The 57,671-nt window shown below is 69.3% G+C and carries 45 protein-coding genes and 1 pseudogene (2 of these 46 only partly in view); 38 read left to right on the top strand and 8 right to left on the bottom strand.

From position 1 onward, the window contains the following. The 4 genes in view from ACW62_RS04690 to ACW62_RS04675 are tightly spaced (at most 50 nt apart) and all read right to left on the bottom strand, a layout consistent with a single transcriptional unit that may run on beyond the window. Positions 1 to 954: the 5' portion of an amidohydrolase/deacetylase family metallohydrolase gene (locus ACW62_RS04690; RefSeq protein ID WP_205629137.1), read on the bottom strand. It extends 297 nt beyond the left edge of the window; 954 of the gene's 1,251 nt are visible here — the first part of the coding sequence; its start codon is at positions 952 to 954; its stop codon lies off the left edge, out of view. Between the two features lie 42 nt (positions 955 to 996). Beyond that, positions 997 to 2,244: an alanine racemase gene (locus ACW62_RS04685; RefSeq protein WP_053202912.1), complete on the bottom strand. Its 1,248-nt coding sequence runs from the start codon at positions 2,242 to 2,244 to the stop codon at positions 997 to 999. Between the two features lie 50 nt (positions 2,245 to 2,294). Continuing rightward, entirely contained in the window at positions 2,295 to 3,095 is an 801-nt protein-coding gene (locus tag ACW62_RS04680) for a glucose 1-dehydrogenase (protein WP_083459209.1), read from the bottom strand. A 30-nt stretch (positions 3,096 to 3,125) separates the two neighbouring features. Beyond that, positions 3,126 to 4,250 (bottom strand): LacI family DNA-binding transcriptional regulator, encoded by a 1,125-nt coding sequence (locus ACW62_RS04675; protein ID WP_083459207.1) that lies wholly within the window; start codon positions 4,248 to 4,250, stop codon positions 3,126 to 3,128. Positions 4,251 to 4,520: 270 nt separating this feature from the next. Between ACW62_RS04675 and ACW62_RS04670 the strand changes: the two genes are divergently transcribed. The 28 genes and pseudogenes from ACW62_RS04670 to ACW62_RS04540 all read left to right on the top strand — a co-directional run bounded on the left by ACW62_RS04670 (position 4,521) and on the right by ACW62_RS04540 (position 41,023). Beyond that, a complete protein-coding gene (locus ACW62_RS04670; RefSeq protein ID WP_169791991.1) occupies positions 4,521 to 5,912 on the top strand; it encodes an extracellular solute-binding protein in 1,392 nt (463 codons plus the stop codon). Positions 5,913 to 6,083: 171 nt separating this feature from the next. Further along, the gene (locus ACW62_RS04665; RefSeq protein WP_053202909.1) at positions 6,084 to 6,905 is read left to right on the top strand and encodes a carbohydrate ABC transporter permease; all 822 of its coding nucleotides are present in this window, start codon (positions 6,084 to 6,086) and stop codon (positions 6,903 to 6,905) included. Further along, on the top strand, positions 6,902 to 7,789 hold the full coding sequence (locus ACW62_RS04660) for a carbohydrate ABC transporter permease (RefSeq protein WP_053202908.1): 888 nt from the start codon (positions 6,902 to 6,904) through the stop codon (positions 7,787 to 7,789). Before ACW62_RS04665 ends, ACW62_RS04660 begins: the two co-directional genes overlap by 4 nt. A gap of 9 nt (positions 7,790 to 7,798) precedes the next feature. Further along, positions 7,799 to 10,093, top strand: a complete 2,295-nt coding sequence (locus ACW62_RS04655) for a hypothetical protein (protein WP_157574381.1) — start codon at positions 7,799 to 7,801, stop codon at positions 10,091 to 10,093. A 110-nt stretch (positions 10,094 to 10,203) separates the two neighbouring features. Continuing rightward, on the top strand, positions 10,204 to 11,352 hold the full coding sequence (locus ACW62_RS04650; RefSeq protein WP_053202906.1) for an enolase C-terminal domain-like protein: 1,149 nt from the start codon (positions 10,204 to 10,206) through the stop codon (positions 11,350 to 11,352). Then, positions 11,349 to 12,599: a Gfo/Idh/MocA family protein gene (locus ACW62_RS04645; RefSeq protein WP_053202905.1), complete on the top strand. Its 1,251-nt coding sequence runs from the start codon at positions 11,349 to 11,351 to the stop codon at positions 12,597 to 12,599. Before ACW62_RS04650 ends, ACW62_RS04645 begins: the two co-directional genes overlap by 4 nt. After that, positions 12,589 to 13,365 carry an SDR family NAD(P)-dependent oxidoreductase gene (locus ACW62_RS04640; protein WP_053202904.1) on the top strand — a complete coding sequence of 259 codons (777 nt, stop codon included), beginning with the start codon at positions 12,589 to 12,591 and terminating at the stop codon, positions 13,363 to 13,365. Before ACW62_RS04645 ends, ACW62_RS04640 begins: the two co-directional genes overlap by 11 nt. Next, positions 13,362 to 14,051 (top strand): annotated as a pseudogene (locus ACW62_RS36455) (Gfo/Idh/MocA family protein); the annotation flags it as partial. The gene ACW62_RS04640 and the pseudogene ACW62_RS36455, both read left to right, overlap by 4 nt. A gap of 202 nt (positions 14,052 to 14,253) precedes the next feature. Further along, the gene (locus tag ACW62_RS35675) at positions 14,254 to 14,823 is read left to right on the top strand and encodes a Gfo/Idh/MocA family oxidoreductase (protein ID WP_053202903.1); all 570 of its coding nucleotides are present in this window, start codon (positions 14,254 to 14,256) and stop codon (positions 14,821 to 14,823) included. Beyond that, positions 14,757 to 16,418, top strand: coding sequence for a glycoside hydrolase family protein (locus ACW62_RS35670; protein ID WP_240477232.1), 1,662 nt, complete (start codon positions 14,757 to 14,759; stop codon positions 16,416 to 16,418). The genes ACW62_RS35675 and ACW62_RS35670 overlap by 67 nt, the downstream gene beginning before the upstream one ends. 9 nt (positions 16,419 to 16,427) lie before the next feature. Beyond that, the gene (locus ACW62_RS04625; protein WP_053202901.1) at positions 16,428 to 17,267 is read left to right on the top strand and encodes an SMP-30/gluconolactonase/LRE family protein; all 840 of its coding nucleotides are present in this window, start codon (positions 16,428 to 16,430) and stop codon (positions 17,265 to 17,267) included. 14 nt (positions 17,268 to 17,281) lie between these two features. Then, positions 17,282 to 18,298, top strand: a complete 1,017-nt coding sequence (locus ACW62_RS04620) for an NAD-dependent epimerase/dehydratase family protein (protein ID WP_053202900.1) — start codon at positions 17,282 to 17,284, stop codon at positions 18,296 to 18,298. Then, a complete protein-coding gene (locus ACW62_RS04615) occupies positions 18,298 to 19,335 on the top strand; it encodes a dihydrodipicolinate synthase family protein (RefSeq protein ID WP_053202899.1) in 1,038 nt (345 codons plus the stop codon). Before ACW62_RS04620 ends, ACW62_RS04615 begins: the two co-directional genes overlap by 1 nt. Before the next feature lie 434 nt (positions 19,336 to 19,769). Further along, positions 19,770 to 19,955, top strand: a complete 186-nt coding sequence (locus ACW62_RS33770) for a hypothetical protein (RefSeq protein ID WP_053202898.1) — start codon at positions 19,770 to 19,772, stop codon at positions 19,953 to 19,955. Between the two features lie 584 nt (positions 19,956 to 20,539). Further along, entirely contained in the window at positions 20,540 to 23,953 is a 3,414-nt protein-coding gene (locus tag ACW62_RS04605; RefSeq protein WP_053202897.1) for a glycoside hydrolase family 38 N-terminal domain-containing protein, read from the top strand. Between the two features lie 329 nt (positions 23,954 to 24,282). Beyond that, positions 24,283 to 25,119: a class I fructose-bisphosphate aldolase gene (locus ACW62_RS04600; protein WP_053202896.1), complete on the top strand. Its 837-nt coding sequence runs from the start codon at positions 24,283 to 24,285 to the stop codon at positions 25,117 to 25,119. Beyond that, a complete protein-coding gene (locus ACW62_RS04595) occupies positions 25,119 to 26,255 on the top strand; it encodes a Gfo/Idh/MocA family protein (protein ID WP_053202895.1) in 1,137 nt (378 codons plus the stop codon). The genes ACW62_RS04600 and ACW62_RS04595 overlap by 1 nt, the downstream gene beginning before the upstream one ends. Positions 26,256 to 26,277: 22 nt before the next feature. After that, positions 26,278 to 27,399, top strand: coding sequence for a carbohydrate kinase family protein (locus tag ACW62_RS04590; RefSeq protein WP_083459199.1), 1,122 nt, complete (start codon positions 26,278 to 26,280; stop codon positions 27,397 to 27,399). Beyond that, complete coding sequence (locus ACW62_RS04585; protein WP_053202893.1) at positions 27,396 to 27,932, top strand: cupin domain-containing protein; 537 nt, start codon at positions 27,396 to 27,398, stop codon at positions 27,930 to 27,932. The genes ACW62_RS04590 and ACW62_RS04585 overlap by 4 nt, the downstream gene beginning before the upstream one ends. Before the next feature lie 175 nt (positions 27,933 to 28,107). Further along, the gene (locus ACW62_RS04580) at positions 28,108 to 29,130 is read left to right on the top strand and encodes a LacI family DNA-binding transcriptional regulator (RefSeq protein WP_205629135.1); all 1,023 of its coding nucleotides are present in this window, start codon (positions 28,108 to 28,110) and stop codon (positions 29,128 to 29,130) included. 240 nt (positions 29,131 to 29,370) lie between these two features. Continuing rightward, positions 29,371 to 29,706: an SMP-30/gluconolactonase/LRE family protein gene (locus tag ACW62_RS04575; protein WP_157574377.1), complete on the top strand. Its 336-nt coding sequence runs from the start codon at positions 29,371 to 29,373 to the stop codon at positions 29,704 to 29,706. Continuing rightward, entirely contained in the window at positions 29,703 to 31,028 is a 1,326-nt protein-coding gene (locus ACW62_RS04570) for an ABC transporter substrate-binding protein (RefSeq protein ID WP_053202890.1), read from the top strand. Before ACW62_RS04575 ends, ACW62_RS04570 begins: the two co-directional genes overlap by 4 nt. Positions 31,029 to 31,096: 68 nt before the next feature. Then, positions 31,097 to 32,026 (top strand): carbohydrate ABC transporter permease, encoded by a 930-nt coding sequence (locus ACW62_RS04565; RefSeq protein ID WP_169791989.1) that lies wholly within the window; start codon positions 31,097 to 31,099, stop codon positions 32,024 to 32,026. Then, a complete protein-coding gene (locus ACW62_RS04560; protein ID WP_053202888.1) occupies positions 32,023 to 32,883 on the top strand; it encodes a carbohydrate ABC transporter permease in 861 nt (286 codons plus the stop codon). Before ACW62_RS04565 ends, ACW62_RS04560 begins: the two co-directional genes overlap by 4 nt. 79 nt (positions 32,884 to 32,962) lie before the next feature. After that, positions 32,963 to 34,012, top strand: coding sequence for a mannonate dehydratase (locus ACW62_RS04555; protein ID WP_053202887.1), 1,050 nt, complete (start codon positions 32,963 to 32,965; stop codon positions 34,010 to 34,012). A gap of 2 nt (positions 34,013 to 34,014) precedes the next feature. Further along, the gene (locus ACW62_RS04550) at positions 34,015 to 37,509 is read left to right on the top strand and encodes a glycoside hydrolase family 38 N-terminal domain-containing protein (RefSeq protein WP_053202886.1); all 3,495 of its coding nucleotides are present in this window, start codon (positions 34,015 to 34,017) and stop codon (positions 37,507 to 37,509) included. Between the two features lie 113 nt (positions 37,510 to 37,622). Then, entirely contained in the window at positions 37,623 to 40,169 is a 2,547-nt protein-coding gene (locus ACW62_RS04545; RefSeq protein ID WP_157574376.1) for an alpha-amylase family protein, read from the top strand. Between the two features lie 20 nt (positions 40,170 to 40,189). Next, on the top strand, positions 40,190 to 41,023 hold the full coding sequence (locus ACW62_RS04540; protein WP_157574374.1) for a hypothetical protein: 834 nt from the start codon (positions 40,190 to 40,192) through the stop codon (positions 41,021 to 41,023). Positions 41,024 to 41,092: 69 nt separating this feature from the next. Here ACW62_RS04540 and ACW62_RS04535 read toward each other — a convergent pair whose 3' ends face one another. After that, entirely contained in the window at positions 41,093 to 42,163 is a 1,071-nt protein-coding gene (locus ACW62_RS04535) for a sugar-binding transcriptional regulator (protein ID WP_083459198.1), read from the bottom strand. Between the two features lie 50 nt (positions 42,164 to 42,213). Here ACW62_RS04535 and ACW62_RS04530 point away from each other — a divergent pair, with 50 nt between their 5' ends. The 6 genes from ACW62_RS04530 to ACW62_RS04505 are packed head-to-tail and all read left to right on the top strand — an operon-like array spanning position 42,214 to position 49,332. Continuing rightward, complete coding sequence (locus ACW62_RS04530; RefSeq protein WP_053202882.1) at positions 42,214 to 43,224, top strand: carbohydrate kinase family protein; 1,011 nt, start codon at positions 42,214 to 42,216, stop codon at positions 43,222 to 43,224. Between the two features lie 9 nt (positions 43,225 to 43,233). Further along, the gene (locus ACW62_RS04525; protein ID WP_053202881.1) at positions 43,234 to 44,154 is read left to right on the top strand and encodes a class II fructose-bisphosphate aldolase; all 921 of its coding nucleotides are present in this window, start codon (positions 43,234 to 43,236) and stop codon (positions 44,152 to 44,154) included. Then, on the top strand, positions 44,151 to 45,158 hold the full coding sequence (locus tag ACW62_RS33765) for a thiamine pyrophosphate-dependent dehydrogenase E1 component subunit alpha (RefSeq protein WP_053202880.1): 1,008 nt from the start codon (positions 44,151 to 44,153) through the stop codon (positions 45,156 to 45,158). Before ACW62_RS04525 ends, ACW62_RS33765 begins: the two co-directional genes overlap by 4 nt. Then, entirely contained in the window at positions 45,155 to 46,231 is a 1,077-nt protein-coding gene (locus ACW62_RS33760; RefSeq protein ID WP_157574372.1) for an alpha-ketoacid dehydrogenase subunit beta, read from the top strand. Before ACW62_RS33765 ends, ACW62_RS33760 begins: the two co-directional genes overlap by 4 nt. A gap of 12 nt (positions 46,232 to 46,243) precedes the next feature. Then, positions 46,244 to 47,359: a dihydrolipoamide acetyltransferase family protein gene (locus tag ACW62_RS04510; RefSeq protein ID WP_053202879.1), complete on the top strand. Its 1,116-nt coding sequence runs from the start codon at positions 46,244 to 46,246 to the stop codon at positions 47,357 to 47,359. Next, positions 47,359 to 49,332, top strand: coding sequence for a bifunctional aldolase/short-chain dehydrogenase (locus ACW62_RS04505; protein WP_053203126.1), 1,974 nt, complete (start codon positions 47,359 to 47,361; stop codon positions 49,330 to 49,332). Before ACW62_RS04510 ends, ACW62_RS04505 begins: the two co-directional genes overlap by 1 nt. On the opposite strand, the gene ACW62_RS04500 is transcribed toward ACW62_RS04505, so the two are convergent. Beyond that, entirely contained in the window at positions 49,325 to 50,566 is a 1,242-nt protein-coding gene (locus tag ACW62_RS04500; protein ID WP_205629133.1) for a DUF4185 domain-containing protein, read from the bottom strand. The genes ACW62_RS04505 and ACW62_RS04500 overlap by 8 nt on opposite strands. Before the next feature lie 221 nt (positions 50,567 to 50,787). Here ACW62_RS04500 and ACW62_RS04495 point away from each other — a divergent pair, with 221 nt between their 5' ends. Then, on the top strand, positions 50,788 to 51,954 hold the full coding sequence (locus tag ACW62_RS04495) for a hypothetical protein (RefSeq protein ID WP_053202878.1): 1,167 nt from the start codon (positions 50,788 to 50,790) through the stop codon (positions 51,952 to 51,954). Between the two features lie 60 nt (positions 51,955 to 52,014). After that, positions 52,015 to 52,806, top strand: a complete 792-nt coding sequence (locus ACW62_RS04490; RefSeq protein ID WP_053202877.1) for a phytanoyl-CoA dioxygenase family protein — start codon at positions 52,015 to 52,017, stop codon at positions 52,804 to 52,806. On the opposite strand, the gene ACW62_RS04485 is transcribed toward ACW62_RS04490, so the two are convergent. Then, positions 52,790 to 53,683: a helix-turn-helix transcriptional regulator gene (locus tag ACW62_RS04485; protein WP_053202876.1), complete on the bottom strand. Its 894-nt coding sequence runs from the start codon at positions 53,681 to 53,683 to the stop codon at positions 52,790 to 52,792. The two genes, ACW62_RS04490 and ACW62_RS04485, sit on opposite strands and share 17 nt — an antisense overlap. Positions 53,684 to 53,747: 64 nt before the next feature. Here ACW62_RS04485 and ACW62_RS04480 point away from each other — a divergent pair, with 64 nt between their 5' ends. Then, positions 53,748 to 54,572 carry a phytanoyl-CoA dioxygenase family protein gene (locus ACW62_RS04480; protein ID WP_338033101.1) on the top strand — a complete coding sequence of 275 codons (825 nt, stop codon included), beginning with the start codon at positions 53,748 to 53,750 and terminating at the stop codon, positions 54,570 to 54,572. A 147-nt stretch (positions 54,573 to 54,719) separates the two neighbouring features. Here ACW62_RS04480 and ACW62_RS35070 read toward each other — a convergent pair whose 3' ends face one another. After that, complete coding sequence (locus ACW62_RS35070) at positions 54,720 to 55,037, bottom strand: hypothetical protein (protein WP_157574370.1); 318 nt, start codon at positions 55,035 to 55,037, stop codon at positions 54,720 to 54,722. Between ACW62_RS35070 and ACW62_RS04475 the strand changes: the two genes are divergently transcribed. Further along, positions 55,036 to 57,671, top strand: the 5' portion of a protein-coding gene (locus tag ACW62_RS04475) for a sialidase family protein (protein WP_157574368.1). Its footprint extends 277 nt past the window's final position; only the first 2,636 of its 2,913 coding nucleotides appear in the window; the start codon lies at positions 55,036 to 55,038; its stop codon lies off the right edge, out of view. The genes ACW62_RS35070 and ACW62_RS04475 overlap by 2 nt on opposite strands.

The following is a 57,671-nucleotide window of genomic DNA, read 5'->3' as shown; positions in this document are numbered from 1 at the left end:
TCCTCCCGGGATTCCCAACGCTCGTGCGGGCGCGACGGTGGCGGCGGTCACGACGTCGACGAGGTCCATCCCGATCGCCAGTAGCTTGCTCATCACCGTCGGGAGGTCGAAGACCGGCCCGTGGATCGAGAGCTGGTGCAGGTCACTCGAGATGACCTGGGGGACGAGCCCTTGGGAGAGGTACCCCTCGGCCGCCGAGAACAGGAAACCGCCGGCGCCGTGGCCGATGTCGAACACGACGCCGTTCTCGTAGGCGCGGCGGATGGCCGTCGTGAGCACGGGATCGGAACCGAAGCCCTGGACTGCGGGGCCGGCGCAGTGCGTCACAATGTCTCCGGGACGGAGCTTGTCGAGTGTCTCCGCGACCGGTATCGACCCGGCCCCGATGTGCACCATGACCGGCAGCCCAGTGGCCCGTCCTGCGGTCAGTGCCCGGTCCAGGGGGAGAAGATGGTTCGTGCCGACGGTTGACGGGTCGATCCGTACCTTGACGCCGCGAACGAGAGACGGGTGCCTGCTGACGGCCTCGGCGAACGCGTCGACGTCGAGGTTGGCCAGGTCCGCGGATTCGCCGGTCCTTCCGACGAGGCCCTGGGCGGCGATGTGAAGCAACGCATGGATCGTGAGATCGTGGCCCGCTGTCTGAGCCGCGAGGTTGTCGATGGTGTGCGCCCCGGCACTTCCGGCGTCGACCCAGGTCGTGACGCCGGAACGCCAGGCGATCCTCGTCGGGTCGATCCCCCAGAACGAGCCGCCTCGATAGATGTGAGTGTGCAGGTCGATCAGCCCTGGCGTGACGTAGAGCCCTTGAGCTGACCGGGTGGCTCGTGCCTCGTGGCCGGCGAGATCACCGATGGCACAGATGAGCCCGCCGGATACGGCGACGTCGCTGCGGCGGAGAGCCCGCTGGACGGGGTCGACGACGACGCCGTCGCGGATGATGAGGTCGTACACGGTTGTCCTCGCAGAGAAGTCGGGTCCAAGTCTCGGGGACGTTCAGAACATGGTTCGGGCGAGTCCCACGAGCATGGGGTCGAGGGCTTGGGAGTCGGCGACCACGGGCAGGGCCGGCCACTTGTCGAACGCCGTGCAGGGGTGCGAGATGCCGAATCCGATGGTGTCGCCGATGCGGAGCGACGAGGCCGGGGGAACCCGCAGGTAGCCGTGCTGGTCGTTGACCTCGATGAGTGCGGCGCCGGCCAGTGCGTCGAGCGATTGCTCTCTCGAGCTTCCCAGCAGCCGGATGGGCCTGGGCAGACCGGCGTCGAACGGAACGTCGCGGCGTCCCGCATCGATCAGTACGAGATCGTCCTGCGGTCGTGAGATGACTCGCGCCCAGACGTGCAGCGCCGGGCGGAACGACTGCGGGCCGTTCTTGAGCGGAGAGATCTCGGCGTAGACACCGTCGTCGTGGGTGAGGTAGCAGCCGGACCGCAACAGGATGCGCGCGCGATCCGAGATCGGGGTGAGACCGTCCAGCACCAGGTCGAAGTAGGCGCTGCCGCCCGCTGTCACGATGGGATCGGACAGCAGCTCGCGTCGCTCCAACTCGTCGAAGGTGTCGACGACGTCCGAGCACAACGTCTCCACCAGGTGGCGGCGCTGAGGCTCCGTGCCGGCGTGCATGGAGCCTTCCCAGAACGCGATGCCCCCAAGGGTCAGGTTGTCGCTCGCGGCGACGGCCTCGGCCACGGCAATCGCCTCGTCGAGCGTGCGCGCGCCGGTTCGCCCGGCCGGAACCCCGCGCTCGACCAGGACCGGAAGCGGTCGACCCGATGAAGGGAAGCGGGCGGCCATCAAGGCAACGGCATCCACGTGATCGGCCCACGCGACGACGTCGACCTCTGGGTCCGTCGTCAGCGCTGCCGCCACCTCGGCGAGCACGCCGTCGTCGAGGATCGGTCCCACCTGCATGATCTTGCGCACGCGGGCGTCGAGAGCGACCCGGAGCTGCCAGCCGGTGGCGACGGTGATGCCCCAGGCTCCGGCGTCGATCTGCCGGCGCCAGAGGTCGGGAGACATCGTGGTCTTGCCGTGTGGGGCCAAGCCGACTCGGTGTTGCCGGACGTAGCTGCTCATGACGCCGAGGTTGTGCTCGAGTGCGCCTGCGTCCAGGGTCGCAACGGGCGTCGGCAGCTCGGAGAGCGCTGTGCCGGCCCGGACCAGTGCGGAGACGCTTCGACCACGCTGTGCCGTACCGAAGCACTTGTCCTTGACGGTGATCGGGACATCGTCGGCCGGCAACCAGTCCCGGGATGGGACGCGCCGACTCGCGGGCGGCGGTGCAGGTGTGCTCATCGCGACGCGCCAGACGGGGCGTGGTGGGACTCGGCGGTGATCTCCCGCATCATCCGGGCGTTGCCCGCCATCAGACCGCCGTCGACGAGCAACGAGGTGCCGGTGATCCAGCCGGCGTCATCGGAGGCGAGGAACAGCACGGCGGCCGCGATGTCGTCGGGCGTTCCGACCCGGCCCAGCGGATACCAGGGCGCGGCGCGCTCGAAGACCTGCGGATCGCGCTCCAGGCGCGACTGCCAGATCGGCGTCTGGACCGTGCCGGGCACCACCGCGTTGCATCGGATGCCGTGCTGCCCGTACTGGACGGCGATGGAACGGGTCAGGCTGAGCATGCCGGCCTTGGCCGCGCTGTAGGCGTCGTTGCCGAGTGCCGCGAGTGCGTTGACCGAGGAGACGTTGACGATGGCGCCGCGCCCGGCCGCGACCATGCGCGGCAGCACCGTCCTGGTCAGGACGGCCGGGGCGGTGAGATTGACGGCCACATCGCGGTCCCAGCTCTCCGACGACAACTCGTCGAAGGTCCCGTCGGTGGCGGCCCCGGCGTTGTTCACCAGGATCTCGACCGGCCCGACCGCGTCGTCCAGGCGCGCCACGGTCGCCTCGACGGCGCTGCGGTCGGTCACGTCCAGGACTGCCGGCACCGCACGGGGCAGCGACGATGCCAACGCCGTCGTGCGCTCTTCGTCGAGGTCGGCGATGACCACGACGGCGCCTTCGCCGGCCATCCGCCGCGCGATGGCGGCGCCGATCCCGGAGGCTCCGCCGGTGACGATGGCGATCCTGTCCAGGAACCTCATGGGTTGCTCCTGATGTGTTCGGGCGAGCGGTCAGAGGGGGACGTAGCCGTAGCTGGTGACGCTGGGCCGGCACTTGAGCAGCAGCTGGCGGGGACCGGACTGCCGTCCTTCGACGATGTCGATGAGCAACTTGCCGGCCCGCCAGCCGATCTCCTCGCGTTGCTCGACGAGGAAGCCGCAATACCAGCTGTCGAACTCACCGGCGAGCGGCGATGCCAGCACGGCGACGGCGAGGTCGGTGCGCAGCCGTCGTCCGACCGTGGTCGCGGAGGTGACGGCGCGGTGCGCGAGGTCGTGTTCCTCGGCGACGATGGTCCAGCCGCTGGTGGGGATGGTGCTCGTCAGCCAGTCGGCGGTCACCTCCTCGCGTCCGACGAAACACATGTCGGTCGAGGTCAGGCCGGCCTTCTCGACGCCGATGCGGAAGCCCTCGCGCCGGTCGCGGCGGCCTTCGTCCACGCTGTCGGCGCCGAGATAGAGGAGCTTGCGGTGGCCCGTCTCCGCGAGCTCGACGATCAGGCGGGCTGTCCCGTCGACGTAGTCGGACCCGACCGAGGGGATGTCGATCCCTTCCATCTGCCGCCGCCCGATGTGCACGAACGGATAGCCCTCGCCCACGAGACGAGCGAGATCGTTCTCGCTGGAGTGGCCGCCGACGATGATCGACCCGTCGGCGACGCCCAGCCGGTTCTCGTCGTTGCCCAGGTAAGGGCTCGGCACCGGGCCGCGCCTGGTCGAGGTGAAGAGGACGAGGTCGAATCCGGACTGCTCGGCCGCCGAGTGGATGCCGACCAGGTACTCGTAGCTGTAGTGCTGGAAGCCGATGGGAAAGATGTCCCCGTAGCTGTGCACGCCGAGGAGCCCGCTGCTTTGTCCCTGCAGGCGGCGGGCGGCGGTGTTCGCCCGGTACCCGACCGCGGCGGCGATCTCCAGGACCCGTTGCCGCGTCTCGTCCGGAATGCGGTCCTGGCCTCTGCCCGTGAGGATGAGCGACACCGCAGGCTGCGACACGCCGGCCATCCGGGCGATGTCGCGCTGACGGGGCCGCTTGTAGCTGCCGGATGTTGCTGCCTCCTGGCCGGTGCTGCTCATGCGGATCACTCTAGCCGAACCGGGCACGCCCGGCGGTAGTGCCGGCAGGAGAGTCCAGCTCATCAGCCGTCTGGGCTGCGGTCTCGGGTTGGCTCAGCATCGGGTGACACAGAGTCGCGGCGGATGAATGCTTGACAACTGCTTATACGGATGAGCTAATAGGCGAACCCGCTCGGCCGCACGGTGAACCCGGTGCGTTGCCGGGGGCGGCGCACTCAAGTGATGTGTCCTCTTTCATGCCCCGTGGTCGCCGGTTTCGCGACTCTCGAAGGGAAGGTCAACGTGACACAGCCTGGTTCTCTCGCTGCCCGGTCGTTCAGCCGGCGATCGATCTTGCGTGGTGTCGCCGGGGTCGCGGTGGGTGGCGGCCTCGCGACGTATCTCGCGTCCTGCAGCCGTGGATTGGATTCGCCGGGCTCGGCGCCGTCGGGTGGGACCGGCAGGGCCTCGGCGACGTCGTGGAGCGGGACGAGCTCGACGCAGCCCGGCGACCTGGCCGCCCAGGCGGCGGCGCTCGAGCTGTTCCGGTCGCGGTTCCCCGACATCGACATCGAGCTGTCCACCTCGCCCGGCGGCACCGAGACGCTCAAGCTGCTGCCTGCCAAGCTGGCCGGCGGACAGCTAGAGACGCACTTTGCCGTGCCGCTGGCCAGCGCGTACATCCCGATCGGCCAGCGACAGACGGCCGACATCACGTCGGTCCTGAAGGAGTGGCCGCATGCCGAGGAGCTGAACCCGTCGGGCATCGAGTCGACCAGCGTCGACGGCCGGAACTTCGCGTTCGTGGACTTCACGAACACCCACGGTCTGCTCTACAACCGGCGGCTCTTCCGCGAGGCGGGCCTCGACCCGGACGCGCCGCCCACGACCTGGGACGCGTTCCGGGAGGCGGCCGCGGCCATCACGAGCCTCGGCGACGGCGTGTTCGGTTTCGCCATCGAAGGCGGCCTGGTTGCCGGCTGGCGGCACGTCGAGTGGCTCTACACCACCGGCGCCCGAGTGGAGACACAGGCGGACGACGGCACCTGGACGTGTGACCTCACGACGCCGGAAGGGCGGGCGACGGCTCAGCTGTGGCACGACATGCGTCACCGGGACCAGACCATGTCCGCCAAGCTGTACCAGTACGGCGACCTGTTCCAGGACCTTGTCATCGGCCGGATCGGCATGATGATCGGCGGGTTGGGCGATCTCGTGCCGCTGGTCGGCCCCAACTCGCAGCTCGGCGTGCCGGTGGAGGACATCGGGTTCGGGATCTTGCCGCAGAACGGCGGGAACGCGACCTACACCAATTCGACCGCTGAGCTGTTCAACCCGACAGCGGAGGCCGACAGCGTCGCGGCGGCGTTCGCGTACATCTCCTTCGTCAACATGGATCCCGATGCGATCGAGGTCAAGCTCAAGGCGCAGGCCGACAACGCAGCGACGATCAACCCCTTGGACACCTCGGCACTGGCGCTCCGACCGGACTCCGCGCTGCGCAGGGAGATCGAGGCCGTGGTCCGGAAGCACTCCACGGCGCCGGCGGAGATCTATCAGCCGTTCGTGGACGGCATGAACGGCATCGAGCTGGTCGACGAGCCTCCGGTGCAGTCGCAGCAGGTGTACACGCTGCTGGGAACTGCCACGGAGGCCATCCTCACCAACGCCGGCGCGGACATCGACGCCGAGATGGAGAAGGTCGCCGACCAGATCACCACTCAGCTGCTGGCCGGCGTGAGCTGAGACGTCCGGCCGATGAGAGAGGACGCTGCGGTCATCATGCCACCCGCCGACAGCCCTGCCACGCTGTCAGGGAGAGAGCGAGAGGCGACTGCGCCGGCGGCGCCGGGGCGGCGGGGGAGGCGCCGGGCCTCGGCTCGGCGCCGCCTGGTCGCGCTGGCCTATCTGGCGCCGATGCTGGTGACGATGGCCGTGTTCGTCTATTACCCGCTGGTGCAGGGGTTCAGCTACGCGTTCCAGAAGGTCAACCTGCTCGATCCGCCGGTCGCGGTCGGCCTGGAGAACTTCCGCAGGGTGCTGGCCGACCCCGCCTTCTGGCCCGCATGGCAGAACGTCGGGCTGTACACGGTGCTGATCCTGTTCTTCGCCAACCTCCTCCCGCTGGTCATCTCGCTGGCCATCCACGAGCTCAGGTGGGGCCGGTCGTTCTTCCAGCTGGCCGCCTGCCTTCCGATGATGATGCCGCCGGTCGTGACCGCCCTGCTCTTCGATTGGATCTTCGACCCGGGCGCCGGGCTGCTCAACTCACTGCTGTCGACGTTCGGGATCGGCCCGCAGCCGTTCCTCCAGTCGCCGTCCCAGTCGCTTCCGTCGGTCGCGGCGATCGCCATCTGGGGGAGCTGGGGGCTCGCGGCGTTGGTGTACCTCGCCGCGCTCCAGCAGATTCCGCCGGAGCTGTACGAAGCCACCGAGATCGACGGCGCCGGAATCGTCCGGCGGATCCGGCACGTCACCCTGCCGCAGGTCCGGGGGCAGATCCTCATCTTGCTGCTGCTCGGCATCATCTCGGCCTCGCAGATCTTCACCCAGCCCTACGTGCTGACCGGGGGCGGCCCCGCCGATTCCACAGTCAGCGTCGTGCAGCTGGTCTATCGGTATGCCTTCGAGTACGGCGACCTGGGTGGCGCGAGCGCGCTGAGCTTGATGTTCCTGGTCGTCCTGGCCTGCATCTCGGCCGGCTACATGGCCGTGACGAATCGGATGGCGAGAATATGACGGCGCACGAGACATCCGCGCGCGGGGTGATCGGTGACGCGGCGAGGCGCACCGGACGGGGCCGCCTCGTGCTGGCCGCGCTGCTGGTGCTGCTGCTGGTCATGGCGGCGCTGAGCTTCTTCCCGTTCTACTGGCTGCTCGCGTCGTCGGCGAAGACTCCGCTGGAGATCGTGCAGTCCCCCCCGTCCTGGTGGCCGGCGGACTTCAGCCTGGCGTCGTACAGCCAGGCCTGGAGCTCGCTCGACTTCGCCCTGTACTTCGGCAACTCGGTGGTCATCTCCGCCGGCGTCCTGCTGCTCCGGCTGTCGATCTGCCTGCTGGCCGCGTACTCCCTGTCGAGGCTCCGGCCGCCACTGGCCGGTGTCCTCATGTTCCTGATCACGGTCATCATCATGGTGCCGCCCATCACGTACTTCGTTCCCCAGTACGTGAACATCACCGATGTGCCGTTCCTCGGGATCTCGCTGGTCAACACGTGGTGGGCGATCTGGCTGCCGGGGATCACCGCGCCGGTCGTGATCCTCCTGTTCAAGCAGTTCTTCGACCAGCTGCCGGGTGAGCTGTTCGAGGCCGCGGCCATCGATGGGGCCGGCTCGTTGCGGACCCTGTTCCGCGTCGTCATGCCGTTGTCCCGTCCGGTGCTCGCGGTCACCGCGATCTACACGTTCATCGGTGTCTGGCAGGACTTCCTGTGGCCGCTGCTCACCTTGCCCGACGATCAGCTCTGGCCGTTGGAGGTGGCGATCTTCCGGCTGCGGGGTGGTTCGGTCCCGTTGAACATCCAGATGGCCGGCATGGTCATCGCGACGATTCCCATGGTCGCGGTCTTCCTGATCTTCCAGCGGCAGATCGTGCGCGGGATCGTGCTGTCCGAGGGCAAGTAGGAGTCGACGATGGCTGCCCAAGTAGACAACCAGCATCAGGGCCTGGTGCAACTCGTCGAGGGCATGACGCTGACCAGGATCTCCGAACCGGAAGAGGCGGGCATCTGGACGACCTCGCTCCCGTGGCCCAGGCACGCCACAGTGCCGGTGACGATGGATGGCTGCGCGACCGACGTCACCGAGCTGGGCAGGTGGGCGGGCGGCGGGTTCCCCCGCCGGCTGCTGCTCGCCGCCGACGCCGGCAGCGCCCCGGCTCCCGGACGGGTCCGGCTCGGGACCGGCGGCGGCGGGACGGCCGGGCCCGCGGCTCGTCCGACGGCGACCATGGAGCTCATTCGGCGCAGTGCCGACGCGGGCTTCTACTGGGAGGAGCACGCGCTGCGCATCGCCTGCGGCGACGTGTCCGTGGCGCTGGCCCTCGGCCTGCGTGACGACGACGGGGAAGTCGTCTGGTGGCAGGCTTGCCGGTTGCTGTCGTCGGCGATCGACGAGGCCGGGTGCCTGACGCTCGAGATGGGTGGCGTCATACCGCGACGGCGCACCTCGCTCGCCGAGCAGCGCCGTTACGTGGGCTACAGCAACCCCGGCCTGCACGCGCACCGCTGGCTGAACGGACGGCTCTTCGTCCGGGTGCACGCCAACGGCGTGTGCGAGGTCTTCTGCCACCACATCAACAGCCGGTTCGTCGACGACGGCGCGGACCTCGAGGGCATCGTCCCGGTCATCGGCCTGACGGCGTCGGGCTGGGTGCCGGGCGGCCCGCTGCCGGCGACGTGGACCGGCCGGGAAACGGCCCGGCTGCGCCTCGGTGACGTCCGGTTCGATCTGACCGCCGCCGCCGGGCTCGCCACGGACTCGGCGCCGGGGCTCTGGACCAGCGCTGACGGTATGGCCGTCTGGCAGCCGTACGCCGGAGCGGAGGTCTTCGGCGGCGAGTGCCCGGAGCAGCGGCTCGGCGACCCGTTCATCCTTCGCGCGGCGGCCCGGCGGTTCCCGAAGGGGCTCGCCCGTACGGTGCGCTTCTCGATGAGCCTGTCCGATCGCTCACCGGTCGTGGCCCGCTTCCTCGCGCCGGACTGGTGGTACGGCCTGTGCGAGGAACTGGTCGCGGAGCCGGTCCTTCCGGTCACCGGTCCCTGGGACGAGGCCGTGGACCGGGCCGCCGGCTGGATCCGGACGTACCGCCATCGCGGGGGGTTCGAGGACGGCGCCGTCCCACGCCGGCAGGACCTCGCCTGGACGCAGCCGGACGGGGTGGTGCGCTACGAGCCCGGATGGGAGGGCGAGGTGCCGTATGCGCAGTTCCTGCACGCCTGGCGGGCCGGCGACGCGGACGCCTACGACGACGCGATGCGCTCGGCCTACCACTTCGCCGACGTCGCGGTCGATCACGCATCGAAGCTCGTGCGGATGCACGGCTACCCGCCCGACGCGGTGTCGTTGCCGATGACCCGGCTCCAGGGCGCGCTGGCCGCGTACCTCGAGACCGGCGATCCCTACCTGGCCGACGCGGCGATGGCCGTCACCGCCAACGCGTTCTGGCTGCACAAGAACTCCTGGCCGCGCCTCGCGGTCGGCCGGGACGCCAGTTTCGTCCGCACCGCCGTGCTGATCTACCGCTACTTCGGCGAGGCCACGTACCTGGGCATGGCGCGCGAGGGCATCGCCGCGGTGATGGCCTGCCAGCAGCCGGACGGGAGCTTCACCGACCAGGGCGGTGGCGCCGGCATCCACCAGTTCGCCAGCTACGTCACCAAACCGTGGATGGGGCTGCTGGCGCTGGGCGGGGTGCTGGACTACCTGGAGCTCTTCCCGGACGAGAACGACGACATGTGGCGGACGGTGCTGCGGTTCGCCGACTGGCTGATGGCCGAGAGATGGGAGCACGGCGGAGCCGTCACCTGGTCGTATCAGCACGAGTACAACGGAACGAGGAGCTACTTCGACATCTTCGACGATCAGACGATCAGCCTCCCCACCGACGACCAATGGCATCACGACACTCTCGCCCGGCTGCTGGGACTCGCGTCGATGAGGACGGGAGACCCTCGGTACGTCGAGGCATGGCTGGACAGCGCCGCCGCGGTCGCGTCGCGACCCATCGAGCTCGACCAGGAGGCGGCCGCCACGCTCCAGTTCGTGCCCTGGCTGCGGGACAAACTCTGGCGTGCTCACTGGACGCCCTCCGGTGTCCGGTTCGCGCCCTTCCATGACCTCTCGCGGCTGCCGGACGCGGCCGCCGCGATGACGCCGTCGGGCCCGGTTCCGTTCGCGGCGCCGACGGCCGACCTTCAGACGCCCTAGCGCACGGCCGCCTTCGACGGCCGCACCTGACTCGGCGGCATTCGCCTGCCCAGAATCGCGGGCCCGCCGGTTCCATGCCCTTGACCCACTCCGTGACTTGAGGAAGCGCTGTGAAAATCATCGACATCGACGTGGCCGTCGTTCGGGAGAACGACACGCCATACGACAACGCCCAGCAGTGCGCGATCGTCGCCGTGACCGCGGAGGACGGGACCGTCGGGTACGGAGAGGCCAACGCCAACCCGGATGCCGTGAAGGCGCTGCTGGAGTCGGTGCGCGGGCTGACGGACAACTGGGACGACGCGCCCCGTGCCGTCCTCGCGGACATCGACGCCACGGACCCCCGGGCCGCGTGGACCAGGCTGAAGGCACAGAGCTTCTGGTCGTGCCGGGCCGGGCTGGGGCATGTGGCGCTGGCCGGTCTGGATCTGGCGCTGTGGGACCTCGCGGGGAAGATCGAGGGGGTGCCGACTTGGCAGTTGCTGGGGCCGGCGGTCAACCCGACGCCGCGGTCCTACGTCACGCTCTACTTCGGCCCGTCGGAACCGCGGCGCACCTGGGAGCGGTTCAGGGACGGGATCGACCGGGCCGTCGGCCTCGGTCACACCGCGGTGAAGATCGAGCCGTTGCCGGACAACGCGCCGGAGCCGGCGGACGTCATCGCTCTCATGGAACGGTCGCGAGCGCACCTCGGCGACGACTACACGCTGCTGGCCGACGTCGGCTACCGGTGGCGGTCGATCGACGACGCGCTGCCGGTCGCCCGTGAGATCGACGCCTTCGGGCTGTTCGCCCTCGAAGCGCCCTTCCAGCCGCACCAGATCGAGGACTACCGACGGCTGCACGATCTGATCGAGACGCCGATCGTCACCGGTGACATGCTCACGGCCGCCGTCGAGTACCAGCCGCTGTTGGACGCGGGGGTCGTCAGCCACGTGCAGGGGGGAGCGGCCCGCACCGGCATCAGCGAGATGTCGGTGCTGTCGGACAATGCCGCGCGGGCCGGCGCCGGCCTGATCCCCTGGAGCTGGCTGGCGACGAAGTTCGCTCTGGCCGGGAACATCGCGGTGGCGGTGACGAACACCAACGTGCCGCTGGTGGAGTTCCGGCCCGACTCGCACTATCCGGACTCGCTGCTCGCCCGGACGCTGGCCGGCCCGGAGCCGGCCGTGACGCACGGGAGTTTCGACACGCCGACCGGCATCGGCCTGGGCGTCGACCTCGATCCGGCGGCCTTCGAGAGGTTCCGGGTCGCATGAGCGGCATCTCGGGGACGAACGCCTGGCGGCCGAGGGTCGCCCTCGTGGGCCTGGCCGGCTACGGCGCGACGCACGTCCGCACCGCACGGGAGCTGCAGGCGGCGGGCGTCCTGGAGATCGTCGCCGGCGCCGACCTCGACCCCGACGCGTCCCGGGAGCTTCCGGAACAGGCCGAGTTCTCGACCGACTACCGGGCGATGCTCGGCTCGACCCGGCCGGATGTCACCGTCATCGCCACCCCGCCGCACACGCACGCGGAGATCGCCGCGGTCGCCGCCCGGGCCGGCAGCGACATCCTGCTGGAGAAGCCGCCACTGGTGTCGCGCGCGGAACACGACGAGCTGGCCCGCATCCTGGACCGGACCGGAATCGCCTGCCAGGTCGGCTTCCAGACCCTGGTCTCGCCCGCGATGCGAGAGCTGCTGCGGCTCTGTGCCGCGGGGGGCATCGGCCGCCTGACGGAGGTGACGGCCACCGGCGGATGGGTGCGGACCAGCGGGTACTACGACCGCGCCGCGTGGGCGGGTCATCGCGTCCTCGGCGGGCGGGTGGTGGCCGACGGGGTCGCCACCAACCCGTTCGCGCACGTCGTCATGAACGTGCTGGAGATCGTCGCTGCCGCACGGCCGGGCGCGGAACCCCGCTGGCTCGAGGCGGAGACCTACCGTTGCGCCGACATCGACACCGACGACACCGCCTGTATCCGGCTGGGCTTCGACGATGACGTCACCGCGGTCATCGCGCTGACCCTGCGCGCGGACACCGCCAGCCAGCCGCGGATCACCGTTCGCGGCAGCCTGGCTGACGTCACGTACACCGTCGGCAGCCCTATCGAGATCCGCGCGCACGCCGCCGACACGGACCCCGTCGCGACGCCTGCCGTCCTGGTGGAGGAGGCAGGCGCGGCGCAGGGCCTGCTCGAGAACCTCGTCGAGCATCGCAGGTCCAGCGGCCGGGTGCCGCTGCTGGTTCCGCTCGCCCGGACGGCGGCGTTCACCGCGTTCCTGGAGTCGATGATGACGACGGCGGTGCACCGCGTGCCCGCGTCATGGCTGCGGACCATGCCGGTTGCGCCGGGCCGGGACCGTCGTACGCACGACGGCGTCCGCGTGGTCCTGCGCGGGGTCAGCGAGGCGATCGCCGAGTCGGGAGCCTCCGGGTCGTTGTTCTCGGAACTCGGCCTGCCCTGGGCGCAGCCGCCGACCCGCGTCGACATCGCAGCGGCGGAGGTGACGGATGTCTACTGAGCGCCCGTCCGCCGTCGTCACCGGCTCGGCCGCGGGAATCGGCCGGGCGGTCTGCGAACACCTGCTCGCCGCCGGCTGGATCGTCGTCGGCGTGGATGTCGACGCCTCGGCTGGGGCGTCGCTGGAACGGGCAGCCGGGGGTGGCTACGTCGCCGTCACCGGCAGCATCGCCGACTGGGCGACGCATGAACATGCGGCCGGCCTGGCCGCCGGGGCCGGCCGTCTACGGGGCTGGGTGAACAACGCCGGCGTCGACGTCGTGGGGGCGGCCCACGAGGTGAGCGCACGCGACATCGAGGACGGCCTGCGGGTCAATCAGCTCGGTTCGATGTTCGGCATGGCCGTCGCGGTGCGCCGCCTGCTGGCCGCCGGCGGCGGATCGATCGTGAACGTCAGCTCGGTGCAGGCGGTCGCGGCCTTCCCGGGGTACTTCGCCTACCAGGCGGCCAAGGCGGCCGTCCTGATGGCGTCGCGCGGCATCGCCGTCGACTACGCCCGGCGTGGCATCCGGTGCAACGCCGTGCTGCCCGGGCCGATCGAGACGCCGATGACCTACTCGACCCTGCCGGCCGAGCTGCCGCGCGACGTCGCGCTGGCACGTGAGGGCGACCAGACGCCGATGGGCCGGGTCGGCCAGCCGGCCGAGGTGGCGGACCTGGTCGGCTTCCTGCTCTCGCCGCGCGCCTCGTACATCACCGGAGCCGCGATCCCGGTCGATGGAGGCATGACGGCGCGGGTCCATCCGTACGAGGAGAAGGACTCGTGACCCGGCGCGGCAAGGCGCGGTACCTGCTGTGCGGGCTGTCGAACCGGGGCCTCGCGGGCTATGCGCTGCCGCTGTCGGGTGTCGAGGCGGCGCAGGGGAGCGCGCATCCCGCGGACCGGGCCGTCTGTGACGCGGCCGAGATAGTCGGCGTGGTCGACCCGGACCGGCAGCGCGTCGCGCACTTCAACGAGAAGTTCCGGGCCGGCGCCACGAAGCTCCCGGCGTTCCACCCGGACGAATTCGACGAGCAGCTGGAGCGGCTGCGCCCGGACGGCGTGATCGTCGCCTCGCCTGATCACACCCACGTCGACTACATCCTCGCCACGCTCCAGCACGGGATCGACGTCATCGCGGAGAAGCCGATGGTGACGACCGCCGCGGACGCCATCCGCGTCGTCGACGCCGAAGCCCGGTCGGCCGGCACGGTGCGGGTCGCGCACAACTTCCGTTACCTCGCCGCCCACCGGGCGATCAAACGCGAGATCCTGGCCGGCGCCATCGGACGCCCGATCCGGGTGATGTTCGACTACCACCTCGACATCCGGCACGGAGCGAGCTTCTTCCTGCGCTGGAACAGCCGCCGGGCCAGGTCCGGCGGTCTGCCCGTGCACAAGAGCGTGCACCACCTCGACCTGGTCACCTGGTGGCTCGGGCAGGCGCCGACCTCGGTGTTCGCTCTCGGCGACCGCGCCTACTACGGGCCCGGCAGCCCGCATCGCCCCCGCGACCGCGAGGGGAACCCGCTGATCGGCGCCGCCCTGCAGCGGGCCCGACCCCTATCACCAGGCCCAGCTCGGCAGCGGGGCATTCCCGGACCTCGGCGCTCTGCGACGCGACCTCCTCGGCCTGCCGTATCACCACCAGTACCCGGCGGCGAGCACGAGCACGGTGTACGACGACGACATCGACGTCGAGGACATCTACAGCGCGCTCATCTCCTTCGCCGGCGAGGCGCACCTGAGCTACCTGATCAACTTCTCGTCGACCTGGGAAGGCTTCCGCTGTGTGATCGCCGGTACCCACGGCGAGATCGAGACCGCCGAGGGCGCCTCGATCACCGGCGGCACTCTGCCCGGATCCGGGGAGGTGCACGTCCGGCCCCTCTTCGGCCCGGCGCGAACGGTGACTCCGCCGATCGCCGCGGGCGGGCACGGTGGCGCGGACCCACTGCTGCGGGCCGACCTGTTCCTCGGTCCGAGCCGGGAGAGCACCGAGCTCGGGCTGCTGGCCACCTCGCGCGACGGCGCGACCGCGGTGGCGGCCGGCGAGGCGATCGGGCGGTCGGTCCGAGAACACCGGCCGATGCCGATCGCCCTGTTCTCGAACGGTACGCGGGGGAGATCGACGTTGTCGCACCACCCTCTCAGCACCTCGCCGAACAAGGAGGAATCATGTCCGACGACCACCGAGACGAATCGTCCGACGACTGTGGGAACACCATCTCCAGGAGGCAGTTGATCGGCTACGGCGCGGCCCTGGCGGGCCCGCTCGTCGTTGGCCTGCCGGCGGTGGCCGCCGCCAAGCGGCTCACCGTCGTCAAGGCGTCGGACTTCGGCTACAGCGCCACCGACTCCACCACGTACCTCCAGGCCGCGCTGGACTCCGGCGCCGACACCGTCGTGATCGACAAGGTCCCGGCCGGTCCCTGGATCAGCGGGCCGCTCTTCGTCAACGCGAACAACGTGCAGATCATCCTCGAGCGCGGGGTCGTGCTGCAGGCCAAGGTCGGCGGTTTCCCCGGCCTGGACGACTCGATGATCTCGATCAACAACAAGACCGGCGTGAGCATCGTGGGCTACGGCGCCTCGATCGTGATGAACAAGCCCGAATACACGACGGGTGAATGGCGGATGGCGCTGATGCTGCTGAGCGTCACCAACTTCACGATCGAAGGGCTCTCGCTCTACAGCAGCGGTGGCGACGGGATCTACGTCGGCGTCTCGTCCGATCTCTCGGCGGCTGACTACTGCCAGAACGTCACCATCCGGAACGTCGTGTGCGACGACCACCGCCGCAACGCGATCAGCGTCATCTCGGTCGACGGACTGCTGATCGAGGGCTCGGTGTTCTCCAACACCGCGGGCACGTCACCGCAGGCAGGGATCGACTTCGAGCCGAATCTTCCCACCGAGCGCCTCACCGGCATCCAGATCAAGAAGTCGATCTTCACCGGCAACGTCGCGCCCGGTTTCCAGGTCGTGCCGGTCAATCTGACGAGCACGTCGACGCCGATCTCGATCACGGTGACGGACACCTTGATCGCCCGTAGTACGTCCGATCACGCGATCGTCACCTTCAACATCCCCGGAACCACCGACCCCGGCGGCTCGATCGACTTCGTCGACTGCCTGGTCGTCGTCGGCCCGATGTCGGGCACGTTGGCGGTCTGGAACAAGTCGGCGTTCGGCACCGATCTGACCTTCGACCGCACGATCTGGTGGAGCGCCGGGACCAGCTCGCCCTACTACGGGTCGCCGATGTATCTGCGGAACCAGCTCATCGGTGGCGTGGACCCGGCTCCGGAGTACGGCGGCGTGACCTGGGCAAACAACGTCGTGCACATGGACTATCCGCACGTCATCCCGGGCGCGGTCGAGCTGCCCGGCACGCTCGGGGCGACCGGGCTCGACGGCACACTCACCGTCTTCAACCCCTACGGCGTGGTGTCCGACCTGGGCAGCAACCCGCACGGCAACACCCTCGTCGTCGACGGGCGCACCTCGACGCCGGCCAGCACGGTCGAGGTGTCGACGGTCACCGGCACCATTCCCGGCGGCGGCAGCCACAACGTCGTCTTCACCAGATCGTCGGCGGACCTGAGCCTGCCGTGCGCGGTGGAGTACGAGCTGACCGGCACCGCCCGGCCGCGCGACGACTACCACGGGATGTCGGGACACGTCATCATCCCGGCCGGATCGGCGACGGCGACCCTGAACGTCCAGACCCGGGTATCCGACGACCCCGGCACGCGGTCGATCGTCCTCACCGTCAAGGTCGGCCAGGGGTACACGGTCGGCGCCAACGACCAAGCCAACTTCTCGGTGAGCCAGTAGGAGAATCCGATGCTCGATATCTTCCGCACCCTGGCCGACGGCCTGGACCATCCCGAGGGACTGGCCTGGGCCCCGAACGGAAAGATCTACACCGGCGGGACCAACGGGCAGATCTACGAGGTCAGCCTCGCCGGAGACGTCCGCGAGATCGCCCGGACGGGCGGCCTCATCCTCGGTATCGCCGTCGACGGCGCCGGCCGGGTCTACGCCTGTCACAGCACCCAGCAGCGAGTCATCCGGGTCGATCCGGCCGACGGGAGCGTCGAGACGTTCTTCGCCGGCACGCCCGACCGGCCGGTCCAGGCACCGAACTGGGCGGTGTTCGACGCGGGCGGCACCATGTACCTGACCGACTCCGGTGGGTGGGAGGCCGACGACGGTGTCGTCTTCCGGATCCGTCCGGACGGCTCCGCGTCGGTGTGGACGGACGAACCGCGGTGCTTCGCGAACGGCGCCGCACTGAGCCCGGACGGGTCCGCGCTGTACGTGGTCGAGTCGACGGCGCCCGGCGTGTGCCGGATCCCCATCCAGGCCGACGGTTCGGCCGGTGCGCGCGAGCTGTTCGTCGAGTTGCCGGGCACGGTGCCCGACGGCATCGCGTTCGGCGCTGACGGCACCCTGTTCGTCGCCTGCTACCGGCCGGACCGGATCTACGCGGTGAGCCCCGACGGGTCGGCGAGCGTGCTGGCCGACGATCCGAGGGGCGTCGTCCTCGCGGCGCCGACCAACGTCGCCTTCGTCGGCGCGGCGCTGGAGACCCTGGTCGTTGCCAGCCTCGGCCGGTGGCACCTCGCCGCGGTCGACCTGGGAATCAAGGGCGCCCCGCTGAACTACCCGATGGTGCCCTGATGGGAGTAAGGACGATGCGGAGCATCGATGAGCTGGATGAGCGGTTGTCGCGGCCTGGGGCGGGGTTGGTGGCGGATTTGCGCCGGCTCGATGGCGATGTGGTGGTGTTGGGGGCGAGCGGCAAGCTGGGTGTGAGCTTGGTGCGGTTGGCGGTGCGGGGCATCGAGGGGGCCGGTACCGGTGCCCGGGTGTTCGCGGTGTCGCGTTATGGCGGTGCGGGCGCGCGTGAGGCGATGGAGGCGACCGGCGCGGAGGTCGTGGCGGCCGATATCGCCGACGACGACCAACTGGCGGGGTTGCCGGATGCGGCGAACGTCGTCTACCTGGTGGGCGCGAAGTTCGGCACCGAGGGCAATCAGGCCGGCACCTGGGAGACCAATGTGTACCTGCCGGGGCGGGTGGCGCGGCGGTATGCGGGCAGCCGCGTCAGCGCGCTGTCGACCGGCAACGTGTACCCGCTGACCGGTGTGGGCAGTGGCGGCGCGACGGAGGAGACGCTGCCGGGCCCGATCGGTGAGTACGCGATGTCGTGTCTGGGCCGTGAGCGGGTGCTGCAGGCGGCGTCGCAGCGTGACGGCACTCCGATGGCGATCATCCGGCTCAACTACGCCGTGGAGATGCGTTACGGGGTGTTGATCGATCTGGCGCAGGCGATCGACGCGGGCGAGCCGGTCGACGTGACGATGGGCAGCTTGAACCTGGTCTGGCAGGGCTACGCGAACGAGGTGACGTTGCGGGCGCTGCTGCACGCGTCGGCGCCGCCGCTGCTGTTGAACCTGACCGGCCCGGAGACGTTGGGGGTGCGGCGCCTGGCCACCGATCTGGCGGCGGCGCTGGAGCGGCCGGTGGAGTTCACCGGTGAGGAGGCGTCGACGGCGCTGCTGAGCAACGCGCAGCGCTGCCACGCCCTGTTCGGCTACCCGGACGTGACGGTGCCGGAGTTGGTCGAGGCGAGCGCGCACTGGGTGCGTGCGGGGCTGCCGACGCTGGGGAAGCCGACCAAGTTCCAGCGACGGGACGGGAAGTTCTGATGGCCACGGCTGTGGACCGGTTCCTGGCCGGTGGGGTGATCCCGGCGCACCCGCTGGCCCTGGACGAGGACCGCAAGCTGGACGAGCGGCGTCAGCGGGCGTTGTCGCGGTACTACGTCGAGGCCGGCGCGACCGGTCTGGCGGTCGCGGTGCACACCACCCAGTTCGCGGTGCACGAGCCGGGCCGGGGGCTGCTGGCGCCGGTGCTGGAGCTGGCCGCCGAGACCGCCGGCGAGTACCCCGAGCAGGCGCCGGTGCTGGTCACCGGGATCGTGGGGCCGGCGGAGCAGGCGGTGGCCGAGGCCGAGCTGGCCCGTGACCTGGGCTACGACCTCGCGCTGCTGACCCCGTACGGCACCGGCGACGCGTCGGAGGACGAGCTGCTGGACCGGGCGCGCGCGGTCGGCGAGGTGATCCCGGTGATCGGGTTCTACCTGCAGCCGGCGGTCGGCGGGCGGGGGCTGGGGCGGGAGTTCTGGCGGCGGCTGGCCGAACAGCCCACCGTCGCCGGGGTGAAGGTCGCACCGTTCGACCGGTACGCCACCCTCGAGGTGGTGCACGGGCTGGCCGCGTCCGGGCGGGCCGGTGACATCGCCCTCTACACCGGCAACGACGACCACATCGTGATGGACCTGCTGACCGGCTACGACGTCGGCGGGCAGCGGATCGAGGTGGTCGGCGGGCTGCTCGGGCAGTGGGCGGTGTGGGTGCGCGGCGCGGGCGACATCCTCGCCCCGGCCCGGAAGGCGCGGGCCGGTGACGACGCGGCGCTGCGTGAGCTGCTCGCGGTGAACCCGGCCCTCACCGACGCCAACGCCGCGATCTTCGACGCCGCGCACGCCTTCCACGGCTGCGTGCCCGGCATCCACGAGGTGCTGCGCCGCCAGGGCCTGCTGGCCGGGCTCTGGTGCCTGGACGAGACCGAGGTGCTCTCACCCGGCCAGCTCCACGAGATCGACCGCATCTGGGCGGCCTACCCCGGCCTGCGCGACGACACCTTCATCGCCGAGCGACTGGACCACTGGCTCCGAGCGTGAGCTCCCAGCGAGATGTCACAGCGTGATCCGGTTGTCGACGCTCATGTCGTCCAGGTCCAGCAGCAAGGCGGTAGCGCGGGTTCGAATCCCGTCGGGGCTACCGGTAAACGGCCCCTCACCCGCTAGAACGTGGGTGAGGGGCCGTTTCTGTCGCCCACAGCCGTCGACGGCTGTGGGCGGCTCTCTACGGGTGTTCCTGGAAAATACGTGGCCAAGTTTTGGGGCCGTTCCTGGGCGCTTGAGGGCTTGCTCGATCATCAGGCGGTGCCGGTCGTCGTCGCCGTCGATGCACTTGGCGTAGATCTCGGGCAGGATGTCGACGGAGTGTCCGGCCCAGGTTGCGACCTTGGTGGGTGGGACGCCGGAGTTGAGCCAGGTGGAGACGGCGGCGTGGCGCAGGTCGTAGGGGCGCAGCGCGACCAGCGAGTGTTTGCGTGGGCACCGAAGACGGTCTCGCGGGCGCGGTTCCAGACGCGGAACACGGTGAAGGCGGGGAGGTGGTCGGTGTTGCGTTCGCCGACGAACAGTCGTCGGTCGGGTGTGGTGCCGAAGGTGTCGAGGTGGTGATGCAGCAGCGCCGAGAGCTCCCCAGCACCGCGCTGATCGCGATGCCGACATGATCAACCGGAACCCCCTGCACACCGCCCTGCCACGGCAGCAGGTAGACGGCCGCCGCGGTGAGGACGCCGACGGCCAGCGCGCCGTGGGCGACCTGCGGATACCCCCTGCCGACCAGGACGATCACGATGAGAGCGCGGGTGTAGGAGCCGGTGCTGAAACCGATGATGTCCGGCGTCGGGCTTGCGCTCCGACAAGCGTGATGGCAACGTTGTCTATGACGTTCCCACGACTCAGCGGTATTGGGAGGCCGGCTTTGGTCCTGACGCCGCCAGGCCGTTGGCCCTGGGCACGTTCAGCGTTCGCACCAGCCCGTAGCTGCACGAAGAAGGCTGCGGCTTCGCCGATCAGCTCATGACGTCGTTCAGGGGCCGCGCGAGGGGCGAGGCGGCCTTCTGGCGTGTCGGCTATTGCCGCGCTAGATCCAGCCGAGCCCGGGATCTCGCCAACCGCGGATCCGGCTTGGACGGCTCGAGCGTACGACGGCCGATCGATCGGAGACTCGTCGTCCTGAGATGCGCCAGGTCTCAGGAAACCGCACCAGCGTGCGCGCCATGCGGGCGCGATTCCAAGAGGAGGTAGATCGATGGGAACCGAGGCGTTGACCGACGACGTCGCGTGGTCGATCGTGGGCGCGTTCGCCAGCGGTTGGTACTCGGCGGAGCGGCCCGACCCCGTCTTCATCGTCGGGATTTCCGATCCTGCGGTGGACTGGCCCCAGACGCAGCCGGGGCCGATCGACGCCGGTCACGGCTACCGTCCGGCATCCGCGACGATCGTGTTCGAGGGCGCCGCCGACGCGGCCGCGCACTGGCACGAGTTGCGGCTGGAAGGCATCGCCAGCAACGGGCCGTGTCCCGACCTCACCATCACCATCGGCGACCAGAGCGGACTGGCCGTGCTGACGCCGCAGCGGCTCGACCGGTCGTGGGCGCCGACGCTGCAGCAGCCGATCGCCGGCCGGTTCGTTCGCACCGTGGCATTACCGCCGGGCACCCTGCGTCGTGGGCGCAATGAGCTCGTGCTGACGACCACAGCCGACGAGATCGCGCCGGACGAGCGGCGCGAGGCGCGACAGCCGCTCTTTGCCGGGCTCTTCGGCAGTGCACTGACGTGGTCCGAGCTCACTCTGCGCCGGCTCGGACGACCGTCCGAGGCGGCCGCGACGCTCACTCCGTCGCCGCTGTACGTGACCCGTGATGGGCAGCTGCATGAGCTGGTCGACGTCCTGATCAGCGACGCGGCACAGCTCGCGGCTGACGCCGAGGTGACCATCGGCGACCACGTCGAGACACTGCCGGTCGAGCCGGTCCCGTTCGGCGATCTGCGCTGGCGCGTCGCGGTGCCGGCGTTCCAGGAGCCGGTGCCCGGCCGGATCGTCGTCCGGGACGACGCCAGCCCGATCAACTGGGCCGGCCACGTCACACCGTGCCGGCGGTGGACACTGCACCTCATCCCACACGTGCACCTGGACGTCGGCTACACCGACAACCAGGCGAAGGTGATCGAGCTGCACAACCGCAACATCGAGCGGGCGCTGGAAGCCGCAGACGCGACACCGGGGTACGCGTTCACGGTCGACGGCAGCTTCGTCCTGCGCAACTTCCTCCAGTCGCGCGACGGCAAACGGGCCGAACAGGCGTTGTACGCCGTGCGAGACGGGCGGCTCGGCCTCAATGCGTTCTTCTGGCTGTTCCTGTCCGGAGTGGCGAGCCTGGAAGAGTGCTACCGGGCGGCGTACTTCGCGGCGGGTCTGCGCCGCGACCACGGGCTGCCGATCACCTACGCGAACCTGACCGACGTGCCGAGTTATCCCACGGCCATGCCGTCGATCGTGGCCGCGCTCGGACTTGACACGTTCTTCGGCATCGCCAACCACACCCGCGGCGGAAGCGACGACGGCGACGCGTTGCAGCTGCTGTCGCCGGTGCGGTGGGAAGGCCCGGACGGGGCGTCGGTTCTCGCCTATTTCGCCGACTCCTACAGCCAGCTGCGGTTCATCTGCGCCGATCCGCCCACCGTCGCAGGCGCGGCCGACGGGCTGGCCCGATTCGTCGAGCCCTACGAGCGTCCGGACTACCTGCCCGACCACCTGCCCATCGTGGGCACGCACGTGGACAACGAGGACCTCGCCGACGGCTACGCCGATTTCGTGCAACGCTGGAACGATACGTACACGTACCCGCGGCTGCGGTTCTCCACCATCGGCGCCTACGCCGACGCCGTGCGGCCGCTGCTGGACCAGCTGCCCACATTGCGCGGCGACGGCGGCAGCTACTGGGAGGACGGTGTCGGCACCCAGGCGCGCGCTGCCGCGACGCATCGCCGCACGCAGGCGCTCCTGCCCGCCGCGGAAACGCTCACCAGCCTGGTCGCCACCGTGTACGACGGGCTGGCGGCGGACACGACACTCCTCGACACCGCCTGGGAGCGGCTGCTACTCGGCTCGGAGCACACCTGGACGTCCGCGCACGCCACCGAGCGACCGCATTCCCACCACGCGCACGACCAGCTGGCCTGGAAGGTCGGGCAGATCAACGACGGACTGCGACTGGCCACCGACATCGCCCGGCAGGCGCTGAGCCGGCTCGCGGAGAAGTCCACCACGGGCCGTGAGGGATTGATCGTGTTCAACGCGCTTCCGTGGTCGCGAGACGCCGAGGTGGAGATCGAGCTCGAGGACGGCACCCGGCTGGAGACGCCGTCGGGGGAGGTGGTGCCCGCGGACCCGGGCCCGCTGGTCGATGGTTACCGCGTCACCCGGCTGCGGGTGAGCGATCTGCCTCCGCTGGGCTACCGGGCGTTCGTCCCGCGCCACGAGCGTGACGCACCGGTCGCAGCGGATGATCCCGTCGGCTCGAGCTTCGAGACCACCCACTATCGCGTCGAGGTGGACCCAGAGTCGGGACGGCTGCGGCGGCTGACCCATCGGGCAACGGGACGTGAGCTCGCCGACGATGGCTCGAGTTACGCCCTCGGCGAGGTGATCTACGTGTCCGGCGGGGGGACGGAGGAAGGCCGCGGGCTCGGTTCCGAGCAGACCAGCCTGTGGGGCGCCGGCCTGCCGGCTCCTGAGCTGGCCGTCACCGCGGCTGAGATGCGGCTGGTCGGCGTTCGCCGGACGGCGTGGGGCCACGTCGTCGAGACCGAAGGTGCGGCGCCGAGCATCCCCGCGCTGCGCTGTCGCTGGCATTTCCCCGACGCGGATGACCGGGTCGAGCTCACCGTCGACTTCACGAAACAGCCAGTGCTCGCCAAGGAGTCGGTGTACGTCGCCTTCCCGTTCGCGCTGGACCAGGCGACCGTCCGCTACGACCGTCAGCAGGGCTGGGTCGATCCGGCCCGCGATCACCAGCCGGGCGCCTGCAACGAGTGGTTCACCGTCGCCGAGGCGGTCACCCTCACTGCCGCCGACGGCTCGATCGGGTGGGCCAGCGCGGACGCCCCGCTGTTCGCGCTCGGCGACATCGTCCGCGGCCGGTGGTCCTCGCAGCCGCCCGCGCCAACCGGTGTGCTGCTGTCGTGGGTGATGAACAACTACTGGTTCACCAACACGCCCGCGTCGCAGGAAGGCGACATCTCCCTGCGCTACGCGTTCCGGCCGTTCGCCGACTTCGATCCGGTCGGCGCGACCCGTCTCGGCCGGGAGTTGCGGACGCCCGCGCTCGCCGGCGAGGTGAATTCGCTGGACAAGGGCGACACGAATCCGCGGCCGTTGCCGGCTGAGGGGGTGCTCCTGCGCACGGCGCTTCCCGACCATGTCGACGTCAGCAGCTACGTCGGCCGCGTCCGCGACGGCGTGCTCCTACGGCTGCGGGAGGTCGCCGGCCGCTCGGCGTCCGCGACGATCTGGCATCCGTCGCCATCGCATGCCGCTGCCGCCTACCGCTGTAACGCCGCCGAAGACCCGGTCGCGGAGCTGCAGGTCGCTGCCGACGGCGCGGTCACCGTGCCCATCGGCCCGTTCGAGGTGGTCACCGTCCTGCTGGTCCAGGCCTGACGGCCTCACACCGGCCAGGGACTGCAGGTGCGCCGACCGCTGCACGCAGTCCTCCGCTCGACCGATGTCGGCATTTAGACATCGTTGCCATGGAGATTCGCCACCAGTGGACTCCATCACTAGACAACGTTGTCGTTCGCTACTAGTCTCAGGCTCAAGTTCCGTGACGGCGTCGCCCACCCGGACCGGGGATGCAGGGGCGCGACACAGGTGACCGAGACACATCTGGAAGACCGACTGGACTCATACGCCCTCGAGCTCGACGAATGTGCCAGGCGTCTCACAGTGGCCGGGACGTCCAGGCCACGTGCCAATGATTGAAGGAGACCATGTCCAACTACCGCCTCAACCGTCTGTTCAGCCCCTCCTCGGGTCGCTGCCTCGATGTGGCTGTCGATCATGGATTCTTCGGTGAGCCGAGCTTTCTGACCGGAATCGAGGACATGACCGCGGCCGTGGACAGCCTCGTCGCGGCGGCACCGGACGCGATCCAGCTGACTCCCGGTCAGGCGCCGCTGCTGCAGTCCCGGCCTGGACGGGCAAAGCCGGCCCTGGTACTGCGCACAGACGTGGCCAATGTGTACGGGAATCCATTGGACTCGCACCTGTTCAGCAGGCATTTCCCGGACGCGGTCGAGCAGGCCGTGCGGCTGGACGCGGTCTGCGTGGTGGCGAACCTGTTGCAGCTGCCGGGTCGGCCGGAGATCCGGGAGAGGTGTATCGAGACCATCATGGCGTTGCGGGCGGAGTGCACCCGTTACGGCATGCCGCTGATGGTCGAACCGCTGGTGATGCAGGACAACGCGGTGGCCGGCGGCTACATGGTCGACGGCGACACGAAGAAGATCGTGTCGCTGGTGCGGCAGGCGCGCGAGCTGGGTGCGGATCTGATCAAGGCCGACCCGACCGATGACGTGGAGGACTACCACCTCGTGGTGCAGGCGGCGGGCGAGCTGCCGGTCCTGGTCCGGGGTGGCGGAAAGGTCGCCGACGACGAGTTGCTGCGACGTACGGCGGCCGTCCTGGCGCAAGGTGCGCGCGGCATCGTCTACGGCCGCAACATCATCCAGCACCCTCATCCGGCGGGGATCACTCGCGCGCTGATGGCGATGCTGCACGAGGACTACTCGCCGGAGAAGGCGCTGTCCCTGGTCCAGGCTCAGTGATGGGGGCGCGACAAGAGGTCCGCGTCGGCATCGTCGGCGGCGGGCTGATGGGCAAGGAGATCGCTGCGGCAATCGCTCGGTGGCCCGCGCTCGTGGACCATCCCGTCCGGCCCGTGTTGACGGCGGTCTGTGACGTGAATCCGGACGCCCTTTCGTGGTTCGACCGCATCGACACGGTCACCACGAAGGTCACCGACTACCGCGACCTGCTCGCCGACGACGACGTCGACGTGGTCTACATCGCCGTCCGTCACGACCTGCATGAGCAGCTGTACGTCGACACGATCCGGGCAGGCAAGGATCTGCTCGCGGAGAAGCCGTTCGGCATCGACCTCGCCGCCGCCGAGCGCATCGTCGCCGCTGCCGACGCCAGCCCGGGGGTGTTCGTCCGGTGTTCGAGTGAGATTCCGTTCTTTCCCGGCGCGCAGGCCGCGATCCGGATGATCCGCGACGGTGAGCTGGGTGAGCTGATCGAGGCCACCAACGCGTTCTGCCACTCCAGTGACCTCGACCAGGGCAAGCCCATCAACTGGAAGCGGCAGCGGCAGTACTGTGGCGACGCCGGTGTGATGAACGACCTGGGCATGCACGTGCTCCATGCTCCGCTGCGACTGGGCTGGACACCGGCCATGGTGTACGCCGTACTGCAGGACCTGGTGCCCTTCCGGGTCGGTCCGGACGGAACGAAGGTCGTCTGCGACACATACGAGAACGCCACGCTGGTCTGCACTGTCAACGGCGCCGACCGAGCGTTCCCGCTGAGTCTGCTGACCAAGCGGATCGATCCGGGGCAGAAGAACACGTGGAGCTTGCGTGCCACCGGCATGGGCGGAGGCGTCGAGTTCTCCACTCGCTACCCGAAGACCTTGCGGGTGATGCGGATCGACCGCGGCGAGCAGGTGTGGCAGGAGGTCGAGATGGGCAGCCAGTCCGTCTACCCGACGGTGACGGGAGGCATCTTCGAGACCGGGTTCTCCGACGCGATCCTGCAGATGTGGGCCGCGTTCCTGGCCGAACGCGCGGGTGAGCTCGGTGACCGGTTTGGTTGTGTCACTCCGCAGGAAGCACTGACGAGCCATCGCGTCTGGGCGGCTGCAATGCGATCGGCCGATACCGCCGCTGGCGTGAGGCTCTAGTGCGCGATCCGCTGGGTTGGTGATGATGCTCCGGGCGCGTGTGGCCGGTCATATCTGTCTCGACCTGTTGCCGCGGCTTCGCGGCGACCTTCCGCAGCCGGGCGGACTGGTCGAGGCGGGGCGGCTAGACCTGCGGCTGGGGGGCTGTGTCGCCAACACCGGGCTCGCTCTCAGTGCGTTGGGCGCTCCGGTCGAACTGGTCGCCGCTATCGGTGACGACTTCCTCGCGGACGCGGTCACCACTCTGCTCTCGGCGGTTCCCGATGTCGACACCGCCCTTCAGCGGGTGGCCGGACGCTCCACGTCGTACTCGATCGTGATCGACGTGCCAGGCAAGGACCGCCGGTTCCTCCACCATGTCGGGGCGAACACCACCTTCGATCCAGCCCTGGTGCAGATCACCGACACCGAACTGCTGCATGTGGGCTATCCGCAGCTCCTGCCCACGCTCGTCGATGCTGACGGCGCCGGCCTGCTCGGTCTGCTCGCCCGCGCGCGCTCCGCCGGCGTCACCACCTCCGTGGACTTCGCGACCGTCGACCCGGGCGATGCGCGCGCTCGGGACTGGGGCGGGCTGGTTCGGCGGTGGGCGCCGCTCATCGACGTGCTGACGCCGAGCGTCGACGATCTCGTGCCGGCCTTCCCGCGCACGTTCTCCGCTGCGGGCGACGTGCCCGGGCTGTCGATCGCGGACGCCTTGGCGGCACAACTCGTCCGGCACGGCGCCGCGGTAGCGGTCGTCACCGCCGGTAAAGCCGGGATGTGCCTGCGCACGGCCGGGTCGGAGCGACTGCGCCACGGCGGACAGGTGATCGCGGCGCTGCCTGACAAGTGGGCGAATCGTCAGCTGTGGTCACCCGCGGCGGTCGTCGAGCCCGTGCAGACCACCGGAGCCGGCGATACGGCCACCGCGGGCCTCCTGTTCGCCCTGCTCCGCGGGCTCGGGCCCGAGGAGGCGCTGCGCCTGGGGGCGTCCGCTGCGGCCATGCACGTCTCCGGAACCGCCCCCCTGCCGCGCTGGGACGATGCCGCGCACGGATCCGTGGCACCGACCGGCCGGGCCGGCACGACGGCGATCGACGGATGGACGGCAGACGCGTACGGGGTCTTCTACGGACCGTTGGACGGGAAGGAAACAGTATGACGATTCAGCAAAGACGCAGCGATGAGCAGGCGGCCGCCCAGGAGCGGGCAGCGCAGACACTGGCGGGCGCCGGCATCGTCCTGACGGCCGACGAGCGTCGGCAGATCGAGGTGGCGGAGTTCGGCCTGGGACGACCGGCCGAGACGGGCTTGCAACTCGTCACCTACGTCAACACCGAACGGTGCTGTGCCAAGGAGCTCGTGCTCTTCCCCGGCCAGACCTGCCCCGAGCATCTGCATCCGCCCTTCGACGGCACGCCGGGGAAGGAGGAGACCTTCCGGGTGCGGCAGGGCATCGTCTACCTCTACGTGCCCGGCACGCCCGCGTCTGACCCCGTCGCCCGTCCGTACCGGCCCGATCACTACACCGTCTGGCACGAGGTCGTCCTGCACCCCGGCGAGCAGTACACGATCCCGCCCATGACCAAGCACTGGTTCCACGCACCCGACGGCGCAGTCGTCTCGGAGTTCTCCACGCAGAGCCGCGACGAGTTCGACGTGTTCACCGATCCCCTCATCGTCCGGGTGCCGTAGCGTCCCGCGACGAGAAGGCGACCGCCGCGCACGGCGTCATGGCAGACTATGACAACGATATCTGCGGAAGGTGGCCCATGGGTCTCGGTGGCGGCCGTGTCGACAGCGGTGATGGCGGTTCGCGCTGCCAGTATGCCCGGGCGGCGACGACCACTCGGGTGACGAGTCGACGCTCGTGAACAGCCGTCGCCCCACCATGCGCGACGTGGCCCGGGAAGCCGGGGTGGCGCTGAAGACCGTGTCCCGCGTCGTCAACAACGAGACCGGGGTGAGCCCGCAGACCGTCGAGCGCGTCACGGAGGTGATCCATCGGCTCGGTTTCCGCCGCAACGACATGGCGAGCAAGCTCCGGGCTGGACGATCGGCGGCCAGTATCGGACTGATCATCGAGGATCTCGGCAACCCGTTCTACACGACGATCGCGCGCGGGATCGAGACCGTGACCTATCCGCGCGAGCAGTTCCTCGTCACGGCCAGCAGCGAGGAGAGCGCGGAGCGCGAACGCGCGATCCTCCTCGAGCTGTGTCAGCGGCGGGTCAACGGAATGATCATCGTGCCCACGGGGCTCGACCACAGCTTCCTGCAGCACGAGATCGACCTGGGCCTCGAGGTTGTGTTCCTCGACCGGCCGGGCGCCGGGATCAGCGCTGACACCGTTCTGCTGGACAATCTCGCCGGTGCGATGTCGGCGACGGAGCACCTTCTGTCGCTCGGGCATCGCCGCATTGCCGTGCTCGGCCACGACGAGACCATCTGGACGATGCGCGAGCGCCATGCCGGATACCGAGCGGCCCTGGCGCGGGCCGAAGTCGCGTACGACGAGAGCCTGATCATGCTCGGCCCGCTCACGCCGGACGAAGCCCAACGAGCCACGGCGGAGCTGCTCGACGGAGCGAATCCGCCGACGGCGTTCTTCGCGTGCAACAACCGTATGACGGTCGGCGTGCTGTCGGAATTGCGCCATCGCCAGGAGTCCATCGACGTCGCCGGCTTCGACCCGATCGAAACGGCCACGCTGTTCAGCCATCCGGTGACCCTGGTGACCTACGACGCCGCCGAACTGGGGCGGCGCGCCGCCCATTTGCTGGTCGAGCGTCTCGAAGGCCGGCGCACGCCACAGCAGGTCGTGGTCCCGACGACGTTGGTGACCTACGGCCAGTCGGCCGGATCGAACGCGAAGCGGCGGCGCCGGGCCTGAGAAGCCCGCGGGGCGGGGCCTCTGGAACTCGTCCGCCTCGTGATGAATGCGCCGCGGACGTAAGCCTCGACGCGTCCGTCGCTCTCGAGCGGGACCCGGCGAAGCCGCGCGTCTCTCATCGAGAGTCCTGAAACCGGCAGGCTCACCAGCGAATCGATTCGAAGTGTAGACAACGTTGTCTTTCGCTGCTAGGTTCGCCGCCAACAGGGCGCAGGACAACGCAAGGAGGCGGCTGTGCCAGTGGGGCGAGTCTTCTATGACGGAAGGGTCAGCAGCCCTCGGCTCGATCACCCGGAGTGCGTCGACGGCGCGGTGCCGGACGGCCTCGCCTCCGGCCCGGACGGACGGCTCTACGCCGGCTGCAACGAGCCCAGCAAGGTACTGCGATTCGACATCTCCGCCAAGGCGGTGGAGACGGTGCTCGACGATCCCATCGCACACCTGTTGTGCCACCCGGCCGACATCGCCTTTCGCGGCGACGATCTCTTCGCGGCCAACCTCGGCCGCTGGCACGTGACCGTGATCGAGGATCTCCAGAGCACCGGGTCAACCTTCGAAGGAGAGGGCACCTCATGATCCACTCGATAGCCGAAGCCCGTCCAGACCGTCGCCGGTTCCTGCGCCTCCTCGGTGGCGGTGCCGCGGTCATGGCCGCCGGACCGGTCCTCGCCGCCTGCGGGGCGGACGAGACGAGCGGTGGCGGCGGTGAGATGACCGGTGAGCTCGAGGTGTGGGACTTCCTGCGAGCGGCCTGGCCGGAGTGGAAGCAGGTTCAGACCCGGGCCGACGAGCGGTTCCAGGGCGCGCACGAGGGGGCGACCGTCAAGCGTGTCGAGCAGCCCTCGGACACCGCGACGTACAACCAGTTGCTGCAGAGCGCGATCACCTCGCGCTCAGGGCCGGACGTGCTGCTGATGCAGCCGTACACTGCCGGGGTCTTCAGCTTCCAGTCCGGCCTCGCGGACATCACCGACGCCGTCGACCCGGCCATCGTGGAAGCTGTCGAGCCCTCCCTGGCGTCCGCGCAGGCGGACGGCAAGCTGTACGGCCTGCCGACCGGGCTCCAGGCCAATGTCATCTTCTACAACAAGGAGATCTTCGCGGCGGCCGGCCTCGACCCCGATGCCGCGATCACCACGTATGACCAGCTCGTCGGAGCCGGCCAGCAGCTCAAGTCGGCGGGCTACACGCCGATCGCCGGTGGCAACAAGGAAGGCGAGATCAACGGCTGGATGAACAGCTTCCTCTTCCCGGGCCTCGGCACGTACGAGGACTCGCTGAAACTGGCGTCGGGAGAGATGGAGTTCACCGACGACCTCATGGTCGAAGTGGTGGAGCGCTACGTCGCGATGGTCTCGCAGGGTCTGTTCACCGAGGGCATGCAGTCGATGCCGCTCAGTGACTACGAGCCTCAGTTCCGCAACGGCGAGGCGGGAATGATCCTGAGCCTGGCGACCAACGGCATCAATCTCTCCGGCGCTGTCGGCAACGACAACCTCGGCGTCATCCAGGCGCCCGGGATCGCCTCCGCCACTCCTCACTACTATCCCGCCGGGACCGCGCTGGTCTGGTGCGTGTCCCGGTTCTCCGAGCGGGCCGACCTCGCGGCGGAGTTCGTCGCGAGCCTCGCCGATGCCGACACCTCGCAAGACCTCTACACGACCGTGGGCTGGCTTCCTGCCAACACCACGGCCGAGACCGGCGATACCGACTATCCGGTCCTCGCCGAGATGGCAGACGCCTACAGCACCTACGAGATCCATGAAGCGCCGGGTACGCAGTGGCGGGCGGACCTCGCCAACGCCTACAAGTCGCAGCTTCAGCTGGTGATCGCCGGCAGCGCGTCAGCCGTCGAGGCCCTGGCGGAGGTCCAGCGAGTGGCCGACCAGTCGCGCTAGCGCGGCTGGCGCACGGGTCGAGGGCCGAGGCGATCGAGCGGAGGGCTAGGAGGATGGTGTCGACACACATGTCGCTGCAGCGTCCGGCGGCGGAGGAAGCGGCGCACAGTAGGCGGCCGGCGTCGAGGCGGCGGTGGGTGCGATGGGCGCCGGCGGTGTTGTTCTTGGCGCCCGCCGTCGCGATCCTTGCCGTCTTCCGGGTGCTGCCGTTCGTGTACGCCGGGTACTACAGTCTCACGGAGTGGGACGGTATCGAACCCCCCACCTTCGTCGGCGTCGACAACTATGCCCGGCTCCTGAGCGATCCGGTGGCGCTGGAGGCGATCAAGAACACCGGCTTGCTCGTGCTGACGCTGCCGCTCTGGATCTTCCTCCCGATGGCGATTGCGATCCTCGTACACGAGGGCATGTGGCTGGGGCGGGCGATCCGGCTCGCCCTGGTGATTCCGATCCTGCTGTCGCCGGCCATCATCGGCCTCTACTTCTCTCTGGTGCTGCGCCTCGACGGCCCGGTCAACGAGTTGCTGGGGGCGATCGGGCTCGGCGGCCTCGCTACCGAGTGGCTCGCCGAACCACACACGGTCATGCCCGCTTTCCTCACCATCGCACTGTGGGGAGCCCTTGGCCTGGGGACGCTCTTCTATGGTGCCGGGCTGGCCAGCCTTGACGACGAGCTCTACGAAGCGGCGGCCATCGACGGGGCGAGCACCTTGCAGCGAGTCCGTCACGTGACGATCCCGCACCTGCGGCCGGTGGCCGTGTTCTGGTCACTCTTCGTGCTCATCTCCTTCTTCACCGCCATGTTCCCGCTCCTGTTCACGCTGACCAGCGGTGGTCCGGGACATCGGAGCACAACGATCGACCTGTACATCTATCAGGCGGCCTTCGAGAACTTCGACTTCGGCTACTCCGCCGCGCTCGGCACCTCCGTCCTGCTCCTCGTCGCCGTCCTGGCGGTCATCCAGTTGCGGCTGATCGCCCGTGGTGATGAGGCATGAGCACCGCGGTGGCCACGAGAGCGCGGGGCCAGCGGCTGCGCATGCTCCCCGCGACGGTGATGCTCGCGCTCGTCGGCGTCACCACCGCGTTCCCGCTGCTCTACGCGCTCGTCACGGCGTTGCGCACGCAGTCCGACTACGGCCGTGGATCGCTGGCGGTTCCGCGGGAGATCACGTTCCAGAACCTCCAGGACGCCTGGCAGGCCGCCGGTCTGGGGCGTCTGGCAGTCAACTCCCTCATCGTCGTGTCGATCTCGGTCGCGGTCACCGTCCTCGTCTCGTCGATGGCCGCGTTCGCCCTGGTGCACCTTGGCCTTCCCGCCCGCGTCGGACGCTTCGGCACCCTCACCGCGCTCTTCCTGCTGGCACTGCCGTCGACGGTGCTCATCACGCCGATCTTCAAGGTGACCCTCGATCTGGGCCTGCTCAACTCCTACCTGGGCCTCGTGCTCGTGTACGTGTCGCTGTCCAGCCCGTTCGGCATCTACATGATGACGACCTATTTTCGTGCCGTCCCCCGCGAGATCCTGCAGGCCGCTGAGGTCGATGGGGCTTCGGCGCCGCGGAGGTTCGTCAGCATCGCTATTCCGCTTGCCAGGCCCGCCATGGCGACGCTCACCGCTCTGACCGCATTGACACTGTGGAACGACCTCCTGTTCTCACTGATCCTCATCCAGGATCCGCAACGGCGCACGCTGACGGTCGGTGTGTCGCTGCTGGAGTCATCGTTCGCCCAGTCGTCCTCAGCCGTCGTGCTCACCGCCGGCCTGTTGATCTCGACTCTTCCGCCACTCGTGCTCTTCATCTTCATGAACAGGAGCCTGATGCGTGGCCTGGTCGCGGGCGCGCTCAAATAGCTCTCCGGCCGGCCGGCATGCGCCCCTGAGAGCCCGACTACACCGATTCCGCCGACATCGACCGGGGAGGTGATGTCTCATGGCACTGCGCTTGGCCCTGGGCCACATCGATGAGTTCGACGACAGCGTGGCGGTCTTCGCCCAGCAGCTTGGCCTGACCGGTGTGCAGTTCCATACACCGACCAACCTGCCCGGCACGCCGGGCTACTGGACGGTGGACGAGCTGGCCGCCTTGGTCAGGCACTGCGACTCGTACGGGCTCGTTGTCGAAGGCCTGGAGAACGTCCCGCTATGGCACTGGGACAAGGTGCTGTTCGGCCTGCCGGGTCGCGATGAGCAGTTGGAGAACTACCAGCGGACCATCCGCAACCTGGCTGCGGTCGGCATCGGCGTGCTGGGCCATCACTTCATGCCTGGCTACGTGTGGCGTACCGATCTACGCGCTGCCGGTCGCGGTGGGGCGCTTGTGACGGCTTTCGACCTGACCAGGGTGCCGGACACAGGGAACGCGCTGGCCGACTACAAACTCGCACCCGCGGGGTTCGACACGACAATGACGCTGGACCACGTGTGGGCGAACTACCAGGTGTTTCTCGAATCGGTCCTGCCCGTGGCGGAGGAGGTCGGCGTCCGGCTGGCACTGCACCCCGACGATCCGCCGGTCGACGAGCCACTCGGCGGGATCGCGCGCGCCTTTACCAGTCCCGGTGGTCTCAAGCGGGCCTACGAGCTGTCCGGCGGTAGCCCGGCATGGGGCCTCAACCTCTGCCTGGGCACCGTCTCGGAGATGGATGGCGAACGCAGCGTCAACGAGGTGATCGACTTCTTCGGTCCGCTCGGAGGGATCGCCTACGTCCACTTCCGCGACGTTCAAGGCACGGTGCCAGCATTCACGGAGTGCTTCCTCGGTGAGGGCAACTACCGCCCCGCGCAGGTGATCCGCCGTCTTGCCGACAACGGCTTCGACGGGTTCATCATCGACGACCACGTGCCGGCCATGATCGGCGACCCGGACACCTGGGCGGACACCTCACCCGAGGCCTACAACAGCCGGGCCAGAGCACATGCGATCGGCTACCTGCAGGGCATCTTGCACACACTTGACCTCGACGGCCCGGGGAGATCGTGACGATGACCGACCAGCTCTGGGAGATCAGCGGGCCACAGCCGCCCAACTGGCGCTTCAGCGCCGCCTGGTTCCAGGACGCGGCCGCCGCAGAACCGGTCTTCGTGGTCGGAGTGTCCGATCCCGCCACCGACTGGCCGCGGCTACATCCCGGTCCACTCAACGCGGCGACCGGGTTCAGGGAGCTATCGGCCACGATTGAGTTCCGGGCGTCGCCGGCCGCCGACGGCTGGCACGTTCTCGACATCGAGGGCATGGAAGGCAGTGGGCCATGCCCGGATCTCCTGGTCGACGTCAACGGGCGGCAGGCTCTGGTGCTGCCGCTCGCACGACGCGACGACCGCGCGCACGCGCCCGCCACACCGAGTCCGGTGGCGGGAGTGATCGACCGCTCGCTGTGGCTACCGCCCGGCTGTGTAGTCGAGGGTGACAACCGCCTCGTCATCACCACCGTGGCTGCCGAACGCCCTGATCCTGCGGAGCTACGTCGGCAACAGCGGCCGGATCTCGAGTCCTGGTTCGGCAGCACGCTGCACTGGCATCGGCTCGCCTTGCGCACCGCGGCGGCGCCCTCCGAACCGCGGATCACGGTGGCGATGCTGCCACTGTACGTTCGTGACCAGGCCGGCCATGTCGATGAGCTGGCAGATGTCGTGATCGAGAACGTGCCGGACCTGCGCCATGCGTACGTCGACGTCCGGATCGGCTCGTTCGAGTCGCGTCACGACGTCGCCGGCCGCGAGTTCGGCGACGTCCGTCTGCGGTGTCGGGTCCCGGAGCTCACCGGCCCGGCACAGGCAGAGGTGACCGTGCGCACCGGCGCCGGGGCCCACCAGGTGACGACCGAGGTCGAGCCGGCCCGCAAGTGGACCGTCCACCTGCTGCCGCACGTCCACCTCGACATCGGCTACACCGACGCCCAGGCGAAGGTGATCGAGTTGCATAGCCGCAACGTCGACAAGGCCGTGGGCATCGTGCGCAACCACGCCGACTACGCGTTCTCAGTCGACGGGTCGTTCGTCATCGAGCAGTTCCTGCGTTCGCGCGGCGGGCAGCGTGCCCAGGACGCGATGCGCGCCTTGCGGACGGGACGTCTGTCGGTCAACGCGTTCTGGGCACTTCTGCTGTCAGGCGTGGCAGGGCTGGAGGATCTGTACCGGGCGTTGTACTTCTCTGCCCGCCTGCGCCGCGAGCACGGCGTCGCCGTCGACTACGCCAACCTGACCGACGTGCCGTCGTACACGTCGGCGTTGCCGTCGATCCTTGCGGCGGCCGGTATCGACGCCTTCATGGGCATCTCCAACCACACCCGCGGTGGCAACGCCGACAGCGACACGTTGCACCTGCTGTCGCCGGTGCGGTGGAGGGGGCCTGATGGCGCCAGCGTGCTCGCCTTCTTCTCCGACTCCTACAGCCAGCTCCGCTTCGTCTGCGCCGACCCGCCCACGGTCGCCGGGACTGCGCAGGGCCTGTCGGCGCTGCTGCGCCGCTACGAGCGGTCCGACTACCTGCCGAGCGACCTGCCACTGGTGGGCACCCACGCTGACAACGAGGATCTGTCGCACGGGTACGCCGACTTCGTCGGCCGATGGAACGCTCACTACGAGTGGCCCAAGCTCCGGTTCTCCACCGTCGCCGACTACTTCGACGCGGTCCGGCCGCTCCTTGACCGGCTCCCGCTCGTCGATGGCGACGGCGGCAGCTACTGGGAGGACGGCGTCGGCACCCAGGCGCGAGCGATGGCCGTTCTCCGGCGGACCCAGGCCATGCTGCCCATGGTCGAGGCCGCCGCCACGCTGGCCGCCGCAGGCGGCGACGGTCTCGTCCCCGACGTCGCCGCGCTCGACGAGGCATGGGAATGCGTGCTGGTCGGTTCGGAACACACCTGGACGTCGGCGCACGCGACCTCGCGCCCGCACTCCCGCCACAGCCACGACCAGCTGGACTGGAAGGTGGCACGGATCGAACGCGGGCACCGGGTGGCGACCGACGAGATGCATCGCGCGCTGAGTCAGCTCGCCGAGCGGATCACGACCGACGCGGTGCCGTCGGTGCTGGTCGTGAACGCCGTGAGCTGGGCGCGTGACGTCATCGTCGACCTGGAGATCGAGGAGAGCCAGGAGATCGTCGACGACACAGGACGGGTCCTCGAACTCGACCAGGCCGCGCCGGCGGTGGACGGCCTGCGCCGGGTCCGGGCCAAGGTGGCGAACCTGCCACCGTTCGGCTACCGCCTCCTGCCGCTCCGAAGCGTGAGCGGCGAGTCACCGCGACGGGTCGCCGACGTTCCAGGGACGCTCGAGACGCCGCACTACACGGTGCGTCTCGATCCGCGGTCGGGTGCCGTGACCAGCCTCTACCATCGAGCGCTCGGCACCGAACTGCTGGCCGACGACAAGGGCTGGTCGCTGGGTCAGGTGCTGTACGTGACCGGCGGCGGCAGCGCCGAGCGGCGAGGTCTCGACCCCGACGAGATCAGCAGCATCTACGGCTACGACCCGACGCTTCCGCTGCCGGACCTGACGGTGCAGCCGGCCACCATGCGGGCGGCGGCCGTCCGGCGGACCCCATGGGGCTGGGTGATCACCTCCAGCGGATCGGCGCCCACCCTGCCGCACGTCGACGTCGAGGTGGAACTGCACGACGACACCGACCGCGTCGACGTGCGGGTCAGCATCGACAAGGAACCCACCCTGGCCAAAGAGTCTGTCTACGTGGCGTTCCCGTTCGCGCCGACCGAACCCACCTTCCGCTACGACCGGCAACAAGGCTGGGTCAACCCCGCCACGGATCACCAAGCCGGTGCCTGCAACGAATGGCTGACCATCCAGAATGCCGTCACGGTCAGCTCCGACGCACTGACCGTCGCCTGGTCGTCCGCCGACGCGCCGCTGTTCACCTGCTCCGACATCGTCCGAGCCGGTTGGCCGCGGAGCTTCCGCGCCGCGGACGGGGCCCTGCTGTCGTGGGTGATGAACAACTACTGGTGGACGAACACGCCCGCGCAGCAGGGTGGCCACGTCAGCCTGCGATATGCGTTCCAGCCGATGGAGCGATTCGACGCCGCGGCGGCCGGACGGCTCGGTCGCGATCTGCGCGGCCCGGCGCTGGTCGGCGACCTCCTGCACACCGACCGGTGCGACGACGAACCGCGCAGCTTGCCGACGTCCGGACACCTGGCCGAGGTCGACGTCCCGGACAACGTCGTGGTGAGTCTGCTCGCCGGCCGCAACGGCGCCCGGGTCACCGCGCGAGTGCAGGAGATCGCCGGTCGACCGGCGCGAGTACGGCTGCGACACCCGGGCATGGCCGGCGCGACCGCGCCGCTGTGGGCGGCCGCAGCCACGGCGACCGAGGACGTCCTCGAGTCGCTGAGCCTGGACGCCGACGGTGTCGTCGACGTCGACCTGCACGCGCACCAGGTACGGACGATCTGCTTCGGCGGCGAAGCCAGCCGCACGACACATCACGTTCATCCCACATCTGGAGGACAGTCATGAGGCCCATCAGCCGTCGTCGTCTGATTCAGGCCGGAGCCATGGCGGCACCGGTCACCGCACTCGCCGGGGGTCATGCGGCGGCCAATGGCACGCGCCCTGCCGAGACCGTGTCGGTGGGGGAGTACACGGCAGAGTTCCGGATTCCCGAGCGGGACGACGCGTACGAGCAGCTCGAGATCGAGTACGTCGTCCGGGCGCCCCGCGGACACGCGCCGGTGACCGTCAGCGCGAACGCGTTCGAGGCGGGCGACGGGACGTTCTTCGACTCCCTCGCCCCCGGGACCATGACGGCGAGCATCGAATACCTCGGCGGCCAGTCCGGCGCCGGCGAGATCGGTCCGTTCGGTCCGGTGGTCCTCACCTCCAGATTCGACAACACGTTCCGGCGCCACCACATCCGGGTGACGAACACGGGCGACACCATCTGGAAGGCGCTCGGGCTCGGCATGGTGAGCGCCCGGCTCGTCGTGCTCGACAGCAACGGGACGACCATCGACGTCGGCACCGAGACGATGCAGGTGCTGGCGCAGAACGTGGCGCCGTCCGGCGAACTCGACCTGAGCGTGGTGTACGCGCCGATGAGCCCGGGGGAGTACACGCTGAGGTTCACGCTCAACCTGCACAACGACGCGTCGCTCAACCATTTCGACCCGGGCATGGTCTTCGCCAGCCTCGACGTTCCGGTGACCGTCGTGCCGGGCGAGTCGTCGCTGCAGTCGCTGAGCCTGCCGGACAAGCTGCAGACAGGCCAGTCGATGCCGGTCTCGCTGACCTACAAGAACCTGAGCACACAGACCTGGACGCTCGCCGCGCTGGATCGCCTCGGGAGCGAGGGCGCCAACGCCTTCCCCTGGTCCGATCTCAACGGAGGCTACTCGAACGGCGTCGACAGCCAGCGTGTCTTCCTCGACCCGGACGAGGCGATCGCGCCAGGGCAGGAGGTGACGTTCGACTTCACGATCACGGCGCCGTCGACCCCGGGGAGCCATGTGTTCGCCGCGGCCATCGTGCGCGACGGTGTCGCGTGGTATCCGAACACGTCGGCGCGGAAGACCATCGAGGTCACGGCGGAACCTCAGCCGACGGATCCGCCGGCGCCGTCGGAACCGACGCCGATCGACTCCGATCCGCAGTGGCCGGGCGACACCTCCGTGGGCGGGGACGCGCCGCCGCGGGTCCCGCAGGTGCTGGACCGCTATGAGGAGTTCCTGGCCGCGTACCAGGTGCTCGAGAACGAACGGGTCTACCGCGGCGTGCTCGCGGTGCAGGTCCCGGCCTGGGACACCCAGGTCACGGCCAAGCTCTCGACACCCGACGGAGTGGTGACGGTCAAGCGGACCGTGTCGGTCTCCACGAGCCGGCTGCGGCGAGACGTCCAGCGAGCCAAGCAGCGCGTCCTCCGCTCGGCCGCCGCCGACTACGGCCCGGCATCCGGCGACGTGCCGCTGCTGGCGTGGTACTACCCCTACCGCGCCGTCCGGTTCGCCGGCGACCCGGACCAGCAGATCCGGGACGACCTGCGGACCATGAAGGAGCTCGGATACTCGGCCGTCTGGCTCCAGCTGTTCCCGCAGTTCGTGCCCGCCGAGACGACGCCGACGATCCGCTGCCTCGAGCTGGCGCGGGAGGTCGGCATCAAGGTGATCCCGTCCCTCTACTTCACGAACCAGGGTCCGGCCCTGACCGCCCGCACCGGGATCGAGCTGACCAGCGGAGGCGACGGCGCCGCCGCCGGGTACGTCGACCCGCTCGACCTGCGTCTCGGCGACGCGATGGCCGAGTGGTATCGGCAGCTCGAGGAGAAGTGGGGCGATCTCTTCTACACGACGAGCTCGGGGTCGGTCCCGGTGGGCATCGGGGAGGAGGCCAGCACCGGAGTCTGGACGCGCCGCCTGGCGGGATACAGCCCGGAGGACAACGCGGCGTTCCGTGAGTGGCTCATCGAGCGGCACGGCAGCCTCGACGCCGTCAACCAGGCTTGGGGTGCGAGCTACGCCGCCATCGAGGAGATCGACCCGCAGCTCAGCAACGTCGAGCCACAGGACTACCCGGCCGGCTGGGAAGAGGGCTCGGCGGCGCTGAGCGATCACGACGCCTTTCGGTCCCTGCTGCTCGCCAGACAGCTGGGCGCGGTCTCCGGCGCGATCAAGCAGCTGCGCCCGGAGGCCAAGGTCGGTGTGGTCTACTTCGCTAACTTCGGCCTGGAAGGCACGTCGGACTCGAACTATTACGGTCTCGGCACGAGCAACTGGCTGGCGGCGCGGTGCGGCCAGGTCGAGCAGTACTGTGCCGACGCCGAGATGACGGGCCTGGACTGGTTCGCGCCGCTCTACAGCTCCGGGGACACGGACTGGGAGGAGCTCGCGGCCCGGGCGGCGCAGCACGGCATCGTCCCGATCATGTACCCGGAGTTCAACGGGATGAACTTCATCCAGGGCAAGGGGACCTCCACACTCTGGGACTTCTCCTGGGGCTGGTACGAGCTGGACGGCGTCGAGGCACGCGACCTGCGGCAGTTGAGCGCGGTGATTCCGGCGATGCTGCAGTCGATGAGCGGCGGCGGGCTGCCGGGTGCCTACTCCTGGAACGACCATCCGCTCTTCACGCGGATGACCGCGGTCCAGCAACGCGAGATCTCACTCATGGCAAGCCTTCTCTGACACTCACGAAGGGAATGACCATGTTCTCCAGTCACAGATCTCTTCTCGCCCTCGCGGCGGCCGTGCCGCTGCTCCTGGCCTCCGGTGTGTCATCGGGCGGCGCGCCGGCGGCTCTCACCGTCGATGTGCGCGACTACATCACGCAGACGGCGCCGGGCAACCGGCTGTGCGAGACCCCCGGGGAGTTCGGCAGCTCGGGTCTCTGCATGGACGGTCGCTGGGTGGGCGGCTCGGCAGCGGGCGACGAGTTCATGATCAGCTACTCACACGGCATCACCGACTGGATCGCCAGAGACGCCAATCAGCCACTGCTCGTCGGTGTCGTGCGCAACAGCGACCCCTCCGCGGGAGGGCTGCGATGCTTCGCCAATCCCGGCACGTCCTGCGGCGCCCCGAGCACGGCCGACTATCCGCCGCAGGCGGTGGCGATGATCATGAATCTCCCGGTCCTGTCCGGAGCCTCGATCAGCCACGACGTCGCTCCGACGCCGGGCGCGTTCCTGGTCCACGACTGGCAGACGTTCGACTGGATCTCCGTGAACCCCAACTCGTCACCCGCCTGTGCCCAGACACGAAAGGGCCCGGTCAGCACCAGGGTGTCGGCCTTCGTCGCGGACTCGTTCGACTTCGGGGGCGACGTCGGAGTCCGAACCAACGTGCTGGTCGTCGAGGAGCAGCAGGGCGGTCACTGGGAGCGCTACTTCTACGTGACCGGGCTGGGCCGGGTCAAGGAGGAGGCCAGGGCCAACGACGGGACCTGGCTCTCGCACTCCAACCGGAACCGGATCGTCGCGGGCGACGGCGACTGGAGCGGGGGAGCCCTGTGCTACCAGGGCGGCGCCGCCTGGCAGTGACACACCGGATGTCTCCCGCTTCGATCCGGAGGACCGGCGAAGCGGGAGACGTCCGTCGCGCGGGACGCGCTACGGCCTGCTCCGGCGGTGCGGCGGCGTGTCGACGAGGGTGAGGATGCCGCGAGCCGTGGCAACGGAGATGACCAGCGTGTTGATCAGTCCGGATTGGAGTGCGCCCAGGATCGCCGGCGCCTTGGTGGCCTCCGACGCGGTGGCGATGACGTCGGGGATCAGGCGGAGATCGTCGCGGGTGAGCCCGACGACACGCTGCTCGATCCATTCGGCGATGGGCGCGCCGTCGGCGTTGAAGAAGTGGCCCAGGATGTCGCCGACCGCACCGTCCGCGCTCAGCCGCGTCATCTCCTCGGCCGAGATGCAGCCGAGACGCACGACGAGGGAGTCGGGCACGGCGTTACCGATTCCGACGATGGCGATGTCGGCGTTGCGCGCGCGTGACAGCGTGCGGCCGATGTCGGCATGCCCCAGGAAGGCGTCGCGCACGCCCGTGCTCTCGACGTACGCGGGGGCGTAGACGCCCTCGAACCGGCCGCCGAGGGCGTCGGCGAGGCGGGTGGCGATGTCGTTGGAGTTCAGTCCCTCGCCGACCTGGGCAGATCCTCCGATGCCGCTGATCACGGTGCAGGGGCGCTTGCGCAGACCGGCGGCCTGCTCGCTGACCGCCTTGACGTTGCGGCCCATTCCGACCGCGACGGTTGCACCGTCGATGAGCAGGCGATCGAGTGCGATCGCGGCCGCCTTGCCCACCTGGGCGCGCTGTGCCGCCTCGTCGGGCTGGTCACTGACGACGACGACGCGCAGGCCGAACCGCGAGCTCAGCTCGCTCTCCAACGGCATCGCCAGCGATGGGTGCACATGGACGGTGATCTCGACGATGCCGACGTCTCGCGCCTGTTTGAGCAGCCGTCCCACCTTCGGCCGGGAGAGTCCCAGCTTGGCGGCGATCTCCTCCTGGGTCATCCCCTGCAGGTGATAGAGCGATGCGACGCGGGTCAGCAGTTCCACGGACGGCGTCAGCACGTCGGGCGACGGTTCGATCACGGAAGTCATCTCCGAGGGTCTGGACTGGGGCAATCGTAGCCACGTCCGCCGGGCTCTTGACGGTTCATCCTCGGCGACCATACGTTGAGCATATGCTCGGTACCTGAACAAAAGACAAGGAGCGGGTCGATATGAGCAGCGAGTCCGCCGGGCGCTCCGATGGGCGGGATCCGGCGGTCGTCTGCGCCGGACTGATCGTCGCGGACACGTTCGTCCCGCCCCTCCAGCGCCTGCCGGGCCCCGGCGAGCTGGTGGCGACGGACGACTTCCTGCTCGGCGCCGGTGGGTGCGCGGCAAACACCGCGGCGACACTCGCCCGGCTGAACGTGCCGGTTGCGCTCGCGGCGAAGGTGGGCGCCGACCAGCTCGGGGACTGGCTGCGCGCCGACCTCGCGGCGAGGGGCGTGGGCGTGGCGCAGGTGTCGGCCTCGCGGCGGCTGCCCACCTCCCAGACCGTGATCCTCCCGGTGATCGGCGAGGATCGCCGGTACATCCACACCGCCGGAGCGAACGCGGAGCTGACCGTCGCCGACATCGGCGCCGCGGTCCCGGGCGCCCGGGCGCTCGCGGTGGGTGGCTTTCTCGCGTTGCCGGGCGTGCGATCGCAGGAGCTTGCCGAGCTGTTCGCCACGGTGCGCGACGCGGGTGTTCGCACGATCCTCGACGTCGTCGTGCCGAGTGGCGGCGAAAATCTCGGCCGGGAACTGAGGCTCGTCCTGCCGCACGTCGACTGCTTCCTGCCCAACCAGGACGAGGCGGCCGCACTCACCGGTGAGGACTCGCTCGCCAAGCAGGCCGAGGTGCTGCTCGGGTGGGGCTGTGCCTCGCTGATCATCACCTGCGGCTCGACCGGAGCGCTCTTCGCCGATGCCGACGGCTCGTTCCACGTCCGGCCTCCCGTGGTCGAGGCGGTGGACACGTCGGGCTCGGGCGACGCGTTCACCGCGGGGCTGATCGCCGGGATGCTCGAGGGCTGGGGCACTGAGCAGCAGGTGCGCTTCGCCACTGCGGTCGGGGCCTCCGCCTGCCGCGGACTGGGCTGTCACACGACGATCGCCACCCGGGACGAAGCGCTCGCCGCGCTTCGGAGGACTGAGCTCGTGGCCGCACACACCGCTGGCGCTACCGCCACCGACGCGTAGGGAGATCACATGCCACTCGTTCCGCTGCCCACTCTGCTCGCCGACGCGCGGGCTCGTGGTTATGCGCTGGGCTACTTCGAGAGCTGGGACAGCTACTCCTTCGAAGCGGTCCTCGACGCCGCAGAAGCGGAGAATGCCCCGGTCATCGTCGGCTTCGGCGCCACCATGCTCGCGGACACCTGGCTCGACACAGGCGGGATCGAGATGCTTGCCGCTACCGGGCGGGCGCTGCTGGAGCGCCGCAACGTGACGGCCTCGTTTCTACTGAACGAAACCCACACTCTCGATCAGGCGCTCGCCGGCGTGGATGCCGGCTTCAACGCGGTCATGATCGACAGCCATCGGTGGCCGCTGGACGAGGCCACGACGGCCATCACGAGACTGGTCGCTGCCGCGCACTCGGCGGGGGTGGCCGTCGAGGCCGAACTCGGCAGCCTGCCGGACGCGTATGACGGTGGCCTCGACGGCAGCCACGCGAGCCTCACGGATCCAGACGAGGCGGCGGCGTTCGTCGCGACCACGGGCGTCGACTGCCTGGCGGTGTCGGTGGGCAACGTGCACCTGCTGACCTCCGGTAGCGCGGACGTCGACGTCGACCGTCTCCAGTCCATCCGGTCCGCCGTGACGGTGCCCCTGGCGATCCACGGGGGCACCGGGTTCCCCGACGCATCCGTGGCCGCCGCGATCGCCGCGGGCGCGACGAAGTTCAACGTCGGCACGCGGCTCAAGAGCCGGTTCCTCGACGCCGTCCTCGACAGGACGCGGTCGTGGACGGGCAGGGAGTCGGTGCACGACCTCGTCGGGTCGCACAAGGACACCGACCTGCTGGTCGCCGGCAAGACCGCGGTCACCGAGACCGTCCGCTCCTTCATGCGGCTCTACGGCGCCTCGGGCCGGGCCGAGCACGTCGCCGAGGCGGTGGCGTCGTGACCCGGCCCATCGACGTCGGCGGCCTGTCCGGTGAGAAGGCGCTCCGGCTGTACCGCGGACTCGTCCGGATCCGCCGCTTCGAGGACCGCGTCTACCAGCTGTTCCTCCGCGGCGAGCTGCCCGGCACGCTGCACCAGTACCAGGGCCAGGAGGCCGTCGCGGTGGGAACCTGCGACGCCCTGCGGCCGGACGACTGGATCACCTCGACGCACCGGCCGCACGGGCACGCCCTCGCCAAGGGCGTCTCCATGCGCGGGGCGATGGCCGAGCTCTACGGCAAGGCCACGGGCTGCTGCGGCGGCAAGGGCGGGTCCATGCACCTCGGCGATCCCGATGCCGGGATGGTTCCGGCGATCGCGATCGTGGCCGGCGGCAACAGCGTCGTGACCGGCCTCGGACTCGCGTTCAAACTCCGGTCCACGGGACAGGTCGCGACCTGCTTCTTCGGCGAGGGAGCGACCAACGAGGGCGCGTTCCACGAGGGCCTCAACTTCGCCGCCGTGCAGAAGCTGCCCATCGTCTTCGTGTGCGAGAACAACATGTACGGCGCGTCGACTCCCTTCCACCTGACCAGTCTGGTGACCGACGTCGCCGATCGAGCGGCCGCCTACGGCGTTCCCGCCCAGGTCGTCGACGGCATGGACGTGGTCGCGGTCCGCGCGGCGGTCGAGACGGCGCGGGCACGGGCCGCCGCGGGTGACGGGCCGACGCTGATCGAGGCGAAGACGTATCGATTCGCGGGACACAGCCGTGGTGACGCACGCGGCTACCGCAGCCGCGACGAGGAGAAGGAATGGAAGGAGCGCGACCCCATCGACCGGTTCGGGCTCGCGCTGACGACGGCCGGGACCGCCGACGAGGCGGCACTGGCCGCGCTCGTCGCCGAGGTGACCAGTGAGCTCGACGATGCGGTCGAGTTCGCGAGGAACTCTCCGGACCCTGACGCCGCCGAGGCGCTGACGGACGCGTACGCCACCCCGATCACGATCGGAGCACTCCGATGACCCATCCTGCCGGGCACGCCGCCACGCTGGAGCCCGGCGGCGCGCCGTCCGGCCCGGAGCGCAGGCTCACCATCGCCGAGGCGATCCGGGAAGCCATCGCCGAAGAGATGGAACGCGACGACCGGGTCTTCCTGATCGGCGAGGACGTCGGCATCCCCGGCGGATTCGGCGGGGCCTTCGGCGTCTACCTCGGCCTGCCGGAGCGGTTCGGGCGCGACCGCATCATCGACACTCCGATCAGTGAGAAAGCGATCGCCGGAGCCGCCGTCGGCGCCGCCCTGATGGGCATGCGCCCGATCCCCGACGTGCAGTACGCCGACTTCCTCTTCGAGTGCATGGACGAACTGGTCAACCAGGCCGCGAAGATGCGCTACATGTCCGGGGGCAAACTATCGGTCCCCCTGGTGATGCGGTGTCCGGTCGGCACGTCGAACCGGGGGGCACAGCATGGGCAATGCCCCGAGAGCTTCTTCACCCACGTGCCCGGGCTCAAGGTGGTGTGCCCGTCGGACGCCTACCACGCCAAAGGCATTCTCAAGAGCGCTGTGCGTGACGACGATCCGGTGCTCGTCTTCGAGCACAAGCTCCTCTACGGAAGCAAGGGACGCGAGCAGGCCGGCGGCCTCGACCTGACCGCTCACGTGCCGGAGGAGGAGTATCTCTTCCCGATCGGCCAGGCGGTGGTGAAGCGATCCGGCACCTCAGTGACGGTCGTCGCGACCCACCTGACGCTGTACCGGTGCCTGGCCGCGGCGGAGGAGCTCTCGGCCGAAGGGATCGAGTGCGAGGTGATCGACCCGGTCTCGCTGCTCCCGATGGACACCGAGACGATCTTCGCCTCCGTCGACAAGACCAGTCGCCTCCTCATCGCCCATGAGGACACCCTCACCGGCGGCTGGGGTGCGGAGTTGGCGGCCCGCACGGCCGAGGAACGGTTGTTCTCGCTGGCGGCGCCGATCAGACGCGTCGCGGCCCATGACGTGCCGCTGCCCGTCGCTCCGGTACTCGAACAGGCGGTCGTGCCCAGCACGGAGCGCATCAAGAGCGAGATCCGATCGCTGTGCGAGCTCTGAGGACGCGCATCCATGGCCATTGAGATCCGGCTGCCGAACCTGGGGCAGACCTCCGACGAGATGACGATCGTCGAGTGGTACAAGTCCGAAGGCGATCCGATCGAGATCGCCGAGCCGCTGCTGTGTGTGGAGACCGACAAGTCGCAGGTCGAGGTCGAGTCGGCCGAAGAAGGCATCGTGCTCAGGATCGTCGCGCAGCCGGGCGACCGGCTCGAGTCCGGCGCGCTGCTCGCGTACGTCGGGTCGCCGGGCGACGAGGCGCCGTCGCCGCAGGCGCCGAGCCGGGTCCAGGCCCTGCCCGCGGTGCGCAGACTGGCCGCCGAGCTGGGCATCGACCTGGGGGAGGTGGAGGGCACCGGCCCGGGCGGTCGCGTCGAGCGAGGCGATGTCGAACGGGCGCGCGCGGCGCCCGCCGGCGAGGCCGGCGACGCCGTCGACGAGGCCGGGGAGTCCCACGACGTCTCGCCGGTCCGGCGGGCGATCGCGCGCAGGCTCACCCAGTCCGTCCAGACCATCCCGCAGTTCAGCGTCACCGCGCAGCTCGACGCCCGGAAGGCTCAGCAGGAGATCGGCGAGTACCGGGCCGACGACGGCGCCAAGCTGACCTACACCCATCTGCTGCTCCGTGCCGTCGCCAGGGCGCTGCGCGAACATCCGCGGATGCTGCGGGTCTGGTCCGACGACGGGCCCCGCTACGACGTGCTGACGTCGCCCGACGTCGGCCTCGCCGTCGCCGGCGACGAATCGCTGCACGTCGTCACGATTCCCGCACCGGACGCCGGATCGCTGCCGACGCTCGTGGAGACGGTCGCCTCCGCCGCAGGCCGCGCACGTGCGGCGGCGTTGCGGAACGACGACCAGCGGCCGGCGGCCATCACCGTCAGCAACCTGGGCAGGTACGACGTCGACAGCTTCCAGGCGATCGTCGACCCTAGCCAGACCGCGATCCTGGCCGCCGCATCCGTCCAGAACCGGGTCGTCGCCGCCGGCGACGGCTTCGCCATCGCGCCGCAGCTCAGCGTGTGCCTGACCTGCGACCACCGGACGGTTGACGGCGTCGATGCCGCGCGGTTCCTGACAACGGTCCGGACGTATTTCGCCTCAGACCCGATGGGTGGGACGCGATGATCTCGAGCCGATGGAATGACGACGACGCCACCGCCTTCACGGGCGACGAGCTCGCACTTCGCGCCTACAGCTCACGCCTGCTCGGCCAGGACCCGTCCCTGGTCCTGCACGGCGGCGGGAACACCTCGGTCAAGTCGTCCGTCCGTCCGGTCGTCGGCGAGGTCGAGGACGCCCTGTTCGTCAAGGGCAGCGGCTGGGACCTGGCCTCGATCGAACGACAGGGCTTCACGCCGGTTCGCCTCGCGTCGCTGCTCGAAATGAGCAGATTGGACCGGCTCAGCGATGTGGACATGGCGCGGGCGCTCGCGAACTTCCGGCTCGACGCGGCGGCGCCCATGCCCTCCGTCGAGGCGATCACGCACGCGATCCTGCCGTACCGTTTCGTCGACCACACGCACGCGGACGCGGTCGTCACGCTGACCAACACGGCGCACGGTGAGGAGCTGGTGCGCGAGGTGTACGGCGACTCTGTCGTCGTCATCCCGTACGTCATGCCGGGGTTCGAGCTTGCCCGGCTGTGCGCCGAGCGGTTCCCGAAGGAGGCGGGCCCGCAGACCGTGGGCATGATCCTGCTGAACCACGGCGTGTTCACCTTCGGGGAGACCGCTCGTGAGTCCTACGAGCGGATGATCGACGTGGTCGCCAAGGCCGAGCGCGTCGTCGAGCGGCATGCGACGCCGCCGGCGCCGCGGCCGTCCCGGTCGTCGGGTGCCGATCGTCGTGTCGCGACGGCGGAGCTGCGCGCGGCGATCAGCGCTGCCGCCGGCCGCCCCATGATCATGAGCACGCATGACGACGCGGCTGTGCTCGCGTTCGCCCAGCATCCCGAGGTGGCGACCATCTCCCAGCAGGGGCCGGCCACGCCGGACCACGTGCTGCGGACCAAGCCGACGCCGCAGCTCGGCCGGGACGTCGAGGCGTACCGCGACGCGTATGCACGCTACGTCGAGGCGGGACGAGCACGGGGACGCGCCGAGGTGACGATGCTCGACCCGGCCCCTCGCATCGTCCTCGACCCCGAACTCGGCATGTCCTGCGCCGGCCGGACCGCCGGCGATGCGCTCGTCGCCGAGGACATCTACCGCCACACGATCGACATCATTGGCCGGGCCGAATCACTCGGGGGCTACCGCACGCTCAGCCCCGAGGACCTCTTCGACGTCGAGTACTGGGACCTCGAGCAGGCGAAGCTCCGGCGCGCCGGGGCGCGACCGCCGCTCGAAGGGCAGATCGCGCTGATCACCGGGGCGGCCAGCGGTATCGGCCGGACCTGTGCGGCGCGCTTCCTCGACCAGGGCGCGGCGGTGGTCGGACTGGACATCGACGCCGCCGTGGAGGACGTGTTCAGCGGCGCCGCCTTCCTCGGGGTGCGCTGCGACGTGACGCAGGAGCGCGACCTGGTCTCCGCTGTCGACGCGGCCGTGCGCGCCTACGGAGGGATCGACATCGTGATCCTGAACGCCGGGGTGTTCCCGCCGGCGGTTCCCGTCAGCGGCATGAGTCTCGAGCACTGGAGGAGCGTCATGGGCGTCAACGCCGACTCGGCCGTGACCCTGCTGCGTGAGGCGTACCCGATGCTGCGGCTGGCGCCGGATGGCGGGCGGGTGATCGTCGTCGGCTCGAAGAACGTGGCCGCCCCCGGGCAGGGCGTAGCCGCGTACTCGGCCTCCAAGGCCGCGCTCACCCAGTTGGCCCGGGTCATCGCTCTGGAGTGGGCTGGCGACGCCATCAGGGTCAACGCCGTCCATCCCGACGCCGTCTTCGACACCGGGCTTTGGAGCGACGAGGTCCTGGCGTCGCGAGCCGAGCACTACGGCCTCACGGTCGACGGGTACAAGCGGCGCAATCTCCTCAAGACCGAGGTGAGCAGCGCCGACGTCGCGGAGATGTGCCTGGCGCTGGCCGGCCCGGCGTTCGCCAGGACCACCGGCGCTCAGGTACCCGTCGACGGCGGAAACGACCGCGTCATCTGACGGTGCTCAGCTGCAGGTCGACGCGCTGCGCGTTGAAGGAGTAGTACGGCATCGTCGTGACCATGCTGTCGATGCGAGCCGCCATGCCGGCGCCCTCGTCGTCCAGGCGGCGCTGCTCCTCCTTCGCCTCCTCCTCGGTGCGGGTGGACTGGAAGTCGGTCCAGACGAGCCAGAAGGAGGTGCCGTCCGAGCTGATCCACTTGGGGGCGATCTGCGGCTGGTAGCAGCGTGCCGCCGCGTCGCCACCGGGGGTCCAGGCCGTGTCCTCGTGGATCTGCGTCCAGGGTCCCCAGGCGGTGGGTGAGATGTAGATGCCGAGGTAGCTCGGTCGACCGAACCACAGGCCCTCTGGTGTGGTGCCCATGCCCCAGTTGGCCATGAGGTAGAGGCCCAGCGGCTCGTTGTACGTGATGGACGGGTGCCAGGCATAGGGGTGGATGTCGGTGTTGACCCAGCCGCGGGGGAAGGTGTGCACGACGGCGCGGTCGTCGATGCCGGCGGCCCACACCGCCTCTCCGTTCGGCTCGGCGCCCGCGAAGTAGCGATAGGCGCCGCGATCGAGGATCCGGTCCGTCGGGACCCGGAACAGCACGAGTTCGTTCATCGTGCCGTCGGTGCTGCCGTTGGGCGCGTAGACATAGACGTGACCGTCGGCGTTCGCGCGGTAGTCGCGGCCCATCTGCACGATGGACAGCAGTGAGAACGCGTCCTGGTCCTCCTCGAAGAACACCATCGTGTCCCTGGACCGCTGGTCGTAGGGCTGCCAGAGCACCGGCGCGGTGCCGTCCTGGTTGCGCCAGGTGGCGCCACCGTCCGGCGAGTGGATCAGTTTCGCGCCGACGAAGCGGAGATCGTCGGCGAATGTGTCGGGGTCGACCATCATCGGTGTGTTGAACGTGCTCAGGTACTGGTAGAGCTGCCCGTCGACCGCGAGCGTGCCGAATCCGTAGTACCGCGCCCTCGGCGGGGGCGGCGCGTTCCAGTCATCGGCCAGCAGTGGATACCCCGCGACGTCCTCGAAGCGCGCGTCGTGCGGGCCGCCGATGATCCGGTAGAGCCGCGCGTTGTGGAACGACCCGGGATCGTCCCGCCACCCCGCGCCGTCGCACAACGCCGTCACCTGTGTGTCGTCGGCGCACCAGCTCAGGTGCCAGTTGTCGCCGTTGCCACCCAGGCGCAGGATCGTCTCCTCGCGCAGCACCGCGCCGGTCACGTCGACTCGTGCGTCAGTCATTCCGTTCCATCCTTCACCCACCAAGGTGGCGACGCCGGGCTGATCTATTGCATTCGAATCGAGCATGTGCTCAGCACATCCCAGCCGACTGCGTGCCGCGATGTCAACCATTCGTCGTGCGCAAATCGCCCTTGACAGCGCTGTGGTGGGCTCATTGAATGTGCCCTAACGCTCAGTCGATGAGCATATGGCCACGGTGCGGCGAGGATAAGGACTGTCAGATGACCACCCTGCCCACGTCACTGATGCGTCGAGCGGCGGCCGTCCTGACGACGCTGGCGCTGGGCGTCGTGGGCCTGGTCGGCCAGGCGCCTCCTGCGGCCGCCACCCAGTCGCTGGTGAACATCAGCGGCCAGATGATCATCCTGGACAATCTCTCCTCGGCGAGCCTCAGCCGGGCCCACGTGCTCACCGCCACGGCCGACAACATCATCGGCCTCATGATGCGAGCGGGCGACCGCATCATCGTCACGGACAAGTACATCGCCTGGCTGGACCTGTCGCACTCGGCGTCTGACGTCTGGGCTGGTGGCGCACTGCGTGGGCTGTGGTCGATGCAGAACTCGGGTGAGGACCTCAACTTCCGGTCCGACGGCGCCTGGAACGAGCTGCTTCCGTACTCCGGCAACGCGGGCAGCGGCCACGGGCTCATCGCCAACACCCAGCTCGCCGACGACCCCGCCACGCAGTTCTACTCCAACCGGGAGCCCGCTCCGGTCCTCCAGGTCGACGGGGCCACCTCCGTGGTCTACCCGAACGGCGTCGCCTACCAGGTACAGGGCCATCTCACGAACCTCAGCGGATCGGCGGACACGAACACGACCGTCGCCGCTAGCCAGTCGATCGCCTACCAGCAGCGGTACGACTTCGGTCCGACGGTCGACGACATCCGCGTCGAGACGTACGTGTTCCGCGACAACGCCGCCGGGGCGGCGCCGGTGTCGGTTCTCGTCGCGTTCTGGGACACCGCCCGCGACTGGACCAGTGGCTACGGCGCGGGCACGGCGCGGCCGAACCGCTACTCGTCGGCGAACACGTCGCGCACGTACCTGATCGATGGTGTCGGGAACTCCGGCTCAGCGACCAGCGGACAGGTCGTCGACATCCCGCCGTCCGAGAGCCGCGTCGCCTGGTGGCAGAACACCACGGCGGTCGCCGGGACGACCTGGTGGATCAGCGAGAGCCCGACGCCGACGTTCGCCACCAGGACCCTGAAGACCACGTCACTGCTCGAAGCTCCGACTCTGCCGCTCAAGCAGCATGTGTCGACGCCGGCGGTCCACGCGATGAGTCTCACGTTCTTCTGCGTCCATGCGCCAGGCGGAGTCCAGAACCTCGACCTGGGCTGGTCCTGCCGGCACCGCTACGACCTGACCACCCGCCCCTAGGAAGCCCGTCCTTCCTGGGGGAGCGACCTGCTCCGGCCCGGACCAAGGAGAACCCTCATCATGAGCGTGGCGACGGGAACCCCGTACGAGCAGTTTCAGGCGGACGGCTTCTACATCCACGACCGGCCCGTGCTCGAGCCGGAGCCGCTGGCGCACGCCGCCCGGGCGCTCGCCGATGTCCGCAACGGTCACTACGCGACCGGCGTCTGGCCGGTGGTGTCCAGCTGGAAGCCGGGCGACGACCCGCACCGGCTGGCGAAGATCGACATGCCGCAGCTCGCGGACCAGAGGCTCGTCGAGGCGCTCACGCGATCCGGCCTCGGGCGCCTCGCCGCCGACGTGACCGGCGCCGACATGGTGCAGGTCTGGCAGGTCCAGGGTCTCTACAAGCCACCGACACCGGGTCGCACGAACGACACCAACATCGGCTGGCACCAGGACCACCACTACTGGCAGTCGACGTGGGGCACGGGCGACGGGCTGTTCACGGCGTGGCTGGCGCTCAGCGACGTGACGGCCGCGAGCGGACCCATGCGGTTCGTCCCCGGATCGCACCGGTGGGGTGAGGTGGACGGCGACTTCTTCAACCAGGACCAGGAGGCGATCAAGGCGGTCGTCGCTATCCCGTCCGGAGACGAATGGAGTGAGGTCGACGACGTCCTGCCCGCGGGAGGCGTCAGTTTCCACCATCGCTGGCTGGTGCACGGCAGCCACCAGAACGTGTCGTCGTCGCCGCGGCTCAGCCTTGCGGTGCACCTGCGCACCGAGAAGTCGGTGCCGGTGGATCGTGAGTCTGCCCTCGTCGCCCACCTGGACCGCGAAGACGTCTGCCCCGTCATCTTCCGCTGGTGAGCTCCGGCGGAGGCTGACGCGGTGTGCCGAAGTAGCCTCCGAGCAGTCTGCTCCGGTACTCGCGCGGCGACATGAGCGTCGCTCGCCGGAAGCAGTTGCTGAAGTACGACGGGCTCGAGAACCCACAACGCTCGGCGATCCTGCTCACGCTGTCCAGGCTGGTGCTGAGCAGCATCGTCGCGTGCCGGATGCGGAGGTTCGCCACGAGGTCGGTCGGCGTCATCCCGAAGTACTGCCGCGTAACCCGGGACAGGTGAGCTGGGCTGACGTATGCCAGCTGGAGCAGGCGCGGGACGCCCTCGCGCAGGTTCTCCTCCTCCAGCATCGCGTCGACGCCGGCGAGCAGCCAGGTCGGCGCCCCGAACCCGGGCTGATCCTGCCGCGGGGCCGGGAGCAGCAGCGGGATGATGTCGCCCCAGAACCGCAGCAGATCCAGCATGCTCGCCTGGCCGCTGTGGAAGCGCTCGACGGCTGATTCGAGCGGCCCCATGACGAGCGGACTTCCCGGTTCGAACGTCACCATCGGTGGCCTCGATGAGCGCGACCAGGACGGATCGAGACCGGTGAGGCTCGCGAACCGCTGCCAGACTGACACGGGCATGGCGACGTTGATGATGCCGAGACCGGACTCAGTCGTGGCCTCGAAGCTGTGCACGTCGCGGGGCCGGAACAGATAGAGCTGCCCGGGAGTCATCGGACTGCGCTCCACCACACGTCCGCCGGAGATGATCGCGTGCTCGCCCTCCCCGGCGGTGATCGCCATGACCTCGACGTAGTCGTGGTGCCGGTGCGGGGCGTGCCTCCGCAACACGATCGAGTTCGCGTAGAACGGGGCGCCGTCGAGAAGTGTTCCGAGTCGGACGACCTCCAGCTGCACATCAACAGATTACAAGTATTCGGCGCGCAGGTGCGCGCGACGCCGATCCGATGCTGTCAGGGTGATGGTCATCGACAACCTTGGCCGCGGAGAGGACCAGGACATGAACGCCACGACGACCCCTGAGCGGGCAGCGATGCTCGCCAACTACGACCGTGACGGGTACGCGATCTTCCGGAACGTGCTCGACCGTGACCTCATCGACGAGGTGAGCGGGCACATCGCCTGGCTGCTCGAGCACAACCCGGGGCGCAGCCCAGAAATGCTCGCTCAGGACCTCGTCACCGACGATCCGTTCTGGGTGCGTCTCGTCAGTGACGACCGCCTGGTCGACATCGCCGAACTGTTCCTCGGGCCCGACATCGGTCTGTTCGCCTCGCACTACCTGGTGAAGCCGCCGTTCACGGGCAAGGAGGTCCGCTGGCACCAGGACGCCGCCTTCTGGCCACTCGAGCCCATGGAGGTCGTCACGCTATGGCTCGCGATCGACGAGTCGACGCCGGAGAACGGGTGCGTGCGGCTGGTGCCCGGGAGCCACAAGAACGAGATCAAGGACATGCACGCCACCGGCACGGAGGACGTCCTCGGCGCCGAGATCTCTGTCGAGGTCGACGAGAACGACGCCGTCGACATCGTGCTGCGGCCCGGCGACGTCGAGGTCCACCATCCGATGATCTACCACGCCTCGAACGCCAACACGTCGCCGAAGAGGCGAGCCGGTTTGACCATTCGCTACATTCCCACCTCGACACGGATCACGAGTCCTGAACTGCTTCAGCAGAGTGCCTTCTGGTTCCGGGGCGACCGCGGGGTCAATGCCTGGCTGCCCGTGCCCCCTTACGAGGCGGGACGGCACTTCCCATTCCGCGACTGGAAGGCCTGGGTCTGACCCCCGCGCGGCCGCTCTCGTCCAGGTCGCCGCGATGCAGAGCACGTTCGACGCCGGTGCCGCGGGGGAGGAGACCACGGAGTTCTCCTACCTCGGGCTGTCCGCCCGCGCGATGGGGATTGACATGGAATGATCTTTTATGTCTTCTCAGAACACCGTCCACTGCTTGGAGGTGTTCATGTCCAGCCCGATTCGTAGGCGATCATGGCCGCGCTGCTTGATCGCCCTCACGGCGGCGGCGACCGTCTCCCTGGCTGTCGCGGCAAGTGCGCCGGCGGCCGATGAGGTGGATCCGACCGCAGAGATCGACGTGCGAACGTTCGACGGAGAAGCGCTCGACGAGCCGCCCGAAGGCTGCGCGACGAACGGTGACGTCGCGGTCAGCGAGGCGCCGTTCGGTGCTGCCGGCACCGAAAACCGGGCCGTCCGCCTGATCGACGACACCGGTTCGGCGACGACCACCATGGTGTGCGACTACCCGGAATCCGACGAGCGATACGTCAGCTTCATGGTCAACCCGCAGCGGCATGGCGCGCCTCTGCTGGTCGGCATTCGCGGCGACACTGCCGCAGGCGGTACCGGAAACGCGTGGTGGTTCAGCCTGAGCCCGATCGCCGGCACCGACGACGCGATCGTCATGGTGTACGACGGCTCGGCCTGGAATCAGCTCGGCAGGGTCGAAGGGCTGAGTTCGTCTGGTGAGTTCACTGAGGTGACGGTGGCGGCCAACTCGGACGCCGCTGAGATCACCGCAGCCGGCGAGACGTTCATCACGGACCTGCGCCGCGACGACACCGTGAACCTCAACGACGTCGTGTTCTCCTCGGCTGGTCTATCCGCGGTGGGCATGGAGTTCTACATCGACGACCTGGCGGTGGGGGCCGAGCTCGCCGCAGATCCCGTCGGGCTGCAGTTCGTGGACATCGCGTCCTGGGTGAACCCGGTGAGCGAAGGGGAGAGCTCGCCCGAATTCCGGCTGGTGAGCTTCCGCCCGATCGGCGGGCCGTCCGGCGAGACGTTCGAGGCGACGGTCGACTGGGGTGCCGGCCCGCAGCCCGCGACGGTCGGGGCGTCCGCGCAGGACAGTCGGTTCGACATCATCGGCTCACATCCGTACGCGGAGGCCGGGATCCAGAGCGTCGTCGTCGACGTGACTGGCTCGGCTGGAACGTCCGGACGTTCGACCCTGTCGGTGGCGGTCGAGAGGCGCAGTGTCATCGCGGTCGAGCCCGAAGGCATGGCACCGCGTTTCCCGTCCGTGATCCGGCTCGACGACGGCCGGTTGCTCGCCGCGTACTACTCGGGCATCGGGCACGTCGACCCACAGGGTCTGATCCGGGTGACCGAAAGCGACGACAACGGCGAGACCTGGTCCGAACCGCGCACAGCCGTGGCCGGCCGGTTCGACAACCGCGACCCGAAGCTGACCCGACTCTCCGACGGCACGATCCTGCTCGACTACTTCGTCACCAGCTGGGAGGACCCGGCGGGCTCTCGGCAGCTGGGAACCCACGTGGTGCGCTCCGAGGACGACGGCCAGACCTGGAGTGACCCGATCTGGATCGACACGCGGATGAGCTGTGAGCAGCCGCCCCCGGCGGGCGGCTGTGCCTCGGCGGACGGATGGTCGGCCAGCCACGGCCCGATCGTCGAACTGGCCAACGGCGACCTGCTGGCTCCGCTCTACGGCGTCACCCCGGGCTCGGCCAGTCAGGACGTCGACGTACGAGTCTATGACGGGGCCGCGTGGCAGACGCTCGGCCGGGTCGAGAACTTCGGAACGCCCGGCCAGTTCAAGCCGGTGTCGGTGGACGCGACAGCCACCAGCCTGGAGATCACGCTCGGCGATGAGACGTTCAGCACCGACGTACGCCGCGACGACACCGTGAACCTCACCAACGCCACGTTCGCGTCGGCCGGTACGGCGCCGACCGGTATGGAGTTCTACGTCGACGACCTCGCGATCGGAGCAGAGGCGCCACCGGCTGCCGATCTCGACGTGCGTACGTTCGACGACGAACCGCTCGGCGAGCCCCCTGCCGGCTGCGCCGTCCGAGGCGACGTCGAGGTGACCGGTGCCCCGTTCGGCGACGCCGGGACGGACAACCATGCGGTCCGGCTCCTCGACGACAGCAGCACACAAATCACCTCGCTGACGTGCGCTCACCCCGCATCCGACGAGAAGCACCTCAGCTTCACCTTCTCGCCGGAGCGGTTCGCGAACGGGTTCACGTTCGGCATCCAGGGCGACAGGGCCGCCGGCGGCACCGGCAACGCCTACTGGATCTTGCTGAGCTCGGTGTCCTCCGCTCCACCTCAGCGGGCCACCGTGGTGCGCAGCACCGACGGCGGCCTGACGTGGGACGGCGACAACGAGGTCACCATCGCGGTGGACAACGGCATCCACTTCCAGGAGCCCAACCTGACCGTGCTGCCCAGTGGCGAGATCGTGGCGGGCCTTCGGGCCACCTCGAACCCACAGGTGCTGTACGTGTCCCGGTCGTTCGACAACGGGCACACGTGGACCCCTGCCGAACCGACCGACATTCCGGCGTCGTCGCACGACCAGCTGTTGCTCGACGACGGGAGCGTGCTGGTCACCTACGGGATCGCCGGGGTGGCGAACCGGCCGACGGGCGGGGTTCTCGTCCCGGATGCCAGCGGCGACTGGAGTGGGCACCACCAGATACCGATCTACGATTCCGGGCACGGCGATCAGGCCAACCCGTCCAGCGTCGAGATCGAACCCGGCGTGTTCATGACGCTCGCCTATGACGTTCCCGCCCGAACGCTCTACGGCATCTTCACCGAGCTCGAGGACTACCGTGACCCCGAGATGAACCTCGAGGTCACGCCGGCGACCGGGGTCACCGCCGCGGTCGGCGAGGAGTTCAGTGACGTGCTCGCCGGGATCACGGGTGGGTGGGGAAATCCTGGCGCTTCGCTGACCGCGAGCATCGACTGGGGTGACGGCACGGGTGAGTCGCCCGGCGTGGTGACCGAGGGTGCGGCCGGGCATGACGTCACCGGGTCCCATCTCTTCGACGTGGGCGGCACGTTCGAGGTGACACTCACCGTCGCGGACCGGACCCAGACCCA

The organism is Jiangella muralis, from assembly GCF_001270745.1.
Classification (GTDB): Bacteria; Actinomycetota; Actinomycetes; order Jiangellales; family Jiangellaceae; genus Jiangella; species Jiangella muralis.
This window is presented reverse-complemented; position numbering and strand designations above follow the sequence as displayed.

Bases quoted from the DNA above. Each gene is read 5' to 3' on its own strand.
- ACW62_RS04680 (WP_083459209.1), bottom strand. From the start codon at position 3,095: ATGAGGTTCCTGGACAGGATCGCCATCGTCACCGGCGGAGCCTCCGGG.
- ACW62_RS04675 (WP_083459207.1), bottom strand. From the start codon at position 4,250: ATGAGCTGGACTCTCCTGCCGGCACTACCGCCGGGCGTGCCCGGTTCG.
- ACW62_RS04665 (WP_053202909.1), top strand. From the start codon at position 6,084: ATGCTGGTGACGATGGCCGTGTTCGTCTATTACCCGCTGGTGCAGGGG.
- ACW62_RS04660 (WP_053202908.1), top strand. From the start codon at position 6,902: ATGACGGCGCACGAGACATCCGCGCGCGGGGTGATCGGTGACGCGGCG.
- ACW62_RS04655 (WP_157574381.1), top strand. From the start codon at position 7,799: ATGGCTGCCCAAGTAGACAACCAGCATCAGGGCCTGGTGCAACTCGTC.
- ACW62_RS04645 (WP_053202905.1), top strand. From the start codon at position 11,349: ATGAGCGGCATCTCGGGGACGAACGCCTGGCGGCCGAGGGTCGCCCTC.
- ACW62_RS04640 (WP_053202904.1), top strand. From the start codon at position 12,589: ATGTCTACTGAGCGCCCGTCCGCCGTCGTCACCGGCTCGGCCGCGGGA.
- ACW62_RS35670 (WP_240477232.1), top strand. From the start codon at position 14,757: ATGTCCGACGACCACCGAGACGAATCGTCCGACGACTGTGGGAACACC.
- ACW62_RS04625 (WP_053202901.1), top strand. From the start codon at position 16,428: ATGCTCGATATCTTCCGCACCCTGGCCGACGGCCTGGACCATCCCGAG.
- ACW62_RS04620 (WP_053202900.1), top strand. From the start codon at position 17,282: ATGCGGAGCATCGATGAGCTGGATGAGCGGTTGTCGCGGCCTGGGGCG.
- ACW62_RS04615 (WP_053202899.1), top strand. From the start codon at position 18,298: ATGGCCACGGCTGTGGACCGGTTCCTGGCCGGTGGGGTGATCCCGGCG.
- ACW62_RS04605 (WP_053202897.1), top strand. From the start codon at position 20,540: ATGGGAACCGAGGCGTTGACCGACGACGTCGCGTGGTCGATCGTGGGC.
- ACW62_RS04600 (WP_053202896.1), top strand. From the start codon at position 24,283: ATGTCCAACTACCGCCTCAACCGTCTGTTCAGCCCCTCCTCGGGTCGC.
- ACW62_RS04595 (WP_053202895.1), top strand. From the start codon at position 25,119: ATGGGGGCGCGACAAGAGGTCCGCGTCGGCATCGTCGGCGGCGGGCTG.
- ACW62_RS04590 (WP_083459199.1), top strand. From the start codon at position 26,278: ATGATGCTCCGGGCGCGTGTGGCCGGTCATATCTGTCTCGACCTGTTG.
- ACW62_RS04585 (WP_053202893.1), top strand. From the start codon at position 27,396: ATGACGATTCAGCAAAGACGCAGCGATGAGCAGGCGGCCGCCCAGGAG.
- ACW62_RS04570 (WP_053202890.1), top strand. From the start codon at position 29,703: ATGATCCACTCGATAGCCGAAGCCCGTCCAGACCGTCGCCGGTTCCTG.
- ACW62_RS04565 (WP_169791989.1), top strand. From the start codon at position 31,097: ATGTCGCTGCAGCGTCCGGCGGCGGAGGAAGCGGCGCACAGTAGGCGG.
- ACW62_RS04560 (WP_053202888.1), top strand. From the start codon at position 32,023: ATGAGCACCGCGGTGGCCACGAGAGCGCGGGGCCAGCGGCTGCGCATG.
- ACW62_RS04555 (WP_053202887.1), top strand. From the start codon at position 32,963: ATGGCACTGCGCTTGGCCCTGGGCCACATCGATGAGTTCGACGACAGC.
- ACW62_RS04550 (WP_053202886.1), top strand. From the start codon at position 34,015: ATGACCGACCAGCTCTGGGAGATCAGCGGGCCACAGCCGCCCAACTGG.
- ACW62_RS04540 (WP_157574374.1), top strand. From the start codon at position 40,190: ATGTTCTCCAGTCACAGATCTCTTCTCGCCCTCGCGGCGGCCGTGCCG.
- ACW62_RS04535 (WP_083459198.1), bottom strand. From the start codon at position 42,163: ATGGTCGCCGAGGATGAACCGTCAAGAGCCCGGCGGACGTGGCTACGA.
- ACW62_RS04530 (WP_053202882.1), top strand. From the start codon at position 42,214: ATGAGCAGCGAGTCCGCCGGGCGCTCCGATGGGCGGGATCCGGCGGTC.
- ACW62_RS04525 (WP_053202881.1), top strand. From the start codon at position 43,234: ATGCCACTCGTTCCGCTGCCCACTCTGCTCGCCGACGCGCGGGCTCGT.
- ACW62_RS33760 (WP_157574372.1), top strand. From the start codon at position 45,155: ATGACCCATCCTGCCGGGCACGCCGCCACGCTGGAGCCCGGCGGCGCG.
- ACW62_RS04510 (WP_053202879.1), top strand. From the start codon at position 46,244: ATGGCCATTGAGATCCGGCTGCCGAACCTGGGGCAGACCTCCGACGAG.
- ACW62_RS04500 (WP_205629133.1), bottom strand. From the start codon at position 50,566: ATGACTGACGCACGAGTCGACGTGACCGGCGCGGTGCTGCGCGAGGAG.
- ACW62_RS04495 (WP_053202878.1), top strand. From the start codon at position 50,788: ATGACCACCCTGCCCACGTCACTGATGCGTCGAGCGGCGGCCGTCCTG.
- ACW62_RS04490 (WP_053202877.1), top strand. From the start codon at position 52,015: ATGAGCGTGGCGACGGGAACCCCGTACGAGCAGTTTCAGGCGGACGGC.
- ACW62_RS04480 (WP_338033101.1), top strand. From the start codon at position 53,748: ATGGTCATCGACAACCTTGGCCGCGGAGAGGACCAGGACATGAACGCC.
- ACW62_RS35070 (WP_157574370.1), bottom strand. From the start codon at position 55,037: ATGGTGGTCGTCGCCGAACCGGTGTCGTCGATCAGGCGGACGGCCCGG.